This window comes from uncultured Porticoccus sp. (assembly GCF_913061305.1).
Lineage (GTDB): Bacteria > Pseudomonadota > Gammaproteobacteria > Pseudomonadales > Porticoccaceae > Porticoccus.
The window spans coordinates 57,672-114,927 of the sequence record NZ_CAJXST010000002.1 but is presented as its reverse complement, the minus strand read 5'-3'; the positions used below and the strand labels follow the sequence as shown (position 1 = coordinate 114,927).

At 55.7% G+C, this 57,256-nt stretch carries 60 protein-coding genes and 1 tRNA gene (2 of these 61 only partly in view); 44 read left to right on the top strand and 17 right to left on the bottom strand.

Going from position 1 to position 57,256, the window contains the following annotated elements; translation table 11 throughout:
• Both QZ516_RS02635 and QZ516_RS02630 read right to left on the bottom strand, forming a co-directional pair.
• Positions 1–723, bottom strand: partial view of a UDP-glucose/GDP-mannose dehydrogenase family protein gene (locus QZ516_RS02635; protein ID WP_297185820.1) — the 5' portion only. 600 nt of this gene lie to the left of the window's left edge; only the first 723 of its 1,323 coding nucleotides appear in the window; it begins with the start codon at positions 721–723; its stop codon lies beyond the left edge, outside the window.
• Positions 724–1,012: 289 nt separating this feature from the next.
• Entirely contained in the window at positions 1,013–2,092 is a 1,080-nt protein-coding gene (locus tag QZ516_RS02630; RefSeq protein ID WP_297185818.1) for a Wzz/FepE/Etk N-terminal domain-containing protein, read from the bottom strand.
• A 269-nt stretch (positions 2,093–2,361) separates the two neighbouring features.
• Here QZ516_RS02630 and uvrA point away from each other — a divergent pair, with 269 nt between their 5' ends.
• Both uvrA and QZ516_RS02620 read left to right on the top strand, forming a co-directional pair.
• Positions 2,362–5,187 (top strand): excinuclease ABC subunit UvrA, encoded by a 2,826-nt coding sequence (gene uvrA / locus QZ516_RS02625; RefSeq protein WP_297185816.1) that lies wholly within the window; start codon positions 2,362–2,364, stop codon positions 5,185–5,187.
• A 123-nt stretch (positions 5,188–5,310) separates the two neighbouring features.
• A complete protein-coding gene (locus QZ516_RS02620) occupies positions 5,311–5,493 on the top strand; it encodes a hypothetical protein (protein WP_297185814.1) in 183 nt (60 codons plus the stop codon).
• On the opposite strand, the gene QZ516_RS02615 is transcribed toward QZ516_RS02620, so the two are convergent.
• Positions 5,490–6,419, bottom strand: coding sequence for a mechanosensitive ion channel domain-containing protein (locus QZ516_RS02615; protein ID WP_297185813.1), 930 nt, complete (start codon positions 6,417–6,419; stop codon positions 5,490–5,492). The genes QZ516_RS02620 and QZ516_RS02615 overlap by 4 nt on opposite strands.
• Positions 6,420–6,427: 8 nt before the next feature.
• A complete protein-coding gene (locus tag QZ516_RS02610; RefSeq protein ID WP_297185811.1) occupies positions 6,428–7,399 on the bottom strand; it encodes a magnesium transporter CorA family protein in 972 nt (323 codons plus the stop codon).
• Positions 7,400–7,522: 123 nt separating this feature from the next.
• Here QZ516_RS02610 and QZ516_RS02605 point away from each other — a divergent pair, with 123 nt between their 5' ends.
• The 4 genes from QZ516_RS02605 (at position 7,523) to QZ516_RS02590 (ending at position 10,509) form a co-directional block, all read left to right on the top strand.
• Positions 7,523–8,752 carry a multifunctional CCA addition/repair protein gene (locus QZ516_RS02605; RefSeq protein WP_297185808.1) on the top strand — a complete coding sequence of 410 codons (1,230 nt, stop codon included), beginning with the start codon at positions 7,523–7,525 and terminating at the stop codon, positions 8,750–8,752.
• Positions 8,749–9,486 carry a pteridine reductase gene (locus QZ516_RS02600; RefSeq protein ID WP_297185805.1) on the top strand — a complete coding sequence of 246 codons (738 nt, stop codon included), beginning with the start codon at positions 8,749–8,751 and terminating at the stop codon, positions 9,484–9,486. The genes QZ516_RS02605 and QZ516_RS02600 overlap by 4 nt, the downstream gene beginning before the upstream one ends.
• A gap of 216 nt (positions 9,487–9,702) precedes the next feature.
• Complete coding sequence (locus QZ516_RS02595; RefSeq protein WP_297185802.1) at positions 9,703–10,101, top strand: Hsp20/alpha crystallin family protein; 399 nt, start codon at positions 9,703–9,705, stop codon at positions 10,099–10,101.
• A 72-nt stretch (positions 10,102–10,173) separates the two neighbouring features.
• A complete protein-coding gene (locus tag QZ516_RS02590; RefSeq protein ID WP_297185799.1) occupies positions 10,174–10,509 on the top strand; it encodes a TraR/DksA C4-type zinc finger protein in 336 nt (111 codons plus the stop codon).
• A 22-nt stretch (positions 10,510–10,531) separates the two neighbouring features.
• Here the strand turns inward: QZ516_RS02590 and folK are convergent, their stop codons facing one another.
• The 3 genes from folK to tsaD are packed head-to-tail and all read right to left on the bottom strand — an operon-like array spanning position 10,532 to position 12,482.
• Positions 10,532–11,083 (bottom strand): 2-amino-4-hydroxy-6-hydroxymethyldihydropteridine diphosphokinase, encoded by a 552-nt coding sequence (gene folK / locus QZ516_RS02585; protein ID WP_365332692.1) that lies wholly within the window; start codon positions 11,081–11,083, stop codon positions 10,532–10,534.
• A complete protein-coding gene (folB, locus tag QZ516_RS02580; RefSeq protein WP_297185796.1) occupies positions 11,083–11,439 on the bottom strand; it encodes a dihydroneopterin aldolase in 357 nt (118 codons plus the stop codon). The genes folK and folB overlap by 1 nt, the downstream gene beginning before the upstream one ends.
• A 5-nt stretch (positions 11,440–11,444) precedes the next feature.
• Positions 11,445–12,482 (bottom strand): tRNA (adenosine(37)-N6)-threonylcarbamoyltransferase complex transferase subunit TsaD, encoded by a 1,038-nt coding sequence (gene tsaD / locus QZ516_RS02575; protein WP_297185793.1) that lies wholly within the window; start codon positions 12,480–12,482, stop codon positions 11,445–11,447.
• Positions 12,483–12,676: 194 nt separating this feature from the next.
• Between tsaD and rpsU the strand changes: the two genes are divergently transcribed.
• The 10 genes from rpsU to QZ516_RS02525 all read left to right on the top strand — a co-directional run bounded on the left by rpsU (position 12,677) and on the right by QZ516_RS02525 (position 22,266).
• The gene (rpsU, locus tag QZ516_RS02570; protein ID WP_036859726.1) at positions 12,677–12,892 is read left to right on the top strand and encodes a 30S ribosomal protein S21; all 216 of its coding nucleotides are present in this window, start codon (positions 12,677–12,679) and stop codon (positions 12,890–12,892) included.
• A gap of 80 nt (positions 12,893–12,972) precedes the next feature.
• A complete protein-coding gene (locus QZ516_RS02565) occupies positions 12,973–13,422 on the top strand; it encodes a GatB/YqeY domain-containing protein (protein WP_297185791.1) in 450 nt (149 codons plus the stop codon).
• A gap of 417 nt (positions 13,423–13,839) precedes the next feature.
• Positions 13,840–15,762 carry a DNA primase gene (dnaG, locus tag QZ516_RS02560; protein WP_297185788.1) on the top strand — a complete coding sequence of 641 codons (1,923 nt, stop codon included), beginning with the start codon at positions 13,840–13,842 and terminating at the stop codon, positions 15,760–15,762.
• A gap of 108 nt (positions 15,763–15,870) precedes the next feature.
• Positions 15,871–17,688 (top strand): RNA polymerase sigma factor RpoD, encoded by a 1,818-nt coding sequence (gene rpoD / locus QZ516_RS02555; protein ID WP_297185785.1) that lies wholly within the window; start codon positions 15,871–15,873, stop codon positions 17,686–17,688.
• A gap of 116 nt (positions 17,689–17,804) precedes the next feature.
• Positions 17,805–17,881 (top strand) — tRNA-Ile (locus tag QZ516_RS02550).
• Positions 17,882–18,306: 425 nt separating this feature from the next.
• Positions 18,307–19,209, top strand: coding sequence for a hypothetical protein (locus QZ516_RS02545; RefSeq protein ID WP_297185782.1), 903 nt, complete (start codon positions 18,307–18,309; stop codon positions 19,207–19,209).
• A 102-nt stretch (positions 19,210–19,311) separates the two neighbouring features.
• The gene (locus QZ516_RS02540) at positions 19,312–19,950 is read left to right on the top strand and encodes a transglycosylase domain-containing protein (RefSeq protein ID WP_297185779.1); all 639 of its coding nucleotides are present in this window, start codon (positions 19,312–19,314) and stop codon (positions 19,948–19,950) included.
• Positions 19,951–20,080: 130 nt separating this feature from the next.
• On the top strand, positions 20,081–20,593 hold the full coding sequence (locus tag QZ516_RS02535; protein WP_297185776.1) for a redoxin family protein: 513 nt from the start codon (positions 20,081–20,083) through the stop codon (positions 20,591–20,593).
• A 193-nt stretch (positions 20,594–20,786) separates the two neighbouring features.
• Positions 20,787–21,179 (top strand): lysozyme inhibitor LprI family protein, encoded by a 393-nt coding sequence (locus QZ516_RS02530; RefSeq protein ID WP_297185774.1) that lies wholly within the window; start codon positions 20,787–20,789, stop codon positions 21,177–21,179.
• Positions 21,180–21,387: 208 nt separating this feature from the next.
• Entirely contained in the window at positions 21,388–22,266 is an 879-nt protein-coding gene (locus QZ516_RS02525) for a mechanosensitive ion channel domain-containing protein (protein ID WP_297185771.1), read from the top strand.
• Between the two features lie 70 nt (positions 22,267–22,336).
• Here QZ516_RS02525 and QZ516_RS02520 read toward each other — a convergent pair whose 3' ends face one another.
• A complete protein-coding gene (locus QZ516_RS02520; RefSeq protein ID WP_297185769.1) occupies positions 22,337–22,798 on the bottom strand; it encodes a hypothetical protein in 462 nt (153 codons plus the stop codon).
• A gap of 164 nt (positions 22,799–22,962) precedes the next feature.
• Here QZ516_RS02520 and QZ516_RS02515 point away from each other — a divergent pair, with 164 nt between their 5' ends.
• The 3 genes from QZ516_RS02515 to QZ516_RS02505 are packed head-to-tail and all read left to right on the top strand — an operon-like array spanning position 22,963 to position 25,363.
• Positions 22,963–23,352, top strand: coding sequence for a PepSY domain-containing protein (locus QZ516_RS02515; protein WP_297185766.1), 390 nt, complete (start codon positions 22,963–22,965; stop codon positions 23,350–23,352).
• A complete protein-coding gene (locus QZ516_RS02510) occupies positions 23,349–24,020 on the top strand; it encodes a response regulator transcription factor (protein ID WP_297185763.1) in 672 nt (223 codons plus the stop codon). Before QZ516_RS02515 ends, QZ516_RS02510 begins: the two co-directional genes overlap by 4 nt.
• Complete coding sequence (locus QZ516_RS02505; RefSeq protein WP_297185759.1) at positions 24,017–25,363, top strand: HAMP domain-containing sensor histidine kinase; 1,347 nt, start codon at positions 24,017–24,019, stop codon at positions 25,361–25,363. The genes QZ516_RS02510 and QZ516_RS02505 overlap by 4 nt, the downstream gene beginning before the upstream one ends.
• A 32-nt stretch (positions 25,364–25,395) precedes the next feature.
• On the opposite strand, the gene QZ516_RS02500 is transcribed toward QZ516_RS02505, so the two are convergent.
• Together QZ516_RS02500 and QZ516_RS02495 are read right to left on the bottom strand one after the other, a co-directional pair.
• A complete protein-coding gene (locus tag QZ516_RS02500; RefSeq protein WP_297185757.1) occupies positions 25,396–26,121 on the bottom strand; it encodes an SDR family NAD(P)-dependent oxidoreductase in 726 nt (241 codons plus the stop codon).
• A 33-nt stretch (positions 26,122–26,154) separates the two neighbouring features.
• Positions 26,155–26,316, bottom strand: coding sequence for a hypothetical protein (locus QZ516_RS02495; RefSeq protein WP_297185755.1), 162 nt, complete (start codon positions 26,314–26,316; stop codon positions 26,155–26,157).
• A 240-nt stretch (positions 26,317–26,556) separates the two neighbouring features.
• Between QZ516_RS02495 and QZ516_RS02490 the strand changes: the two genes are divergently transcribed.
• The 6 genes from QZ516_RS02490 (at position 26,557) to QZ516_RS02465 (ending at position 31,326) form a co-directional block, all read left to right on the top strand.
• Positions 26,557–27,165, top strand: a complete 609-nt coding sequence (locus tag QZ516_RS02490) for a sigma-70 family RNA polymerase sigma factor (RefSeq protein ID WP_297185753.1) — start codon at positions 26,557–26,559, stop codon at positions 27,163–27,165.
• Positions 27,159–27,389: a hypothetical protein gene (locus QZ516_RS02485; protein ID WP_297185751.1), complete on the top strand. Its 231-nt coding sequence runs from the start codon at positions 27,159–27,161 to the stop codon at positions 27,387–27,389. The genes QZ516_RS02490 and QZ516_RS02485 overlap by 7 nt, the downstream gene beginning before the upstream one ends.
• A 257-nt stretch (positions 27,390–27,646) precedes the next feature.
• Positions 27,647–27,979, top strand: a complete 333-nt coding sequence (locus QZ516_RS02480; RefSeq protein WP_297185749.1) for a hypothetical protein — start codon at positions 27,647–27,649, stop codon at positions 27,977–27,979.
• A 100-nt stretch (positions 27,980–28,079) separates the two neighbouring features.
• Entirely contained in the window at positions 28,080–28,736 is a 657-nt protein-coding gene (locus QZ516_RS02475) for a DoxX family protein (RefSeq protein ID WP_297185746.1), read from the top strand.
• A gap of 152 nt (positions 28,737–28,888) precedes the next feature.
• Positions 28,889–30,400 (top strand): thymidine phosphorylase family protein, encoded by a 1,512-nt coding sequence (locus QZ516_RS02470; protein WP_297185743.1) that lies wholly within the window; start codon positions 28,889–28,891, stop codon positions 30,398–30,400.
• Positions 30,397–31,326: a ribose-phosphate diphosphokinase gene (locus tag QZ516_RS02465; RefSeq protein ID WP_297185740.1), complete on the top strand. Its 930-nt coding sequence runs from the start codon at positions 30,397–30,399 to the stop codon at positions 31,324–31,326. Before QZ516_RS02470 ends, QZ516_RS02465 begins: the two co-directional genes overlap by 4 nt.
• 5 nt (positions 31,327–31,331) lie before the next feature.
• Here QZ516_RS02465 and QZ516_RS02460 read toward each other — a convergent pair whose 3' ends face one another.
• The gene (locus tag QZ516_RS02460; protein WP_297185737.1) at positions 31,332–31,967 is read right to left on the bottom strand and encodes a class I SAM-dependent methyltransferase; all 636 of its coding nucleotides are present in this window, start codon (positions 31,965–31,967) and stop codon (positions 31,332–31,334) included.
• Positions 31,968–32,128: 161 nt separating this feature from the next.
• On the opposite strand from QZ516_RS02460, the gene QZ516_RS02455 reads away from it, so the two are divergent.
• Positions 32,129–34,426 (top strand): ATPase, T2SS/T4P/T4SS family, encoded by a 2,298-nt coding sequence (locus QZ516_RS02455; protein WP_297185734.1) that lies wholly within the window; start codon positions 32,129–32,131, stop codon positions 34,424–34,426.
• Between the two features lie 10 nt (positions 34,427–34,436).
• A complete protein-coding gene (locus QZ516_RS02450) occupies positions 34,437–35,522 on the top strand; it encodes an AAA family ATPase (RefSeq protein ID WP_297185731.1) in 1,086 nt (361 codons plus the stop codon).
• A gap of 203 nt (positions 35,523–35,725) precedes the next feature.
• Here the strand turns inward: QZ516_RS02450 and QZ516_RS02445 are convergent, their stop codons facing one another.
• From QZ516_RS02445 to QZ516_RS02435, 3 genes are all read right to left on the bottom strand, one after another.
• Positions 35,726–36,508, bottom strand: coding sequence for a gamma-glutamyl-gamma-aminobutyrate hydrolase family protein (locus QZ516_RS02445; RefSeq protein WP_297185729.1), 783 nt, complete (start codon positions 36,506–36,508; stop codon positions 35,726–35,728).
• Positions 36,509–36,575: 67 nt separating this feature from the next.
• Entirely contained in the window at positions 36,576–37,760 is a 1,185-nt protein-coding gene (locus QZ516_RS02440; RefSeq protein ID WP_297186427.1) for a CaiB/BaiF CoA-transferase family protein, read from the bottom strand.
• Between the two features lie 22 nt (positions 37,761–37,782).
• Positions 37,783–38,673: an AEC family transporter gene (locus tag QZ516_RS02435; protein WP_297185727.1), complete on the bottom strand. Its 891-nt coding sequence runs from the start codon at positions 38,671–38,673 to the stop codon at positions 37,783–37,785.
• 173 nt (positions 38,674–38,846) lie between these two features.
• Between QZ516_RS02435 and QZ516_RS02430 the strand changes: the two genes are divergently transcribed.
• From QZ516_RS02430 to QZ516_RS02350, 17 genes are all read left to right on the top strand, one after another.
• Positions 38,847–40,277 carry a tetratricopeptide repeat protein gene (locus tag QZ516_RS02430; RefSeq protein ID WP_297185724.1) on the top strand — a complete coding sequence of 477 codons (1,431 nt, stop codon included), beginning with the start codon at positions 38,847–38,849 and terminating at the stop codon, positions 40,275–40,277.
• 10 nt (positions 40,278–40,287) lie between these two features.
• Positions 40,288–41,028, top strand: coding sequence for a hypothetical protein (locus QZ516_RS02425; RefSeq protein WP_297185721.1), 741 nt, complete (start codon positions 40,288–40,290; stop codon positions 41,026–41,028).
• A 4-nt stretch (positions 41,029–41,032) separates the two neighbouring features.
• Complete coding sequence (locus tag QZ516_RS02420) at positions 41,033–42,214, top strand: hypothetical protein (RefSeq protein ID WP_297185718.1); 1,182 nt, start codon at positions 41,033–41,035, stop codon at positions 42,212–42,214.
• Positions 42,215–42,219: 5 nt separating this feature from the next.
• Positions 42,220–43,719: a hypothetical protein gene (locus QZ516_RS02415; RefSeq protein WP_297185716.1), complete on the top strand. Its 1,500-nt coding sequence runs from the start codon at positions 42,220–42,222 to the stop codon at positions 43,717–43,719.
• Positions 43,716–45,773, top strand: a complete 2,058-nt coding sequence (locus QZ516_RS02410) for a PEGA domain-containing protein (protein WP_297185713.1) — start codon at positions 43,716–43,718, stop codon at positions 45,771–45,773. Before QZ516_RS02415 ends, QZ516_RS02410 begins: the two co-directional genes overlap by 4 nt.
• A 6-nt stretch (positions 45,774–45,779) precedes the next feature.
• Positions 45,780–46,067, top strand: a complete 288-nt coding sequence (locus QZ516_RS02405; protein WP_297185711.1) for a hypothetical protein — start codon at positions 45,780–45,782, stop codon at positions 46,065–46,067.
• Between the two features lie 72 nt (positions 46,068–46,139).
• On the top strand, positions 46,140–46,937 hold the full coding sequence (locus tag QZ516_RS02400) for a MotA/TolQ/ExbB proton channel family protein (protein ID WP_297185709.1): 798 nt from the start codon (positions 46,140–46,142) through the stop codon (positions 46,935–46,937).
• A gap of 20 nt (positions 46,938–46,957) precedes the next feature.
• Positions 46,958–48,283, top strand: coding sequence for a hypothetical protein (locus QZ516_RS02395; protein ID WP_297185706.1), 1,326 nt, complete (start codon positions 46,958–46,960; stop codon positions 48,281–48,283).
• Between the two features lies 1 nt (position 48,284).
• Positions 48,285–49,349: a VWA domain-containing protein gene (locus tag QZ516_RS02390; protein WP_297185704.1), complete on the top strand. Its 1,065-nt coding sequence runs from the start codon at positions 48,285–48,287 to the stop codon at positions 49,347–49,349.
• On the top strand, positions 49,346–50,353 hold the full coding sequence (locus tag QZ516_RS02385; RefSeq protein ID WP_297185701.1) for a VWA domain-containing protein: 1,008 nt from the start codon (positions 49,346–49,348) through the stop codon (positions 50,351–50,353). The genes QZ516_RS02390 and QZ516_RS02385 overlap by 4 nt, the downstream gene beginning before the upstream one ends.
• Positions 50,354–50,356: 3 nt before the next feature.
• The gene (locus tag QZ516_RS02380; RefSeq protein WP_297185698.1) at positions 50,357–51,037 is read left to right on the top strand and encodes a hypothetical protein; all 681 of its coding nucleotides are present in this window, start codon (positions 50,357–50,359) and stop codon (positions 51,035–51,037) included.
• Positions 51,034–51,708 carry a hypothetical protein gene (locus tag QZ516_RS02375; protein WP_297185695.1) on the top strand — a complete coding sequence of 225 codons (675 nt, stop codon included), beginning with the start codon at positions 51,034–51,036 and terminating at the stop codon, positions 51,706–51,708. The genes QZ516_RS02380 and QZ516_RS02375 overlap by 4 nt, the downstream gene beginning before the upstream one ends.
• A 44-nt stretch (positions 51,709–51,752) precedes the next feature.
• On the top strand, positions 51,753–53,132 hold the full coding sequence (locus QZ516_RS02370) for a M48 family metalloprotease (RefSeq protein ID WP_297185692.1): 1,380 nt from the start codon (positions 51,753–51,755) through the stop codon (positions 53,130–53,132).
• A 79-nt stretch (positions 53,133–53,211) separates the two neighbouring features.
• Positions 53,212–53,400 carry a hypothetical protein gene (locus tag QZ516_RS02365; protein ID WP_297185689.1) on the top strand — a complete coding sequence of 63 codons (189 nt, stop codon included), beginning with the start codon at positions 53,212–53,214 and terminating at the stop codon, positions 53,398–53,400.
• A 247-nt stretch (positions 53,401–53,647) separates the two neighbouring features.
• Positions 53,648–54,139, top strand: coding sequence for a DUF3237 domain-containing protein (locus QZ516_RS02360; RefSeq protein ID WP_297185686.1), 492 nt, complete (start codon positions 53,648–53,650; stop codon positions 54,137–54,139).
• Between the two features lie 100 nt (positions 54,140–54,239).
• On the top strand, positions 54,240–55,253 hold the full coding sequence (locus QZ516_RS02355) for an NADP-dependent oxidoreductase (RefSeq protein WP_297185684.1): 1,014 nt from the start codon (positions 54,240–54,242) through the stop codon (positions 55,251–55,253).
• 109 nt (positions 55,254–55,362) lie between these two features.
• Positions 55,363–55,821: an EVE domain-containing protein gene (locus tag QZ516_RS02350; protein WP_297185681.1), complete on the top strand. Its 459-nt coding sequence runs from the start codon at positions 55,363–55,365 to the stop codon at positions 55,819–55,821.
• Here the strand turns inward: QZ516_RS02350 and QZ516_RS02345 are convergent.
• The 3 genes from QZ516_RS02345 to bioF form a co-directional block, all read right to left on the bottom strand.
• Complete coding sequence (locus QZ516_RS02345; protein WP_235189818.1) at positions 55,818–56,006, bottom strand: DUF3094 domain-containing protein; 189 nt, start codon at positions 56,004–56,006, stop codon at positions 55,818–55,820. The two genes, QZ516_RS02350 and QZ516_RS02345, sit on opposite strands and share 4 nt — an antisense overlap.
• A 21-nt stretch (positions 56,007–56,027) precedes the next feature.
• Positions 56,028–56,726 (bottom strand): dethiobiotin synthase, encoded by a 699-nt coding sequence (gene bioD / locus QZ516_RS02340; RefSeq protein WP_297185677.1) that lies wholly within the window; start codon positions 56,724–56,726, stop codon positions 56,028–56,030.
• A 123-nt stretch (positions 56,727–56,849) separates the two neighbouring features.
• Positions 56,850–57,256, bottom strand: partial view of an 8-amino-7-oxononanoate synthase gene (bioF, locus tag QZ516_RS02335; protein ID WP_365332667.1) — the 3' portion only. Its footprint extends 781 nt past the window's final position; only the last 407 of its 1,188 coding nucleotides appear in the window; the start codon falls outside the window, past its right edge — the gene reads right to left on this strand; its stop codon occupies positions 56,850–56,852.

Here is a 57,256-nt window from a genome sequence, read left to right as displayed (position 1 = left end):
CATCTCGATATCAGCACCGAGCTTCTCGGCAAGGTTGGCCATCTCGTTCATAAAACTGATTTTGGTCGCCAGCATGCAGTTGGCAGCGTACTTGGTCAGTTCGGCACTGCGCACGTCCATGATGATGATCTTTTCATGATTACGGTTGAAGGGTGCGTATAGCTCACGCATCACGTCTTCAGTATCAGTACTACTAGTGCCGATAATAATGCGGTCAGGGCGCATGCAGTCAGCAACGGCCGAACCTTCCTTGAGAAACTCGGGATTTGAAACCACGTCAAAGCTCAAATCTTCACGACCACGTTGCGCGAGCACTTCAACCATGCGGGTGCGAACTTTATCAGCGGTACCAACCGGAACAGTGGACTTGTCGATGATGATCTGGTGGCTTTCCATATTCAATGCAATGGTTTCAGCTACCGCTAAGACATATTTCAGATCTGCCGAACCATCTTCGTCCGGTGGCGTACCGACAGCGATGAACTGGACTTCGCCGTGTTTAACGCCAGCGGCAGCATCGGTCGTGAAATTGAGCCGACCTGTGGTATGGTTTTCCCTAACCAACGTTTCAAGCCCAGGTTCGTATATCGGAATATGCCCTTGCTTGAGGCGTTCGATCTTATTGGTGTCCACATCCAAACAGACCACATCATGGCCAACCTCAGCGAGCACGGCTCCCTGTACCAGCCCAACGTAACCAACACCAAACACAGTAACTTTCATAGGTATTCCTAACTAGATCAGTGCCTGATCAGCGACTACTGCGGCATTGCCACGAGCTTCAATATTCAACCGCAACAACAGCTTGGCATTCGACAAACGCAGACCCATACGCCAGTCCGCCACCTCCTGAGTTATCAGAAGGTATCCATCAAAGCAGGGGAACTACAGGTATCTGGTCTCGGCCTTGTTAGGCATAGCGATACAGTACGAACTCCATCACGGCTTTGGCGTCGTTGTCGCGGGACGTATACTTCATTCATAAATAAGAGAATTCGCTCTAATGACATCTTCAACCAACTTGCATCTTACGCTTTTTGAACATGCCGCGAATCAATGCGGCGAACACACCAACCATACCGCCAAGAATTATCCCAAGTATTAAAATCATTTTCTTGTTGGGCTTAACCGGGGTTTCCGGTACTTCCGCTCTGCTGTCCAATGTGAAAACTGAAACATCGTCTGGGTTGACATCGATTTGTTTGAGGAAATCGAGTTGATTTTCGAGGTCCCGCAGGTCGCTAATGAAAGGGTCATCATTTCCCCTTTTTTCCAGCACTGCCAGCTCCGCCCGGATGGCTTTGGCACCACGCATGTACATCAGGTTGCCGTCGATAAATTGGGTAAGATCACCGTCCGCAGGTATTTTGCCTGCAACCACCTGCGGGTCATCGAAACCTATGGCTTCTGCCACGACCAAGGCCTCGCGCAAACGCACGATACGGTCCTCTCGTCTTTTTTGCGCCGTGAGGCGCAACGCATTGATTTGTCTTTCAAGCACCTGTGCCCTGACCGCAATTTCGGTGAGCACGTTTTCCTGCATATCCCGCTCGGTTTTTTTCGCAGCCATATCGATGTAAAGATTGACCCACTCAGCGGCTAGCACCGGTGATTCATGCGCGACCGTCACTTCATAAAAATCTGGCTTATTTTTTATGTCTGGCGGTTTGATTGTTAGCGTCTTATTGAACCCTTCCCACAGCTTATCCTGCGCGCCACTATGCTCATCGGCAGGTACTGCAGGCAAATAGATCTCGCGAAAAAATGTGCGTTTCAATGCACCTGAAAGTAGGTTGGTCTTGAACACGGCATAGACATCAGACACTGTGAACTGATCGAGCGCTGCCTCGCTACGTCCCAGGTTGTAGCCGCCGATATCGCTCAAACGCGGGGGCAGGACACCCGACTTGGTTTCATATTCAGGGGTAGAGAGAAAGGCGAAAGCTGCAGCTGCCAGCGTTGCCACCACAGTAAAAGCAATAATCAGCAGCTTTTGCTGCCAGAGGCTCTGGAATAGCTCAATCAGGTCAATTTCATCGGAATCAAGCGCACGACCCCGCTGCTGGTAACCCACTACATTGTCTCTTTCCATATACTCCATTATCTCCGTGGATTAATGATCCGGCGGCATTGTAGCAAGATTGACCAAACGATTGGCAAGCAAAATACCCCTATCTCAGAAAATCGGAGTTAGCAGGTTTAGCCGATTACAGATTTGTCATGCTCTTTTACACTGCCGCCCTATTCCGCTGCCCTAATAGGATTATCTTAGGGACTATCTAGGTGCTTGCTTTCCTAGGCTCTTGCTTTCCCGCCCCACCTTGCCCATGATTTCCGGTTTTCCCTCTGGACATCTGTTGAATGCAAAACATCTCGATCCGTGGCGCACGCACCCACAACCTCAAGGCCGTTGATCTCGATCTGCCCCGCGACAAGCTGATCGTGGTGACCGGCCTGTCCGGCTCCGGCAAATCCTCCCTGGCCTTTGACACTCTCTATGCGGAGGGCCAGCGTCGTTATGTGGAATCCCTGTCGGCGTATGCACGACAGTTCCTCTCGATGATGGAAAAGCCGGATGTGGAGCACATTGAGGGGCTTTCCCCCGCCATCTCCATCGAACAGAAGTCCACTTCACACAATCCCCGCTCCACCGTGGGCACCATCACCGAAATCCACGATTACCTGCGCCTGCTCTTTGCGCGGGTTGGAGAACCCCGCTGTCCCGAACACGGCGAACCGCTGGCGGCGCAGACTATCAGTCAGATGGTGGATCAGGTGCTCGCCCTGCCCGACGAGAGCCGCCTGATGCTGTTGGCACCGATTATTCGCGGTCGCAAGGGGGAGCATATTCATGTGTTTCAAACCCTCAGGGCCCAGGGGTTTATCCGGGTACGGGTGGACGGCCTGGTGGTGGATCTCGATGATGTGCCGGTTCTGGAAAAGAATAAGAAACACGATATCGAGGTGGTGGTTGACCGCTTCAAGGTCAAACCCGATCTGCAGCTGCGGCTGGCGGAATCATTTGAAACGGCACTGAATCTCTCGGAAGGCCTGGCCATCATCACCGGGATGGAGGGTGAGCAGCTCAAGGAGCAGGTATTTTCCTCCCGCTTTGCCTGCCCCGTCTGCAATTACAGCATCGACGAGCTGGAACCGCGGATGTTTTCCTTCAACAATCCAGCTGGGGCCTGCCCCGGTTGCGACGGCCTTGGCGTCAAGCAATTCTTCGATATCGACCGGGTGGTGCAACACCCGGAGGTGTCCATTGCCGAGGGCGCGATTCGCAGCTGGGACCGCAAGAACCTGTTTTATTTCAACATGCTGACCTCGCTGGCCGACCATTACGGTTTCGATATCAACACGCCCTTTGAGCAGCTCAGCCCACAACAGCAGCAAGTGGTGCTGTTTGGCAGCGGAGAGGAGGTTGTCACATTCAACTACGTGAATGATAAAGGCACCGTCTTCAAGCGCGCCCATCATTTTGAGGGCATTGTCCCCAACATGGAGCGCCGCTACCGGGAAACCGAGTCGCAGATGGTGCGGGAAGACCTGGCAAAATACCTGAGCACTCAAGGCTGCCCCGAATGCAAGGGTGCCCGTTTGCGCAAGTCGGCAAGACATGTGTTTATCGACGAGAAGACCTTACCGGAAGTGGGCAACATACCGGTGGGCGAACTGACGGACTACTACGAACAGCTCAGCCTGTCCGGTAGCCGTGGTCAGATCGCCGAAAAAATCCTCAAGGAAATCCGTGACCGCCTGCGCTTTCTGGTGGATGTCGGCCTGAATTATCTGAATCTGAACCGCAGCGCCGAGACGCTATCCGGCGGGGAAGCACAGCGGATTCGCCTGGCCAGCCAGATCGGTGCCGGTCTGGTGGGCGTCATGTACATTCTCGATGAACCGTCCATCGGTCTGCACCAGCGGGATAACGAGCGGCTGTTGGCCACACTTACCCGTCTGCGGGATCTGGGCAACACGGTGATCGTGGTCGAACACGACGAAGAGGCAATTCGGGCGGCCGACTATATTGTCGATATCGGTCCCGGCGCCGGGGTGCACGGCGGCGAGATTGTCGCCCGCGGCACCTACGAGGACATTATCAATGCACCGAACTCCCTGACCGGAGACTACCTGTCCGGACGCAAGATGATTGCGGTTCCGGCCAACCGCACCAAAGCCGGCAGGCAGCAGTTACGACTGCTGGGAGCGAGCGGCAACAACCTGCAACAGGTCGATCTGTCCCTGCCATTGGGCCTGTTTACCTGCATTACCGGGGTGTCCGGTTCTGGCAAATCAACCCTGATCAACGGCACCCTCCACCCCCTCGCCGCCACGGTGCTCAATAAAGCCACCACACTCAAGGCCGCCCCCCATCGGGACGTGGAGGGACTGGACCTGCTGGACAAATGCGTGGATATCGACCAGAGCCCCATTGGCCGCACCCCTCGCTCCAACCCCGCCACCTACACCGGCATTTTCACCCCCATCCGGGAACTGTTTGCCGGCACCCAGGAAGCCCGCTCACGGGGCTACAAACCGGGCCGTTTCAGTTTCAATGTCAAGGGTGGTCGCTGCGAGGCCTGCCAGGGCGACGGCGTCACCAAAGTGGAAATGCATTTCCTGCCGGATATTTATGTGCCCTGCGATGTCTGCAAAGGGCAGCGCTACAACCGCGAGACACTGGAAATTCGCTACAAGGGCAAAAATATCCACGAAGTGCTGGATATGACCGTGGAGGATGCCTGGGATTTCTTCGAGGCACTGCCCGCCATTGCCCGCAAACTGCAAACCCTGATCGACGTGGGTCTGTCCTACATCCGGCTGGGACAGGCCGCCACCACCCTGTCCGGCGGCGAAGCCCAGCGGGTGAAGTTATCGCGCGAACTGTCCAAGCGGGACACCGGCAATACCCTGTATATTCTGGATGAACCCACCACCGGCCTGCATTTTCACGATATCCAGCAATTGCTGGCCGTACTGCACCGACTGCGGGACCACGGCAACACCGTGGTGGTGATCGAGCACAACCTCGATGTGATCAAGACTGCCGACTGGGTGGTGGATCTCGGGCCGGAAGGTGGCTCGGGGGGCGGTCAGATTATCGCCACCGGCACACCGGAACAGGTGGCCACCGCCGAGCACTCCCACACCGGGCAATTCCTGCGCAAACTGTTGGACAGTTAGGCTTTTTGTCATCGGGCAAGCCCGCGCAGGCACCGGTAGCAGCCAGTTTTTTCTGTTCAGGTATTGTTATTTCAGCGAACATCGCTAAGATACTGTATAAATATACAGCCTGGAAGAATAACCATGTTTTCATCAAGACTTGTCTACCAACTCCGCTCCCGGATTCGACTGGCAAAATATGCCAGTCACTATCAAAAAAACCGCAAGCTGTTTGGCTGTGATGCGCATCCGGTCACCCTGGGGCCAGAGCAGCTGAGTCGCTTCTTTGCCTTTGTCGCCAACAATGAACGACAGCAGTGCCGCTAAGAGGATGACTCACTGTTGTCCCGGTTGGCCGGCAGAGGTTGCTCCTCTGCTTCGGGAACGCTGGCCGCCAGTGGCACCGAGGACGAACGCAGGTGCAGATCCCGCTGCGGGAAGGGTATCTCGATATTATTCTCAACCAGCGCCCGGTGAATCGCCAGCAGGTATTCGGACCTGACAAACCCGGCTCGCTTGATCATTTCCCCTCTCACCCAGACCGACAGGGAAAAATCCAGACTGCTGTCGCCAAACCCCTTCATAATTACAAGTGTTTGACGGTTATTGCCTTCATAGGTCAGCGGCACAGCCTTTCCCGCCGCCAGCACCACCGCCAGCACCTTGTCAGTATCCGAGCCGTAGGCCACACCGAAGGGAATGCTAAAACGGCGCTCGTCGTCGTCCAGGGTCCAGTTATTCACCCGCCCGTTGATAAATTCCGAGTTCGGCACCAGGATATCGGCATTGTCCAGGGTGCGGATCAGGGTGCTGCGGATATTGATCTGCCTGACTTCGCCGAACAGATCAGCTTCCAGTTCCACAAAGTCGCCGACCCGCAGGGATTTTTCGAACAGGATGATGATCCCGGAAATAAAGTTGTTGGCAATGTTCTGCAGGCCAAAACCAATCCCCACGCCCAGAGCACCGGCCACCAGCAACATCTTGTCAAGACTGAAACCGAGGCTGGACAGCCCCACCAGAAAACCCACCAGCAGGATGATGTAGCTGAGCAACTGGGTGAAGGTATACAACTGGCTGGGGGAAATGCGACTGCGGGCACCCACCAGACGGGTGAGAACCCGGCTGATACGACGTGCCATCACCAGGGTCACGGTCATAATCAGGACAAACTGAACCACATCGGCCAGTGTGAGCACGTAGTCGCCGATTTCCAGCAGTCTGAATTGCAACCATTCGTTTAATACTTTCATCACAGCCCCTATAGCCAGTGTTTGCGCTTGAACACTACCAGTAAAATGATGGCAATCAGGGCCATTGTCCCGAGCAATACAAAATAACCGTTTTCAGCGCCGAGCTCCGGCATGTTCTCAAAATTCATACCGTAAATACCCGCCAAAAACGTCAGTGGCACAAAAATCGCAGTGAGCACCGTGAGAATCTGTACTGTGCTGTTGAGATTGTGGGAGGTCAGGGAAATGTAGCCGTCCACCAGATCGCTGGCCACTTCGTAATACATGGTAGACAGCGAGAACAAGCGTTCGTATTTCTCGTAGACATCCAGCAACTGATGGCGGTACTCCCGGGACTCGGCATCGAACAGTGGAGTATCCACCTCGCGCAACGCCTCAAAGACACCCGCCAGATACCTGAACACCCGGCGAAGTTTGCGCAACCGGGTGCGATGGGTGGTCAGCTCGCGCATGGTCTGGTCGTCGGGATGCTCCTGCAGACCATCCTCGAGCTCCGACAGGGTCGGTTCAAACGCCAGCAGTAGGTCGAGATAGCGCTGTGCCACGGTTTTGGAAATGGCCAGCGCCAGATGGATACCACCCGCCGCCATGGTTCTGGACAACTGGTCTGCCCCCCACCAGTGATTGATGCTGACCGACAGACCATCCCGCCGGGTCACCAGGAACCGCTCCCCGGCAAACATCGCTATCTGTATCCTGCCAAAATCGAGGGTCTGACTTTCCGCATCGAGCCCCTGCAGGACTATAAACAGATGGTCGTCAAACACCTCCAGTTTGGGCGGGTGACGCTGCCTTCTCGCATCCGACATCGCCAGGGGATGGATGCCAAACTGGCCAAACAGGGCGTCTTCTTCGCTTTCGGCTTCACCGTACAGGTCCAACCATAAAAAACTTTTATCAGACTGGCGCCACCGATCAATCAGTTCGACACCACCCTGTTGCAGCTGGCCACTGTCATCCAGCAATGTGGTACGCAACATATCCCGCTCCCGCTTGATTTTTTCGAGTATATGACAGGTATTCTTTAACCTGAAAATTTTTGGTCAATGATACCTGCCAGGTGGCGCGACTGTTAACATAGCCATTCACTCTGGGAATCACCTATGGAAGTCTATCTGGTCGGCGGTGCCGTCCGCGACAAACTACTCGACTACCCGGTTCATGAACGGGACTGGGTCGTGGTCGGTGGCACACCGGAAATACTGACGGCCCAGGGCTACCGCCCGGTGGGCAAGGATTTCCCGGTATTTCTGCACCCGCAGAGCAACGAGGAATACGCTCTCGCCCGCACCGAGCGAAAATCCGGCAGGGGCTATCAGGGATTTCAGTTCTGCACCGATCCCAACATTACTCTGGAAGAAGACCTCAGCCGCCGGGATCTCACTATCAATGCCATGGCAATGGATGGCAATGACAACCTGATTGACCCCTACGGCGGCCAGCGGGATTTGCAGCAACGGTTATTGCGGCATGTCTCGCCAGCCTTTGCGGAGGATCCGCTGCGCGTACTGCGGGTAGCGCGTTTTGCCGCGCGCTATGCACACCTCGGTTTTACCGTTGCACCGGAAACCCTGACATTGATGACGAACATCACCCGCAGTGGCGAATTGCAGTATCTCTCCGCCGAGCGGGTCTGGATGGAAACAGAACGCGCACTGGCCGAGCGATCTTCGCGAACCTACATTGACGTGCTCCGCCAGTGCGGTGCGCTCAAGGCGCTGTTTCCTGAAGTTGACGCCCTGTTCGGTGTACCGCAACGGGCGGATTACCACCCCGAAATTGATACGGGGCTGCATGTTCTGATGGCCCTGGATCAGGCCGCCATATTGAGTAACGACCCGGCTGTCCACTTCGCCGTACTGGTGCATGATCTCGGCAAAGCCATTACCCCGGCAGAGGTCCTGCCCCGCCACATTGGTCACGAGGCCAGCGGCGTCAAACTGGTCAATCAGTTGTGTGACCGACTGCGGGTGCCCAACCGGTTTCGCGAACTGGCAGTGGCCGTGACGCGGCATCACCTCAACTGCCACAGGGCACCTCACCTGAAAGCTGCCACCACCCTGCGACTGCTGCAGGAAATTGGTGCTTTGCGCGATCCGGTCAAGCTGAGCAACTTCGTTCAATGCTGCGAAGCCGATGCCAGGGGCCGCCTGGGATTTGAACAACAGCCCTACACCACCGGCGAGTGGTTGCGCCGTGCCTGTGATGCGGTTCGGGAGGTCAGTGCCGGGGAATTTCTGCAGCAGGGATTGAGCGGCAAACAGCTCGGTCAGGCTATTGAGCAGCGTCGACTGGCTATTCTCAACAACCTGCGGGAGCCCTGTCACGGATGAACCGGGTTGTCCTGGTAACCGGTGCAGCACGGCGCATTGGCGCTGAAATCGCCTGCACCTTTCACCGTGCAGGGTTTGACGTGGCGCTTCATTGCCACCGCTCAACCGGGGAGGCCCAGGCCCTGGCCGACAGGTTAAATACCCAGCGCAGGAACTCGGTTGCGGTTTTTTCGGCGGCCCTGGGTGACGCCAAGGCCGTTCACAAACTGGCAGCCGAGGTGATGGCCTGGCGGGGTCGGGTCGATGTGCTGGTGAATAATGCCTCCAGTTTTTTCCCGACACCGTTTGAAGAGGCGACGGAGCAACAGTGGCACCAGTTGATGGACAGCAATCTGAAGGGGGGATTTTTCCTGTGCCAAAGCCTCGCCGAATCACTTCGTAAACAGCGCGGCAGCATTATCAATATTGCCGATATTTATGCCCGCAGCCCGCTGGCGGGTTACAGCATCTACTGTATTGCCAAGGCCGGCAACGCCATGATGACCAAAGCGCTGGCCCGTGAACTGGCACCCCGGGTGCGCGTCAACGGGATTGCCCCCGGCGTCATTCTCTGGCCACACCACGATGAACAGATGAGCGAGACAGTCAAGCAGCAGGTCAACCAGAGCGTGCCCTTGCAACGGATCGGCCATCCCCGCGATATTGCAGGCATGGCCCTCTTTCTGGCTACTGACGCCAGCTATATCACCGGACAGGTCATTGCGGTAGACGGTGGCAGCCACCTCAACATCTAACCCTTGATACAGATCAAACCAGCATCAGCTCATCCTCCCCCTCCGACTTGAAACCCCAGCTACAGCACCCCATGTAATAAGCAGGCACTCAAAAACCGTCATTTGGACTATGCTTTTTGAGCAACGCTTAACAGGCTGTTCAACCAGAAAAAACGGCTCATTAATGGAGGTTTTATCATGTCACTAATACCAAGACCGAGAGGGAGTTTGTTCGACATGGATCGTTTTTTTGACGACTTCTGGGCACCAGCCCGCAGCAGTGAAGTGGATACCCCCGGCTCATTCTTTTCGCCCCGGGTAGATATCATGGACAAGAACGATCACTACGAAATCACGGCAGAAATGCCAGGTATCAAAAAAGAGGATATCAAGATCACCCTGGAAAACGGTGTGCTGCGTCTGGAGGCAGAAACCACTCAGGAACAGAAGGAAGAAAAAGAGGGCAAGGTCATTCGTCAGGAGCGCCGCTATGGCAGATATGTGCGAAGCTTTGATTTGGGCGGCGATGTCCACGAGGAAGATATCAAGGCCTCCTTCAAGGACGGGGTACTGAAACTGACTGCACCAAAAGTTGCCAAGGCAGAACCGGAGCAAAAGCGTATCAAGATCAAATAGAACATACTGTCTTACTTTCAACCCTGTGGCCGAACCTTCAATTAATGAAAAATCAAGGTTCGGTCACTTTTTATGACAAGGCCATCCATGACCCATGAACTTGAAGCCATCAAACAGCAACTACACACCCGTCAGACGGAGCTCGTAGACCGCTTATCCAACCTCAAAACCGATATTTCCCAGGCTCACTCCAGGGATTGGGAAGAACAGGCTCAGGAACGCGAGAACGACGAAGTGGTTGAAGCCCTCGGCAATGAAGCGCGGCGGGAACTTTCCCTGGTCAATCGGGCGCTTGAACGCATCGAATCCGGCAACTATAACCTTTGCAGCCAGTGCGGTGGGGAAATCTCCGTAGAACGACTCAGGGCAGTTCCCTACACCAATCTCTGCATCACCTGTGCGGCCTGAACCGGCAAATGGTCGGCGTTAATCAGGAGGCTCCGGCACCGCTGTTCATCAACCGCGACAGCTCACTACCCCGCCAGCAAAAGGATACCGGCCAGAGTGACTGGCCGCGCCGGTCATACCGGTCAGAATAGTTGCGCCAAAGTGTTTCATAACAGGTACCCAGCAACGGATGCCGCGCATCGGGGGCTAATTCTGCCAATGGCCAGAGGACAAAGGCGTTCTCCAGGATTTCACCGCGTGGCAGTGTGACCCCGTCCACCCTGCCGGTGAGGTCTGCATAGGTCAGAATATCGATATCCAGCGTTCGGCTGCTGAAACGCGCACAATCCGGTTGGCGCCCATGGCGATACTCCAGCGCCTTCAGATACCCGGACAGCTCACCGACAGACAGTTCCGTGCTGAGTCCCACCACCAGATTGAAAAAATTATCGCCGACAAAGCCCACGGACTCACTCTCGTAGACAGATGAGATCTTCAGCTCACCAAACTGCTCCGCCAGGGCATCCAGCGCAGCGCGAATGTAGTGATCCCGGTCGATGTTGCTGCCAAGACTGAGATAAACCTGTGCCAGCATCAGCGGCGTGCACCCCGCTCAATCAAAACGCCCACGTCGTCTGCCTCGGCAATGGCGCCGGGTTTGCCGATACGCAAACGCAGCCAGGGCACCGAAAACTCCATCAGCACGATCGTCGCCACCTGCTCCGCCATGGTTTCCAGCAGCAGAAATTCACTGCCGCCGACAAACGCGGTCAACCGGTCTGCCACAGCCTTGTAATCGAGGGTGTACTGAATATCGTCGGTGTCGGCCGCCCTGCTGATATCCGCGCCCATCTCCAGATCAAGACTGACGATCTGGCGCACCTGCCGCTCCCAGTCATAAACGCCGATAACGGTGGCAATGCGCAGATTCCGGATATAGACAATGTCCATCGATATCACTCCACAGCCAGTGCGGGCAGGGTATCCATTGGCCAGCGCGGCAGCGTGCGAATGCCCAGATCCTCCTGCTGCCCCGCCATCAGCCGGCAACACCCGGCGTAAGCAATCATGGCACCGTTATCGGTGCAAAATTCGTGGCGGGCATAGAAAACCCGGCCATTGACCCTGGCAAGGCTGGCGCCCAGTTTTTCGCGCAAACGGCTATTGGCCGAGACACCCCCGGCAATCACCAATGTAGTCAAACCAGTCTGCTCCAGCGCCCTGCGACATTTGATCGCCAGTGTATCCACCACCGCCTCCTGAAAAGCACAGGCGATATCGGCCATGGTCTGCCGATCCGGCAACACATCCTCGCCTCTATGTTCGGCAATAGTGTTCAGGGTATAGGTTTTCAGTCCGGAGAAACTGAAATCCAGCCCGGGGCGATCCGTCATGGGGCGGGGAAAGCGAAACCGTGTCACATCACCCTGCAGGGCAAGCCTGGCGATTTCAGGCCCGCCCGGGTAATCCAGATCGAGCATCTTGGCCGCCTTGTCAAAGGCCTCGCCCGCCGCATCATCCACGGACTCACCGAGGATCCGGTACTGACCAATAGCCTGCACTTCAATCAACTGAGTATGGCCGCCGGACACCAGCAGCGCCACAAAAGGGAAATCAGGGGGGCTTTTTTCCAGCATCGGGGCCAGCAAATGGCCCTCCATGTGATGCACACCAATAGCTGGCACCTGCCAGGCATACGCCAGCGCACGACCCAGACTGGCGCCCACCATCAGGGCGCCTATCAGTCCGGGGCCAGCCGTGTAGGCTACGCCGTCGATGTCTTTGGCCGACAGGTCAACCTCGGCCATCACCTGCCGGATCAACGGCAACAGCTTTCGCACATGGTCGCGGGAGGCCAGTTCGGGAACGACACCGCCGTACTCTGCGTGAACGGCCACCTGACTGTACAGAACGTGGGCCAGCAGGCCGCAATCACTGTCGTACACAGCTACGCCGGTCTCATCGCAGGATGTTTCTATTCCCAGTACTCGCACCGCCGCTTATCCCCTGTTCGGAAACGCGCAATCATACGCCAAAAAAGTCGCCAATTCATGCAGTTAGCCCAACCGACCAGCGGCCAGATAAAGTTTTGCAACCATTGCTGGAAGTGTATAGAATACGCGCCCTTGAACGTTGCACCTTTGATCGGGTACAACACGACCAATGAACAGAACAGGATAGAGGTTACATGCCCTTCGTTCGAATTAAAGAAAACGAACCCTTTGATGTGGCTCTGCGCCGCTTCAAACGCTCATGTGAAAAAGCTGGCGTGCTGGCAGAAGTGCGCCGCCGTGAATTTTTTGAAAAACCCACCTGGGAGCGCAAGCGCAAGGCGGCTGCCGCGGTAAAACGCCACGCCAAGAAGCAGTCTCGCGAAACGAAGAAATTCCAGCGCCTGTACTGATCTGATCCCGATCAGTCAGAACAGATAGCTATCCATCAAGCGCCGCAATGTCGGCGCTTTTTGCGTTTGAGGAACAGATCATGAGCCATACCCTGAAAAAGCAGATTAGCGAGGCAATGAAAGAGGCGATGCGCGCCAAGGCCAAGGAAAAGCTGGGCGCGATCCGATTGATTTTGTCGGAACTGAAACGCATTGAAGTGGACGAACGCATCGAGCTGGACGACGCCAGAGTCCTGGCGGTACTCGACAAAATGGTGAAACAGCGCCGCGATTCCATCGCCCAGTTTGAAAGCGCCGACCGCCCTGAACTGGCCGAAAAGGAACAGGCAGAAATTGAGGTCATTCAGGCGTTTCTTCCCGCCCCGCTCAGCGACGCAGAGCTGGCCGGCATGGTCACTGCCGCAATTGCAGAAAGCGGTGCCGAGTCCATGCGCGATATGGGAAAAGTCATGGCAGTACTCAAACCCCAGATCCAGGGCAGAGCGGATGTCGGCGCTGTGAGCGGCCTGGTAAAGGCAAAATTAGGCTAGGGTCTGCTAACACTCACTGAATAGCCGCTGTTGTTTATCCAACAATGTCCAATTCAGGCGCGGTGAGCGTGGTTTGGTGGCTCCAAATGAGCGAGGCGCAACGCCAAGTGGACATTGTTGGGTAACAACCCGTAGGGCTGGGGCCAATTTTGGCCCCATCTGCGTTATGCCCAAAGCACTCACTGCGTTCATGGGGCAGGCTCTCAGTCGCTCAAATAGACCACTATTCTCCCTCCCTCTGCCTTGTTGAGGACAAAACTGACCTCCAGCAGCAATTATTTAATTAGTGTTAACAGGCCCTAGATAGGGATCGATATTGCCGCTAAGCTGTATAGCTCATTCTGGTCAGCCAACTGATAAAAAAAGCATGCATTCCGGGCAGGCCAGTGTTTATTAACTGACCACTGATATTTTTCTATGGCCGGCAAGATTCCACAAACCTTTATCGACGACCTGCTGGATCGCGTCGATATTGTAGATGTCGTCGGCGGTCGGGTTGACCTGCGAAAATCCGGTAAAAACCACTCAGCCCGCTGTCCGTTTCACGACGAAAAAACCCCTTCTTTTACGGTAAGCCAGGATAAACAGTTCTATTACTGTTTTGGTTGCGGCGCCGGTGGCAATGCCATCGGCTTTGTCATGGATTTTGACAGAATTTCATTTCCGGAAGCCGTTGAAACCCTCGCCAAACAGGCTGGTCTGGACGTTCCCCGCGAAGCCGGGCCCAGCGACGCGGCAACTGAACGACGTAAGGCGCTCTATCATACCCTTGAACAGGCTGATCGTTTTTTCCGCAGTTCCCTGCGGCATCATCACTTCGCTTTTGAAGCCGTTTATTACCTGAAGTCCCGCGGCGTTTCTGGAGAGACCGCCCGCAAGTTCGGCATCGGTTTTGCGCCGCCCGGCTGGGACAATATGCTCAACCGCATGGGTCACACTGATCACGATATCAAACTGCTCAAAGAGAGCGGCATGGTCATCGACCAGGTGGAGGAGCACAAGGTTTACGACCGCTTCCGCCACCGCATCATGTTTCCTATCCGGGATATTCGCGGTCGTACCATCGGCTTTGGCGGTCGCGTCCTGACAGAAGAAAAGCCCAAGTACCTGAACACACCCGAAACGCCCTTGTTTCACAAAGGCCGGGAGCTCTACGGCCTCTACGAGGCGAACAAGGAGCTGCGCGAAATCCCCTTCATGCTCGTGGTAGAAGGATATATGGACGTGGTCATGCTTTTTGAGCACGGCATCTTCAATGTGGTTGCCACACTCGGCACTTCTGCATCCACCGAGCACCTGGAAAAATTGTTCCGCTATACACCCGAAGTGGTGTTCTGCTTTGACGGCGACGCGGCTGGCAGCAATGCCGCCAGTCGGGCACTGGACACCTGCCTGCCGTTGATGATTGACGGGCGCTCAGCGCGATTTATGTTCCTGCAGAGCGGCGAAGATCCCGATTCCACGGTGCGACAGATCGGTCCTGAAAAATTCCTCGAAACGGTACAGTCGGCCACCCCCATCTCCGAGTTCCTCATGGAGACCATGGCGCTCGGTCTTAATACCGATAGCCCCGACAATCGGGCGAGAATGTGGAAACAGGCCGCGCCGATGATCAAGCGCATGCCGCGCGGGGTCTTTCGCGAACTGATGCTGAGGGCAGTCGCCGACAAGATTGGTCTGGATATCGCCACACTGGGCGATTACATGGAGCCGGAGGAAACCCGGGGCCAACCGGTGTATCAGCCGCCACAACCGGATTGGGACTACCCCGTTTACCCCGAGGAAGAGCCTGTATCCGGGAGTGGCCGCGACCAACCGGTTCAGGCCGGCCAGCAGAATCGGATCAAAATGCCGCCCGTGCACACGCTGATCGCCCTGCTGGCCAACCATCCAGAGTTGGCAAAATTGGTCACGGATCTGGACGCACTGCGCAAACTCGATATCGAGGGATTGGATATTTTAGTGCCACTGGTCGAGCTCATCCTTGAAAACCCGGGATACAGCCTCAATCATATACTGGGTTACTGGCGGGGAATGCATGACCCCGCGCAGGCGGATCGACTGGCCAAAATTGCCGCCACCGATCTGCTCAGGCCCGTGGCAAACAGCCTCAGGGACAATGAAAAAGAGTTTCAGGAGATTCAGGATCAGCTGCTTCGCCAGTCAATTCTGAAACTTGAACCACTACAGGTGATTCAGTTCCTGGCGACCAGGGAGACCGTCGATGACCACGACCTCAAGCAGCTTACCAATGCCTGGTCGAAACTGCCATCGGACCAACGGACAGACGAGGTAAAAGCGCTTTTTAATCAAGTCCTTGCAAAATCGAAGCCAAGATAACCAACAGCTGGCTAATTGCGGCCATACCGAAAATCAGGTAAGACAGCGCCGGATTATTACCGTATAATCCGGCGTCCTATTTTGCCCCAACGTGACAGCAGATCGTATATGAGTGGTAACGCACAACATCAATCCCGGATCAAGGAACTAATTGCCCGCGGACGCGAACAGGGTTATTTGACCTATGCCGAAGTCAATGACCATTTACCTGAGGATATTTCCGATCCCGATCAGGTAGAAGATATCATTCAGATGATCAACGACATGGGGATCAGCGTTTATGAAACCGCCCCCGATGCCGAACAGCTCCTGATCGCCTCCGGCGACTCCACCACCGATGAAATCGCCGCCGCCGAAGCCGCGGCAGCACTGGCGGCTGTCGAGACCGAACAACACCGCACCACCGACCCGGTTCGCATGTACATGCGTGAAATGGGCTCGGTTGAACTACTCACCCGCGAAGGCGAAATAGAAATCGCCAAGCGTATCGAGGAAGGCGTTCGGGAGCTCATGGCAGCCCTCGCCGAATGGCCTGCCGCCGTGGATCATCTCCTCGCTGAATACGACCTGATTGAAACCGAGGAACGCAAACTCAGCGATGTGTTAATCGGTTATCTGAACCCGATGGATCACGTTCCCTCCGCCCTCGCCCAGGCCGAAGCGGCCAAAAACAAGGAAGAGGAAGAGGACGACGAAGACGAGGCGGAAGACACCGGTCTCGACCCCATCGAAGCCAAGGAGCGTTTTGACACCCTGCGGCAGTTGAACAGTAAAGCCAAAAAGGCAATCAGTCGTTATGGTGTGGCCCATAAAAGCACCCAGCAACACTTGGCTGCACTGGGCGAACACTTTAAGTTCCTGAAACTGGCACCCCGTCAATTCGAACCCATGGCAGAGGCGGTTCGCGAAGCCCTGAGCCTTATCCGTGCGGAAGAGCGCACTGTTATGGCGCTCTGTATTCGCCAGGCAAAAATGCCGCGCACCGACTTTATCAGTCTGTTTCCCGGCCACGAAACCGATGAAAGCTGGGCCACCGGGCTGGCCAAAGGCAAGGAAACCTATGCCACTGCAATCGCCGTGGTAGAACCGGACATTCAGCGCTCTCAGCGCCGACTGATGCAGCTCGAAGAAAAAACCGGCCTGACCATCAGCCAGATCAAGGACATCAACCGCCGTATGTCAATCGGCGAGGCCAAGGCCCGTCGCGCCAAAAAAGAAATGGTGGAAGCCAACCTGCGTCTGGTGATTTCAATTGCCAAGAAGTACACCAACCGCGGTCTGCAGTTCCTCGACCTGATTCAGGAAGGCAACATCGGTCTGATGAAGGCAGTGGACAAGTTTGAATACCGCCGCGGCTACAAATTCTCGACCTATGCCACCTGGTGGATTCGGCAGGCCATCACCCGCTCCATCGCCGACCAGGCGCGCACCATCCGTATTCCGGTGCACATGATTGAAACCATCAACAAACTCAATCGTATCTCCCGGCAGATGCTGCAGGAAATGGGCCGTGAACCCACGCCCGAGGAACTCGGCGAAAGAATGGAAATGCCCGAGGACAAAATCCGCAAGGTGCTGAAAATCGCCAAGGAACCGATCTCCATGGAGACCCCCATTGGTGACGACGAAGACTCCCATCTGGGCGACTTTATCGAGGACACCAACATCATGTCCCCGGTGGATTCCGCCACCACGGAAAGTCTCACCGAATCGACCCGCGACGTCCTCAACAACCTGACAGCCCGGGAAGCCAAAGTATTGCGGATGCGGTTTGGTATCGACATGAATACCGACCACACCCTCGAAGAAGTGGGCAAACAATTTGATGTAACCCGTGAGCGGATCCGCCAGATCGAAGCCAAAGCGCTGCGAAAACTGCGGCACCCCACTCGCTCCGATCATTTGCGCAGCTTCCTGGACGAATAACCTCTTGAAATAACCTGCCGGGGCAGCGAACCCCGCCCCGGCAACGCAAGATAACAAGACGAATACTATTACCCTGGACAGCAATGACACAGACACTGCTATCCTTGCCTCTCAAAGGGCCTTTAGCTCAGTTGGTTAGAGCAGTCGACTCATAATCGATTGGTCGCTGGTTCAAGTCCAGCAAGGCCCACCATTTCCAACACCCAGAATTGCATACCGGCAGGCAGGCTTCTGACATAAGCCTTACCGCCACCCCTCAACAAATACCTCCTGACTCAGGGCATTCTCTCCAGAGGTTGTCAAACCCAGCGCGCGGTTTATACTCAGCCCATGCTCACTATCTAACTGCCTTCATAGAAAAAAGATTTAAAAACAAGGGATTGCTCGTGTGTACGAAAAAATAACGCGATTCTGTTACTTTAGATAATAGAAAAAACTCGCTTTACTCTGAAAGGAATCAGACATTTCCCAACTTTCTTTTCCTGATCAGGTTGTTACAAAGGGGCGCCGAATATCAGATTCGGCAAAGCGCGCATGCGCGGTATACAAATGTTAAAAGTCCGGAAATATATGAGTACTCATAGGCTTACGGAAGAACAGAAAAGGAAGCTAAGACTCTTGGAGCCAAGCCTCAAGATCGCTGCGGCGCGTCGAGATTTGGAGGAATGTAAAAAGTTAACTGCTGAGATACAAAATATTCTCAGGCCTACTGGGCATGAGACTAGATTAATGCAGTCAAAGAATTGGCTGTTTGAAACGGCAATGGAAGTCGGGGAGACTGACTACGCAATAAGAGGATTTTCCGGCGTTCGTCAGAAAATATCTAAATCGACACGCCTTTACCTTGAAGCTACTGCGCTGCTAGCCATATGCTACCTAAGAAAACGAGATCTTGATAAGGCAAGGCCTTATATGGTTGAGGCCCTGCGCTGCGAAAAGAATATTAAGTCGGAGAGTGGCCGATCTGAGTTCAAAGTTAGCTTGGCGAAAAGGTTTGATGAAGAGGCTTTACTCGCATCAATAGCAACAGATAAATCCGAATTTATGGATTTAGATAAAATTCAAAGCGATGCAGCAAAACTGATTCAAACTAAGCATGAAGATGAGATATTGGAGCTGCTGGGAGCAAATGTTCCAGAAGGTGCTTTGGATTTTGTCGAGAGGGTTCATACAGAGTCCCAAAACCTACTAACTTATGATGAAAAACTTAGGTTGCCGTCGCCAGCCACCTTTCAGCAAAAGAAAAAACTTGGGAAAGGAATATTGGCGGCTTTTCAAACGGTTATATGGCAGTCGCTTTGTGACAAAGAAAGTGAAGTCTACAAAATGTGGTTCACTAATGGTCTACAAGCTGTTTTGGATAAAAAATATTTAACGGGTGCTATTGTTAGCTCGTTGGCTGGCCTAAAAATTGGTATCTATGCAATCGCCGTATATCTGACTTCATTACTAATAAAAATAGGTATTGAAACATTCTGTAAAGTCTATAAACCCAATAATTTGATGGCCTTGAGACGATGACTTTCAACAAGCGCCTGTTGTCACCCCTACGAGGCTGGGACATCCAAAAACGCTGCGTTTATTTTGCCTGCCCCAAAGGCGGGTGTCAGGCATAAAAACATCATGAGACGAAAACTTATATATTTATTGGCACTTTTATGCGGAGCATTGGCTATATATGAAGCATATGCAGTAGCAATCGCATATCAAAAGCTTCCTCATCAATTCGCCCCCTATGCTTCAGTATCGCCAAAGGATATTGGTTTAAGTGAAAAGCGTCAGGACATATTAGTAAAAATTCAAGATCCTACTTTTTTTGAGCATTCTGGAGTTGAATGGCCCAGCCCATTAACCACTACAACAATTACCCAAAGCCTAGTAAAAAAACTTTTCTTTAATAAATTTACGAAAGGTTTTAAGAAAATAGAGCAAACATTAATTGCACGATTTGTTGTAAATCCAAATATATCAAAAGAAACCCAGCTAACAGCCTTTATGTCTACTGCATATTTCGGCGAAAAAGACAGTAAGCAACTGTTTGGTTTTGATCAAGGGGCGCATTCTTGGTTCAATAAGCCGCTATCAGAATTAAGTGATGATGAATATTTATCACTACTTGCTATGCTTCCTGGGCCAAATATGCTCAAGCCAAATACAGTAGCGTCGAAAGAAAGGATGCGCCGTATCAAACAGGTATTAAACGGTGAGTGCATCTATGAGCATGTGTCTCAAATATACTTAGACCAATGTTCTGAGAAGTGATTATGCAATGCCTAAAAATCCGCTACACAAGGACAAAATTACTCGCTAGCGCTCGCAATTTTTCCTGTGAGCGGTGGAGTTATGCCCTTTTAAAATTACACACTTTGATTTTAAGAATAATGAGGAAATTATGAGCAACAAAGTACCCAATGTGATATTTAAAACCCGTGTCCGTGGTGAAAGCATTAACGGGAGAAATCCATTTATCTGGAAGGATATTTCAACGGAAGACGTATTCGCGGGTAAAAATGTCGTTATATTTTCACTGTCGGCTGTATTTACTGAGACGAGCTCTAGAACTCATCTGCCTGACTATGATGCCAAGTATGATGAACTGAAATCACTGGGTATTGATGAAGTGTACTGCTTAAGCGTTAGTGCGCCCTTTACCATGCTTCAGTGGGCGAAAAATTTAGGTCTTAAACATGTAAAAATGTTACCTGATGCACAGGGAAATTTTACTCGCTTGATGGGGATGCTGGTTAAAAAGAGCCCGGGTGAAGTGTCATGGCGTTATTCTGCCCACGTCATTGATGGGGAAATAAAGCAACTCTTTGCTGAAGCCGGGATGATGGATGATTGCCCGGAAGACCCATTCGAGTGCAGTGATGTTGACACAATGATTTCTTACCTAAAGAAATAGAGCATCACCTATAAAATGTTTACTGAAACAGCTTCCGGTGAATAGCCTGACAAGACATATTGTGTTTCCCTGCTACATGGGGCTGATTTGCAACGTTATGTTTATGGAGAATAACTGAACAATGAGGTTCTTATTTAGCCTTCTCGCTTTGTTAATAGCATTTCAGACTCATGGCAAGGAGTTACCCTCATGCATGGAAAACGCGCAAACGCAGTCAGAAATAAATCAGTGTGCAGGTATCAATTTGCTAACGGTGAGAAGCAAACTTGAGAACTTGCTTGAAAAAATCAAGTACGCCTACAAGTCAGCAAACCCTGAATTTTTGACAAAACTCGAAGTTTCCCAAAAAGCATGGGAAAAGAGCCTGAAAGCAGATATCGAGATGAAATATCCGCTTGAGGATAAACGCCTACAGTACGGTAGTGTTTACCCGATGTGTGCCAGCGGGTTTGAATCCAGGCTCGTACTGGCCCGCATTGAGTTTCTGAAAGAGTGGTTAAAAGGACATGAAGACGGTGACGTTTGTTCAGGCTCGATTATCCACAGTTACTCTATCCAAAGGGATTGTTCTGACATCGGAAAATAGCAATTGGCAAGCGACCATAACGCCCTTCACCATTGGCCCAGGGTATCAGTATCTGGCATACACACAGGGATTCATACTATATTCTGGCTGACATTGGACCGGTAATAGTTGGACGCAAAACCCCCGGCTATCGGCGACAAATCATCATCCATTTTTATTTTAATCAGCCCCTTTTTTGCAAGGAGGCCTGAACCCACTGGGCAATAGTATGTTCGATCAGCTAACACTTCTAGCCGAAAATTTTACCCTTTCAGACTCGCTGACAGGGCTGCTGGTGAATACCGGTTTTTTGCTGGCGGTAATCATTATTCTCAGGACGCTCACCGCACGCTTTATTCGTCACAAAGTGAAGGCTCCGGAGCTGAAAGGTCGCCTGCTGGCCAATACGCGCAACGGTTTTCTGTTGTTGATACTGCTGGGTCTGGCGATTATCTGGGGGGACCAGCTGCGCACTCTGGCGTTATCGATTCTGGCCATTGCCGTGGCCTTTGTGGTGGCCACCAAGGAGCTGATCTCCTGTATCACCGGCTCCCTGCTGAAAGGCGGCTCGGGGTCCTTTAACATTGGCGACCGGATTCAGATCAAGGATTTTCGCGGAGATGTCATCGACCAGAGCCTGTTGACCACAACCATTCTTGAAGTGGGCCCCGGATCCGGCGTCCACCAACGCACCGGCCACGTGATCGTGATTCCCAACGCGGTATTTCTCTCTGAGCCGGTGGTCAACGAAACCTTTTCCGAGCGGTACGACTTCCATGTGTTCACCGTGCCCTTCATGCGCGAGGATAACTGGCGCGCTGCACAGGAGGCCTTTCTCGCAGCGGCCAACCGGCATTGCCAGCCCTACCTGGAGTCCGTGCGCCGCCACATGAACAAAATTGGTGAACGACGGGGACTGGAAATGCCGTCGGTGGATCCTCGGGTCACGATTCAGGTGCCGGCAGCCGAAGAGATTCATCTGGTGATCCGAATCCCAACGAAGGCCGGTCAACGAAGCTATCTTGAACAGCTCATTCTTTCGGAGGTGTTCACCAACAACGACTTTTCCAGCAAGCCCTCCGAGCAAAAAACTGTCCGCGAGAAATAAAGAAGGCCCGCCACTGGCTGGCGGGCCTGACTCTAACTATTGTCATTTCAGACAGGAGTCCCAATCCAGATCAGTCGTCACGACTAATTTTAACGGGCTCCTGGCTACCTCGTTCAAAATAGACCTCAAGATCGCGACCGCGCGCATCGTCACCTTCAACCTCGATCCTATCTCTTCGATTGATTTTAACTTCTTCAATGTCAACAATGCCTGCCTCAGCAGCCGCTTTTGTATACAGCAACACATCGGCAGCTGTCATACCCCAGGCACCGTTGAGACGTTTTTCTCGTTCCTCATGTACGACGTCTGGACTACCGGCACGGGTTTCAAGTTCCACATGCCAGTCCTGATCTATCCAGCCCTCAATTTCCATACTTTTGGACCCTTCAAACTCAATGCTGGTGAAATGTGTAATGCCATAATCTGAGCCGACTATAATCGCCTGACTTATATTGCCCGCTGAATCAGCTGTATAGGCAAAAGGAGCCGCAGCCAGTGCCGCAATCGTCAGCGTTGTAAGTAACAGTTTCATGTAAATCTCCCGATTGATTGATCAAAACAGGGTCAGGTGAAGCACCGGGAAGAATCCCGAACACGACCTGCCCGCTTGATGGACAAAGTAACAAAACCAGCCTTGCATAACCCTGAGTAATATGTTCATAGTTCATTCATGTTCTCTTTGGCAGAATGTCCTTCATGAAACATCTTTTCAGCCAGTATTACCTGTCTTTCGCCCATCACCACCGGCGCCGGTCGCCGCGATGCAGGGGCCGCTATTTGCTGGCAGCCATTCTGACACTGGGCTTTATCGGCCCCGGCTGGAGTGACGATGATGATTGGCGACGGCTCCACGAAGATGTTCAAGCGGGCAAAATCAAGCCCCTCAATGAGATTCTGGCAAGCCTTAACACCCACTATGATGGCCAGGTCATCGATGTGGATCTGGAGGATGAGGACGGCGTGATAATCTACGAAATAGAACTGCTCGGACCACAGGGACAAGTGGTGGAATTTGAAGTGAATGCCGCCACGGGTGAACTGATTGGTATTGAAGGCACCAATATTCGCGGGATGACACGCCAGTGAAAGTCCTTTTGGTTGAAGATGACCAACCCCTTGCGGAGGCACTCGCCAAAGCTCTGCGGAATGTGGATGTGTTGGTCGAAATAGCACCCGACGGAAAAACCGCCGATTTTCTGGTGAGTGTCGAGCGCTACGATGCCATCATCCTCGATCTCGGCCTACCGGATGGCAACGGCGTGCAGTGGCTCTCGGGGTGGCGCACCCGCGGTATGGATCTGCCGGTCCTCATCCTCACGGCCAGAGAGCGCTGGTCAGACAAAGCCGCGGGGTTTTCGGCCGGTGCCGATGATTATGTGACCAAGCCATTTGAAACGGCCGAGGTATTATTCCGCCTGCGGGCCCTGGTTCGGCGCAGCCACGGGCATGCCCACCCGGTTATTACAGTGGGTGACCTGACACTGGATACCCACACGGGCCGATTCACCTATCTGGGTATGCCGGTATCGTTATCGGCACAGGAATTCCGCCTGCTCTCCTATCTGATGCACGCAGCGCCCCGGGTGGTGAGCCGAACCGAGCTTTCGGAACATGTTTATGACCAGGATCAGGAACCGGACTCAAACGTCATTGATGTACAGATAAGCCGGTTGCGGAAAAAACTGGACAGCGACTCAATTTGTACAGTGCGGGGACAGGGCTACTGTTTACCGGGCCATCCGACCGACCCATGAACCGACACTTCCTGCGCACACTGCCGATTGCTTCCCGCATGCTGGCCACCTCGCTGATTTTGGTGGTACTCGTTATCCCGGTTGCCGGTCTGCTGCTCTCCTACAATCTTCGCGAAGCCGTCAATACCGCATTCGATGAACGTCTGGAGTCCCTGCTGAACGTGGTTTTGGCCGGCATTGAATATGAACGGCAAACGGACACACTGGCCCTCAACCAGCGACTCGGCGATGCCCGCTTCGATCAGGTGTTCTCCGGCTGGTATTGGCAGATTTCCGACAACGCCTCCCGGGTTCTGACCTCCCGCTCTCTATGGGATCAGCGCTTGCCCCTGACAGCAAGCCCGCAACTGCAATACAACACAATTTCCGGCCCAAACGGGGAAACCCTGCGCAAGCTGGAGCGGGATGTGCGACTGCCAAGGCTCCCGGTCACCCTGCACGTTGCCGTGGCCGCTGACCTCAGCGAAGTGGATGCCGCACTGGCCCGCTTTGAGCAACTGCTCTGGCTCTCGTTAGTGTCACTGGGAATCTTGCTGCTGCTGGGCATCTGGTGTCAGTTGCACTGGGGACTGGAACCGTTAAGACGTATCCGAAGCAATCTGCAGGCAGTGGAAAGAGGTGACTGTGAGCGGCTCGACACCGACCTCCCCGAAGAGTTGAACAATCTGGCAACTGCCATCAATACCGTACTGGAACGCGACCGGCAGTTGATGTCCCGCGCCCGCACCGCAGCGGGCAACCTGGCCCATGCCATCAAAACGCCTGTCAGTGTAATGATGACGACAACAGAGCAACTGCCTGCCGGTCAGCGCGAGATCATGGCATCCGAACTGAAACGACTGAACGAGGCTGTGCGACACCACCTGGCCCGGGCTTCCGCCGCTGGCCCAGTGGTGCTGCGACCGAGAGTGACACTATCGGTGGCACTTGAGCCTGTCTTCAACGGTATCTCACGATTGGCCGAACGAAAGAACATCGCCTTTCAAAAACCCGAAATACCACCGCTGCAATTGCAAATCGATGCCCAGGACCTACAGGAAATTGTCGGCAATCTACTGGAAAACGCATTGCGCTGGGCCAAATCGAAAGTGGTGATGGCAATGTACAGTGAGGCTGACAACCTGCACCTCAGCATTATGGACGACGGGCCGGGGATGTCTTCCCAGGATCGTGATGAAGCTTTGCAACGCGGCGGCCGACTGGATGAGCAGCGCTCTGGCTCGGGCCTTGGGCTCGCCATTGTCAGTGAGTTGATCCAACTGTATGACGGGCAAATGCAATTAAAACCGTCACCCATGGGCGGCTTGCTGGTAACCGTATGCCTGCCCTGCCTGGCTGCTTGAAGTTGACGGACTGCCGAGATTCCCTGCCCCCCTCACCAGGGAATCTCCCTGCCCTGCCAATCAAGATATAACGCATGGCCAACCGGTGTCATATTTTCAACAATGGACAGCAACTGTTCCGCCACAAAATCGGCAGAAAACAGTTTGCCTGTCGGCACATTGCCCTGGAACGGTCTGGACAGCGCTGTGTCAGTGGTGCCTGGGTGAAAGGCCACCAACTGCACATTTTTTGCCCGCCTGGCATATTCGATTGAAGCGGTCTGAACCAGCATGTTCAGAGCCGCCTTGGAGGCACGATAGCTGTACCAGCCACCCAGCTTATTGTCACTGATACTGCCAACCCGGGCACTGAACAGTGCCAGGGTGCAGACCTGCTCACCGCGCAGCGGACCCACGAGATGCTTCAACCACAACAGGGGTGTGAATGTATTGGTCCTGAACACTGCTTCAACACTGGACAAATCTATCTCTTCAAGCCGCTTTTCGGGACGAACCCGGTCACCCTCGTGGAGCATACCGTTACAGATGAACACCCGTGAAAACTCACCGGGTTCATCATTGAGCAGTGCAACAGTCTCGGCGATATCCGCCTCTGAATAGTCGCACGTCAGCCAGTTCACCCGCGCCGACAAACCAACCTCGGCGGGACTGCGGCTGACGGCATAAATCCTCGCAATACGCGGATCCCCGCTTAGTCGGCAAATCAAACGCTGGGCAATGCCACTGGAGGCACCGATCACCAGGGCTTTTGAACTCATTGCTGCGCCCCCCGTGACCGATATGACCGGTCATCAACTACCCGGCTGGACATCTTCCTCATCGCCTGCCTGAGCCCCCTGTCGATCAATCGGCATGCGCCAGAGCTTGCCATCGCAGACAGAGAAATACGGGCAATCCCGCATACAGCCCCGGCAGGGCAACCTTTCAATAATTTGTTCAGAAGGTGGGGGCATCGCATGATCCTCTTTTGATGGGGGAGTGTACGCTGATATGTCCCGATCAGTTCAGCCTGTCGCGACCAACCATCTTCTGGCGGAGTGCGAATACCGACATTCATCCTCATCAGACTGGCTGCGTACTTTTTATCGTAAACCAATAGTTTTTATCACCGCCTTTGGATTAGGCTTGGCAACAGTTAAACTCGGTCTGGTTATGTAGCACCAGACCGAAAAATCAATAAGGTACGTAAACGCGTGGAACTTGAGAAGCTGGCACAACTGAAATCCGGCGACCCGGTACTTTTTGCAGAATTGGTTCGCGACCACCACCGCGCCCTCATAGCTCTCACCGTACCTATCGTCGGCATCAGCGAAGCCGAAGAAGTGGTACAAAATGCCTGGCTCAAGGCCTACCAGGCCATTAGCAGTTTTGCAGGCAAATCGGCAATCCGCACCTGGCTGGGCAGCATCGCCATCAATGAAGCAAAAATGCAGTTGCGTCAGAGGAAGCGGGAATCATTGTTCAGCGATCACGGCGATGAGAACCAGTATACGGAAGATAGCCTGGCACAAAGGTTTACCGAACGCGGTCACTGGCAGCACCCACCGGCCCATTGGCACACGGATTCTCCCGAGAGCCTGCTGACCGGTGAGCAACTGGCCGAATGTCTGGAAAAACTGCTAACCGCCATGCCGGACAACCAACGTTGTATTCTCGAAATGCGGGATGCCAGTGGGCTGCCTTTTGATGAAATCTGTAGCGAGCTGACGGTTTCTTCAGCCAATGCGCGAGTGCTCCTGCACCGTGCGAGAACACAATTGTTCAAACTTGTAGACCATTATGAGGAGACTGGCGAGTGCTGAGCTGCCGCGACTTTGTGAATAATGCGGATCAATTACTGGATCGCGATTTGCGTGTTTCCACACGTATCGCCGTGCGCATTCACCTGCTGCTCTGTCGACACTGCCGCCGTTATGTCAAACAGCTGGCCCGGCTGATCAAAGCCATCCCCTTTATGCACAACAAAGCCACGGAAGAGGAAGTGCGCAAAGTAATGGACTGTATTCATTCCCATGAAAACACCTGATAGCCGGATAAAAACACCCCGCCTCCGCCAAAAGTATCTGTAACAAATCCCCCTCGACAGCATCTATTAAGCAGATTACCGAATACCTTTGTTCCGTATTCCCTTTTAATGAAAATACTGATTGAACGGATGTAACTGGTAATCGCTCCCGTTATCGGTTGAAAAATAAGTCATCAAAACCTGTTACTGCATGTAACAAAAAATACCCGACCGCATCTCAATGCGGAGACACCCATAAACAAAGCAAGGAACTGACCATGAAAAAACCGACAAAAAATACGTTCAAATCGACTATTGGCATGGCTTTTATCTCCACCAGTCTGATCCTGCCTATGGCCAGCATGGCCGATAACCCCTTCGCTGCGACTGATCTCGGCAATGGCTACCAGCTTGCTGGCAAACATGCCGACGGTAAACCCGGGGAAGGTAAGTGTGGCGAAGGAAAATGTGGTGAGGGAAAAGCTGCCCCGAAGTCTGAAGAAGGCAAGTGCGGCGAAGGGAAATGCGGTGAAGGAAAAGCTGCGCCAAAGTCTGAGGAAGGCAAACCTAGTGAAGGAAAGTGCGGTGAAGGGAAATGTGGCGGCAAATAATTCGCCAGCTCCCTGCTAATTTCACATACCAGAAGGGCGGCCAAGCGGTCGCCCTTCATCCTTCCTGTTCCCGAATATTCAATTCTATGGGTAAGACCTTATGAGCACAGCGCCATTCATTGACAGGGTTCGCAGAGGACTCGACGCAACCGGAAAAGCCGATTTTATTGCCCCACTGCTGTTACGGTTTTTTCTGGCACCGATTTTCATCACGGCAGGCCTGACCAAACTGCTCGCCTTCGATAGCACAGTCAGCTGGATGGGCAACCCGGACTGGGGGCTGGGGCTGCCTCTCCCCTGGCTGATGGCAGTTCTGGCCACCGCCACAGAGCTGGTTGGCGGATTCCTGCTGTTGTTCGGGCTGGGGACACGGCTGATTGCTATCCCGCTGATGGCCACCATGTTGGTGGCCGCCTTTGCGGTTCACTGGCAAAACGGCTGGTTCGCGATTGCCCCCTCGGACCCGTCAACCAGCATGGCACTTCCCCTGGCCGCCATCGGTATACCGGCAGCGGAGCAGAGTCTCGAAAACAGCGAGGCAGTGGGTGAACGATTGTCAGCTGCCAGGCAACTTCTTAGGGAACACGGCAACTACTCCTGGCTTACCGGCAAGGGCAACATTGTCATTCTGAACAATGGCATCGAGTTTGCGGCCACCTACTTAATCATGCTGCTGTCACTGTTTTTTACGGGCGGCGGCCGCTTCTGCAGTGCAGACTACTGGATAGGTCGCCGATGGCTCAATAACAGGGACTGATGTCCGGCGTCTGCCGTTCATACTGTTCAAGGGGTAGCCAGCACAGACTACCTCAGCACTCCGAAACAGGAAAATATCCGCTCAGGGGTTAAATTACCCTAGAATAGCGCCGGTATCAGATGTTGATGATCGCTGTTCGGGAGGAGACGTGTATGGAGGTGGACCATGTTGTCAAAGTGGTCGATATGGGTATCGATACCCACCAGGAATCCGTGGTGTACATGCGCAAGGATTCACCGGTTTGCCTCTCAGAAGGGTTCTCCGCCAGCAGCCGCCTGACTCTGAAAAGTAATGGTCACTCGCTGATTGCCACCTTGAATGTGGTGGACAATCACATTCTTCCCGAGGGCTGTGCAGGCCTGTCAAAGGTCGCCATGCATGACCTGCAGATCAAAAGTGGCGACAAGGTGAAGATTCATAACGCACCCTTGCTGAACTCACTGAGCCTGGTCCGCAAGAAAATTTACGGCCACAAGCTCAGCGAATCCGACATCAAAAGTATCATCACGGACATCAGCGGCCACCACTACACCGACGTTGCCATTGCCAGCTTTCTCAGTGCCTGTGCGGGCAATAGGCTGGATGTTGACGAGATTATCAGCCTCACCAAGGCGATGGTGGAATGCGGCAAACAGCTCGAGTGGCCGGGCCACCTTCGTATTTTCGACAAGCATTGCATCGGTGGGTTGCCGGGCAATCGCACCACACCGATTCTGGTTTCTATCGTCAGTTCAGCCGGACTGATTATCCCGAAGACGTCCTCACGGGCGATTACCTCGCCATCGGGTACCGCAGACACCATGGATACCCTGACCAACGTCAACCTCAAGCTGGAGGAAATCCGCCGTGTGGTCGGTGCCACCGATGCCTGTCTGGTGTGGGGCGGCGGGGTCAGCCTGAGTCCGGTTGATGATCTGATGATCCGGGTGGAGCGGGCACTGGACCTGGATGGCGAAGGCCAGATGATTGCGTCGGTGTTATCCAAAAAAATAGCGGCGGGCTCAACCCATGCGGTAATCGATATACCCGTTGGCGCAACCGCAAAAATAAGAACCCGGGAAGAAGCCAAAAGGCTGGCTTCCATGTTCACCCTGGTGGGTGCCGCCTGCGGTATTCAGCTGCGCTGCCTGATTACCGATGGCAGTGCACCAATCGGTTATGGCATCGGACCGGTTGAGGAGGCCCGGGATATTTTATCTGTACTGCAATGCCAGGCCGATGCACCTCAGGATTTGCGGCAACGTTCGCTGTTTCTCGCCGCCAACCTGCTGGATATGGCCCAGGCCAACGGTGTTGATGCTTGCATCGATCAGGCCAGGGAAATACTGGACAGCGGGCAGGCATGGCGACAGTTTCAACGTATCGCCAAGGCCCAGGGCGGCCTGAAAACCCTGCCCAAGGCCCGTTTCCAGCATATTGAGACGGCCGACCGGGACGGCGTAGTCACGGCAATAGACAATCGCAGACTTGCCAGAGTGGCGAAACTGGCCGGAGCACCGACCGATCCGGCAGCGGGGCTTCGTCTGGCGGCCTCACTGGGGGAGCCTGTCACAAAAGGACAGCCACTCTTTACCCTCTTTTCAGAGAGCCAGGGAGAACAGGATTATGCACTGGCTTTTTACCGGGATAATGGCCCTGTGTTTACGATTGGGGAGTCGTCATGAACCCTGCCGGCCAGCATCCGCCCCTGTTGTTCTCCCTTGATGGCCACCCCCTGCTGGCACCCCTCTGCCATGAACTGGCAGGAAGCCGGGGAACACTCGAGACCCGCCTGTTTCCGGATGGGGAAACCTATCTCAAAGTTGCCACACCAGTGGCCGGTGGCCACTGCATTGTAGTGGCCAATCTGGCCAACCCGAATGCCAAGTTGCTTCCGCTGATATTTCTGCTGGAAACCCTGCGGGAATTGGGGGCAAGCTCGGTGGGACTGGTGGCCCCCTACCTGTGTTACATGCGTCAGGACTGCCGTTTTCATGAAGGCGAAGCGGTCACCTCGCGATTGTTTGCCCGCCTGCTGTCGACCCATATCGACTGGCTGGTGACAGTGGACCCACACCTTCATCGCTACCATTCGCTTGCCGATATCTACACCGTGCCCAGCGTCAGGGTTGAAGGTACAACGGCTCTCACTGACTGGCTGACCAATCAAGCTTCCCTGTTACTGATCGGGCCGGACAGCGAGAGCGAACAGTGGGTATCGCGGGTTGCCCTGGCCAGCGGTCATCCCTATGTGATTGGCGAAAAACAGCGGCACGGCGACCGCGATGTGGTGGTCACACTCCCCGACCTTTCAGGCTATCAGGATCGAACCGCGGTGATCATCGATGATGTCATCTCCAGCGGCCAAACCATTCTGAAGTGTCTTCAGGCGGCGCGGCAACAGGGTATCAGCCGGGTTAAATGCGCAGCGATCCACGGTATTTTTGCCGACAACGTCGATGAGCGGCTGATGCAGTCCGGACTGACGGAGCTGGCCACCTGCAACACCATCCCCCATGCCACCAACCGTATTGATGTGACACCCCTGCTGGTTCCCGCCATTCAGCAATGTTTGGGAATCGGGGGCAATCAGGGTTCTGGCAACAGATAAACGGGTCAGGCCACCCTGGCAACCACCGCAAACAACGGGTCGCCGGACGGCGGACTCCGATCCATCAGCTCAATCTGCCGGTAGCAACCGGCCTCCTCAAGAAAGGTCTTGATCAGATAGGCGCGCTGCTCATCATTCAGATACAACCAGGCAGCAGTCGCCTTCGATTCAAAGTAGCGATTTGAATAGGTGATAATCAACGGGGCACCGGGCTTGAGCACCCGACCCACATCCCGCAACACCGCGACGGGATCCGTCAGATAATCAATCGAGACACAGATCAATACGACGTCAAATTCCCCGTCGATAAACGGCAGTGAGGGGTCACGATTCAGATCGTGCACGACCCACTGGTCGAGCTGTGGATTCCGCGCCATCTCCCGGTCGTTCATGCCCAGACCGACCACGCGACTGAGCGCCAGTTCCTCGGGCAGATGGCTGAGCCAGCTGCTCATCAGATCCAGCACCGCCATCCCGGCAGACAGGTATTCGCGGTACAGTTCAGTCACCCGATCAATCGCATCGGGATCAATATGGCTGACAAAACGCGGAATCCGGTAGAACTGGTCATCCGGGGCCTCGTCCATGCGCCGGAAAGTGCTGTCGGTCAGCTGGATTTTATACTTCTTGTCGAAACGCATGAACAGCAGACTAAACCAGACCCGATCACCGGTAAACCCTTCGGTTCACGAGGTACTGGGCACTATTCTCAACCGCTGCAAAGTGCTACGTTTAATAGCCGAATAATAATTCACCGGGAACGCCCTCCGGTTTTGTCACTGTCGTGGTTAGAGCAGACCTTATGAAAATATCCACCACCCAACAGGGCAACCCTGCCAACCGAAAAATTGATCCACGTTTCGAGGCGGCCCTCGAGGCAATTGACCGGCAACACTTTATCAATTGCGAAAATGGATCGCTGGTGGCGGGGCAAAGCATTCCCACCACAGAAGTACTGAAACAGATCTTCAGTGTGCTGACTTTGCCGAACCATCCCAGGGTACTGCATGTGGGTGCAGGACTTGGTTATCCCTGTGCGGTGCTGGCCAAAATCGCCAGCAAAGTCGTCGGTATCGAAAAAGTCGCCTCCCTGGCCGATGCCGCAATGGACAAACTCAGCCAGCTGCAACTGAAAAATGTCATTGTGCTGCACGGCGAAGGCGAAGAGGGTTCGGCACAGTTTTCGCCCTTTGACATCATCATGGTCACCACGCCCGGCCTCAAGACGCTCTCGGCCCTGCTCCACCAATTGGCCCCGGGCGGTCAGCTGGTGTGTGTTGAACGAACGGAATCGACACTGTTGAAACTGGTCAAGTACGTTCAGGACGAGCAGCAGAAAATCCATCGTATCGAACAGGGGCTGGTGAGCTTCGACAACAAAAGCGACCAGACCCTGATTGAACTCGGCATCGTCAACCGGGAAATTCTCAACGAGGCGAAAATCCGCGCAAAAGCCAACAACAGTCTGATTATCGACGAAGTCCGGCAACTGATTAATGTGGATGATCTGGCGTTATACCGCTCCCTGGCCAAACGCAATGACCTGGAGCTGGGCAACGTCGATATTTTGCTCAGACGACTGGACCCCGCCATCTTCAACCGGTTTTCCCAGGCCTTTCTCGATCATCACCGCCTGATACCCCTGTTTACCGATCACGATACCCTCAGGGTTGCCACCAGCGACCCGGATGCCTCGATGGATGAAATCCAGCAGGTTTTCCCTCGGCACAGGCTCGTAAAAATCCTGGTCACACCGACGGATTTCAGACGTCTCTGGTCCGCCACTGACCTCTCGGTTCAGGCTCACACTACCCCCTTGCCCGACTATGAGGAAAAGGTCCTTGCGGAGAAAGATCAGGATCTGCTGGGCAAGGCCAAGCCGGAGGTGGGCGCCCACCTGATCTCGCTGTTTGAAGCCATGTTGCTCGATGCCGTGGCCGAGCGCGCCAGCGACCTGCACATTGAGCAGTATCATCGCACCGTGAGAATCCGCTTGCGGGTGGATGGTGAACTGCGTGACCTGCCGCACTACGAGATCACTCCCGGCGAACTGCGTGGTCTGATCAACGTGATAAAGCTCCGTGCCGACCTGAATATCGCCGAACGCCGTTTGCCCCAGGGTGGCCGTTCGCGGCTGCGGGTGGGGGACGCACTGTTCGATTTGCGGATTCAGGTACAGCCCTCACTGCACGCCGAGCATGTGGTCATCCGCCTGTTGCCACAGAATTCCGAGCTGATCAGCATTGACAAGCTCGGGCTGTCCAGTGCCATTGCCGACAACTACCGGCGGCTACTGCGCAACCCCGCGGGTCTGGTGCTGGTGGTTGGCCCCACCGGATCGGGCAAAAGCACCACACTGTATGCCGGCCTGCAGTTACTGGCCGATGATGGCGCCCGAAAAGTGATTACCGTGGAAGACCCGATCGAATACTCCATTACCAATATCCAGCAAACCCGGGTCAGGCCGGAGATCGGCTTCAGCTTTGCCGATGCCATGCGCTCCTTCGTCCGCCAGGATCCGGATGTCATTCTGGTGGGTGAAATCCGTGACAACGAAACCGCTGTCGAAGCCATGCGGGCCTCTCAAACCGGCCATGTGGTGCTCTCTACCCTCCACTGCAACGATGCCGTCGACGCCATGCAACGGCTCTATGACCTGGGCGTTCACCCGAACTCACTGGCCAGTGAACTACTGGCGGTAATCGCCCAGCGGCTGGCAAAGCGTATTTGCCTCAACTGCCGGGTTCCGGCCGAGCCTGATGAGGCCATTCTTCAGGAGGTGTTTCCCGATGGCACTCCCCACAGTTTTCGCTCCTTTATCGGCAAGGGTTGTGAGCAGTGCAATGACAGCGGCACCCACGGCCGCATGGGGGTTGTGGAATACCTGCACGTCGACCCCGAGCTGCGCAATGCCATCGCCCGCCAGATTCCGGTGGGAGAGCTGCGCAAACTGGCACTGGACTGCGGACTGGTAACCATGCGCGACAGTGCCCTGGACCACGTTATTCAGGGCAACATTCCTCTCTCCGAATTACCCCGTATTCTCCCGGCCGAGCGGATGGCACCCGAAGCCCGCTGGCAGTGGGAAAAACCCTCCTGAGACATTGATCATGAATGACAAAGCCATACAGAGGCCCAGCGCCGAGAACCTCTACCGGGACGAGCTGGAACGACTGATTGACTGGGATCCGGGCCCGGCACCACCGGGCTGGAAGATGTCTCCATTCGCTGTGGAAAAATTTATCCTCGGCGATGACAAACTGGGGATTCAGCGAAAATTTGTCGCCCAACGGGAACTGGTGACACGGATTATTATCAGTCTCGCCACCAACCGGGGAGCCATGCTGATCGGCGAGCCGGGCACGGCCAAATCCTGGCTGTCGGAATTATTGGCCAGCGCCATCTCCGGCCAATCCACCCTCACCATTCAGGGCGGGGCCATAACCAATGTCAGCCAACTGCTCTACAGCTGGAATGAAGCCCTATTGAAGAGCGCCGGGCCCACACCCGATGCGCTGATTCCCAGCCCGGTTTATCAGGGCATGATGGAGGGCCAGCTGGTGCGTTTCGAGGAAATTGCCCGCTGCCCGCAACACATCCAGGATGCCATGCTGTCGATCATGTCAGAGAGGCAGATCCTGGTGCCTGAACTCGGCCGCGAAAACGGCGTCCTTTTCGCCCGCGAGGGCTTCAATATCATTGCCACCTCCAACTCCCTGGACCAGGGCGTCAATGCCATGAGTGCCGCCCTCAAACGTCGCATGAACTTCGAGACCATACCGCCGATTCGTGAGTTGCAGGATGAAATCGAGGTGGTCGCCAGTGAGTCGGAAAAACTGATTCGCCTGTCCGGTGTCGATGTGAAGCCCGATGCCCAGATCATCGACGTACTGACGACGATTTTTCACGAACTGCGCAACGGACAGACACTGGATGGACGCAGCACCGACCGGCTGGCTGCCACCGTGATGTCCACCGCTGAGGCCGTGTCTGTGGCCCACGCCATGGGGGTCCACGCTTACTACTACCGCAATGGCAAGATGGAGATGGGCGACCTGGTGCACTTCCTGATCGGGGCGGCCCTGAAAGACAACAAAGACGACCGGCGGCGCATGAAACACTATTTTGAAACCGAAGTGGCCGTCAAGGAAGGCGCGCACTGGCAAGCGGTATTTGAACAGCGGCGGTTACTGTAAATCCTGTGCAAATGAGGCAGGGGCTAAAACTGCTCTCAAAGATCCAGATATCTGAAGCCACTGTCAGCGGTGCCCGAAAGAAGCCGTATCAGAATAATCAGCGAGGCATAAAAAAAAACCGGTCAGTGCGTCGAGAAACCACCCCGGCAGCCGATATATCACAGGTTTTTGAGCCAACCTGCCATTACCTTTTACCCATTCGGCTATTTACAAACCACCCTTCTCTCGCGGATCGCATCGCCAAAGGCCCTGAATAGCGCAGTATAAAAAACGTCCTCCGGGTATTGCCACTCGGGGTGAAATTGCACACCAACGCCGAAGCGGCTGTAATCGGCCAGTCGCACGGCTTCCACCAGTCCATCGGGAGCGACAGCTTCCACTTCCAGGCCTTCTGCCAGCCGGTGAACGCCCTGGCTGTGAACCGAGTTGACCCGCACTTCCATGGAATCGGCGAGGGTGGCCAGCAGCCCGCCGGGCGTCAGGGCAATACTGTGGGCGTAATCGTACTGGCCCTCTCTGGGAAGACTCCGGTCTTCCCGGTGATCGAGCATCCCCGGCACTTCATGCACATACTGATAGAGTGAACCGCCAAGGGCCACATTCAGTTCCTGCATGCCGCGACAGACCGCAAAGAGCGGAATGTTTCGTTCGATGGCGCGGCGAATCAACGGCAGGACGGTGGTGTCGCGCTGGGGGTCCAGCAGGTTACCGGAACGACTTGGCTGGCCATAGTACTGCGGGTTCACGTTGGAAATATTGCCCGTTAGAAACAGCCCATCCAGCGAATCCAGCACCTCATCCGGGGCACAGATGTCCGCGAGGGAATGCAGATCCCGGCCGGCACCCACCGCAGGCAGCAGAACCGGTCTGACGCCGGCACCATGGGCCAGAGCGTTGATATATTTTTCGCCGCTGCCATGAAAGGGATGCAGCCCCTGCACCACCACATCACAGGGAATACCCACCACTGGCCAGTGTCCAGCCATGTTCACCTACTCCTGAATTGCGTGTGGATAATCCACCACATCTGATTTGCATTCCCTGTTTGCACTGTCAAATAACACCCTCTGCCTTCAGCTGCTGCAGGGCAGCTTCATCCAGTCCCAACAACTCGCCCAACACCTCGGCATTGTGGCTGCCCACCTCGGAACCGGGCCAATTGGTGTTGCCGGGGGTCTCGCTGAGGCGGGGGATCATCGCCGGAATTTTCAGCGGCTCACCATTGATTTCCACCTGCTCAAACAGGCCCCGCGCATTGAAGTGGGGATCCGCCAGCATATCGCCGGCGTGATAAATCGGCCCCGCAGGCACCCGCTGCTCCGCCAACAATGCCAGCAGTTCTGCACTGGGAAGTTCGCGGCACCAGGCCGACAAGGCGCTGTCGATCTCCTGCTCGCACTGCACCCTGCCGGCATTATCGGCGCAGCGGGGATCCTCTGCCAGATCCGGTCTGCCCGCCGCCAGCATCAAGCGTTTGAAGATGGAGTCGCCATTGCCGCCGATCACCACGTACTTGTCATCGGCACAGCGGTAGGTGTTGGTCGGTACGATGCCGGTCACTGTGGTACCGGAGGGTTCACGGACAATACCGGCGCCATCGTATTCCGGCACCACGGCCTCCAGCAGATTGAACATCGCCTCGTAGAGCGCCACATCCACCACCTGCCCCACCCCGCTGGACTGTCTGGACAGCAGCGCCAGCGCCACACCGAATGCCGCATGCAGCCCGGCAATACTATCGCCAATGCTGAGATTGGGCCGAACCGGAGCCTCGCCGGGAAAACCGTTCAGATAACGAAAGCCACTGATCCCTTCACACACCGAGGCAAAACCGGGTCTGTTTGCATAGGGGCCGGTCTGCCCATAGCCGGAAATACGGGTGTAGACCAAACCGGGATTGGACTGTTTGAATTGCTCCGGCCCCAGCTCCCAGGCTTCCATGACCCCCGGCCGGAAATTCTCGATCACCACATCGGCCCCGTCGATCAGCTGCTTTGCCAACTGCCGCCCCCGCGCCGTCTTCAAATCCAGGGTAATACATTTCTTGTTGCGTCCGAGACTTCGCCACCACAGGGATGTGCCGTCCCTGACCACCCGCCAGTTGCGCAGCGGGTCGCCTTTCCCCGGCGGTTCAATCTTGATCACTTCAGCCCCGAAATAGGCCAACAATGCCCCGGCGAAGGGGCCAGCCAATAATTGGCCGAGTTCGATCACCCGATATCCCGACAACGGCTTCATCTCAGTCACAGATTTCTCCCGGTTATAACAACACGGCCAACAGCACGGGTACAGCAACCAGCGCCATGACCGTGGAGGCCACGACAATACCCGCCACTGCAGTCGGCTCCTGGTCATACTTCAGGGCCAGCAGATAATTGAATACCGCCGCCGGCATAATGGCCTGCAGCAGCACCACACCCCGGGCAGTGCCGGTGATATCCAGCCACTCGACCACCAACCAGGCCATCACCAGACCACCGCCAATTCGCAGCGTCGAGTAACCCAGACTCCGCCACCATCCCGACGTGCTCAGCGTAGAGAGGGAAACACCCAGCGTGATCAGCATCAGTGGAATGGTGAACCCGGCCAGCAGTTCGACAGACCGGTCAAGCCATTCCGGCAAGGCGATATCACCCACCAGAAGAACGAGTCCAATAATGACCGACAATATCAACGGCTGAAAGGCAAAGCCTTTCAATATTGACCAGATATTGCCGGATTGTCTGTCGAGCAGCGGGATACCAAATACCATCATGGCAGTCATCTGTACGATGAAAAAGCCCACCGCCAGCGCCAGCCCTTCCTGGCCAAAGGCAAACAGGCAAAGCGGCAACCCCATATTGCCATTATTGGGAAACGTCACCGATGGCAGCAGCGCCCGGATATCGCCACCAGTGGCACGAATGGCCCCCCAACCCAGCAGCGCTGTACCTGCCAGCACAAGTGCCGCGGCACCGGCAACCTCGGCAAATTCCGACCCTGAAATCTGCGACTGGCTGATCGCGGAGACCACCAGACAGGGCGCACCGATATTCATCACGGCACGGGTGACAAACTCTGCCGCGTAAGGCACCCGGGAGCGGCCCCAGCAATAACCAATGGTGATGGCGATCAATACTGGCGCCATCACATTCCAGAGAGCCAGAAACATTATTTGTTGATCCCCGATGATTCATCTGTCCGCGGCGTTATACTGCACCTGTGCAGCACGTGAAAGTGCAACATACCGCAAGGAACTTTCACCTGCCAGCCATCTCTAAGACCGCTAGCATTACTGGGCTTTTCACTATGGGGTATCCACTAAAATTTACTGTCGGCGCGTTGATGCTACTGCTTACCTTTGGCAATCTGCTCATTGCTCAAGCTGATACCCCGGCTGACCCACCGGAAACGGGCACTGTTGAACAGGGCACTGAACAACACAAACCCGCCCGCCAGACTATCGAGAGCGCCCCGACTCAGGACGAAACCGTCGCCCTGGCAGAAAAGCCCGACCTCCAACCAACCGAAGCCGCCGAAGCCGCCGAAGCCGCCGAAGCCGCCGAAGCCGCGCAGATTATTGCCGATTACCAGTCGGCTATTGACCGGCGCGAAGCACTGGCCGGTCCTTTTGATCCGGAATTATCCGAGTTGACCTTTGCTCTGGGCAATACCCTGCAGCGCCAGAATCGTCTGGAGGAGGCTATTCAGGCCTTCCGTCATGCCATGTACGTGAATCGCGTTAACAACGGCGTTTACAGCCTCTCCCAGGAACCGATGTTGCGCGGCATTATCAATACCCACATCCAACTCGGGTTCATCACTGAAGCCGCCGAAGCCTACCAGAAACTACTCTGGCTGCACCGCAAAACCTATGGTGCCGATGATCCCCGCACACTTCCGCTGCTGGACGAAATCGGCCAATGGCACTTGCGGGCCTACAATGCCCGGGGGCGCAGAGACGATATCTACCATCTGAATATTGCCCATGGCGTCTACAATCAGGCGCTGGCCATCACCGCACAGCAACACGGAGAGGATCATCTCAGCATGACCGGGCTACTGTACAACTCGGCAATGACGGACTACTACCTCGACAGGCATCAGAAAAAGTACGCCAACAGTTGGGAGAATACGGACCTCCTGTCTGAGCGGTTTCAGCAGGCGCGCTGGGTGGCCGACGACCCTTTCCTCAGCAAAAACTATTTTCAGAACGGTCGCCGGGCGAATGCCAGAATGATCGATATTCTGGAACAGGATCCCACGGCATCAGCGGCCGCTAAAGCCAACGGTTATATCAAAACCGGCGATTGGCTGATGCTATTCAATCTGACCGGCCCGGCCATTGACGCCTACCAACAAGCCTACCGCGTCTTGCAGCAGACGAATGACACGGCACTGATTACCGACTTGCTGGGTGAGCCGAAAATGCTGCCCAGACCGATCGATTCGGGCATCATGGCGATTGAACCCGTGGTCACTGACCAAACCACCCCTGCCGAACTCTCACCAGAACAACCGGAAACCCCAATGCCTGACATCACGGAAGCTGTGACCAACCCGTCAACACCTGAAGCCTATGTGATGCTTGCCGTTGATATCTCCAAAAAAGGCCAACCCCGCAAAATCACGACATTGAGTGTTTACCCGGAAGGTGGCGATGGGCTGGAAAGTCGGGCAAGGAAAACCATTATTGATACCAGATTCAGACCGCGCTTCGACAATGGCCAGCCCGTGCCAACCGAAGCATTGCCGGTCAAGGTCCTGATACAGTAGTCTGCCACTGATGAATCGATCATTTCTCATAATTCTACTCAGCGTTGGCCTGCTCGGTGCGACGGGGTGTCAGAGTCCGACCCAGTCCCCCACTGCGCAGTCGCAGCAGCCACCACAACCGCAAGCCCAGTCCCCGGCGGCAGAGGAGACCAGCGAGCAGGACAGTCCTCCGGAAACCGCTTCGACAACAGGCGCGAGCCAGTCCAGTGACACCAGCGAGCCCAGCGAAATGAGTGAAGCCAACCCCGATCAGGGTAGTCCCGCAAGCCAGGCACCGCCTCCCCCAGGTGGCGCCCTCAGCACAGATGAAGAAATTGCGGTTCTCGATCAACAGCTGGATGCCTCCATGGCTGAATTTGACGGTATGATCATGGATGCACGGGCCGCCGCTGCCGAGCGGGAACAGGACAGCGACAGTGAAGGCGCACCTGCCGGCGCGGGAGGCCCGCTATTTGAAGAGGCCGATATCACCGAGGAGCTCGGGGGCGGCCCATTGGGAAAATCAGGGAATGAGGAAGCCAGTGGCCCGGACGGCGCCAGCGAACCGCCATCGGGACAAGCCACCACCTATGGTGGAGACGGTGCAATCATCGGTCGCAGCGGAGGCAGTACGGTTCCTGAAAATATTCCCGATGGTCGCGACGACGACATTGTGGCCCGCCAGATCCGCGAGGCAGCCATGAAAGAACAGGACCCGGTGTTGAGAGAAAAGCTCTGGGATGAATACCGCAAATATAAAGAGGGGCGATAACAGGTTGGCCAGCTGGAAGTGTCTATTACAACGGGTCTTCGTTCTGTCTGCGCTGCTGTTATTGGCGGCCTGCAGCACCAATCGCGTCACTAGTACAGTCGTGACCCCCCTGGAGCAGCAGACTGCGCCAGTGGTTGAATCACAGTTACTCGACCTGGCGGTGCTGCCTTTCGACCCCGGACTGGAAAATATCGAATCGGACGATACCAGCGTCTCGCCAACCGTACGCACAGCCGAAGCACAGTACCTGCCAAACCAGCTGGCTGCGACCATTCAGAAAACCGGCGCCTGGGGCGCAGTGCGATTGGTACCCGGCAGGGAGACGGTCACAGAGGTCTATGTGGCCGGGAAAATTGTCGACTCCAACGGCGAAACACTGGCACTGGATATCACCGTCACCGATTCCAGCAACCGCCACTGGTATACCAAGTCCTACACCGAAACGGTGGGCAACTATGCCTACAACCGGCAAAACCAGTTACAGCGAGACCCGTTTCAGGGCCTCTATAACCGGATTGCCAACGACCTGCTGGAATACCGTCAGCAGATGAGTTCGGCTAATGTCAAAAAGCTGCGCACCATAGCGGAACTGCGTTTTGCGCGGGACTTTTCCCCGGAGGCATTCAGCGACCATATCAGGGAGACACCGGGTGGCCAACTGGAAATCAGCCGTCTGCCGGCAGAGAATGACCCTATCCTGCAACGCATCCGGCAGATTCGCCAGCGCGACTACCTTTTCATCGATACCATGCAGGAACATTACGACGCCTTTACCCGCCGCATGGACAGCCCCTATCAGGAATGGCGAGCCGCCAGTTATGGTGAGCTCGTGGCGCTCAGAGAACTGAAACGCCAATCCCGCAATCGCACTATCGGCGGGGTAGCCGCGATTATCGGTGGTATTCTGGCCTCCGGCAGCAACAGCGGTTCCGGACGCGCTGCCGGGGCAGTGGCTATCGGGAGTGGAGCCCTGCTGGTAAAAAGCGGCCTGTCAAAAAGAGCCGAACTGCAGATCCATGAGGACACCCTCGCCGAGCTCGCCCAATCGCTTGAAGCCGAGATAGAACCGAGGGTCATTGAGCTGGAAGATCGCACAATCACCCTGACCGGCAATGCCGCCGCCCAATATGCACAGTGGAAAACCCTGCTGCGGGAGATTTACCAGGCCGAACGCGGTGGAATTTAAGCCCCATGAGTACAAGTAACGACCAGGACCCGATCAGGCCGAGCGACATAGCATTTACTCCCGTCACCGCCGCCGACAGCGGCAAGGCGGATAACCTGCCCTGGCAACAGCGACGCGCCAGCTGGGTGGCACTGGCCATCTGTGTGCTGCTGGCACTGGTGGTGATCTTTGTACTTCCGGCACTGGTTCAACCGCCGGACACCCCCCCCGTGCCAATTGCATCTGACCGCACCGCCACCCCGACGGCGGAATCACCGTTTCGCGACGCACAGTTAGCCACAGCGAGGCGTGCGGCACAGGATGTACTGAGCAAGATCCTGGAAAAGCAGGCCTTTCTCGAGAGCAAAAATGTAGAACTCTGGGACAGGGAAGCCTTTGACAGGGCGCTTGCGGTTGCAGCAACCGGCGATACCCACTATCGCCAGCGCGCCTTCGATCAGGCACAGGGCGCCTACCAGTCAGCCCTGGATCAACTCACCGCACTGGAAACGGCGATCCCTCAGCGGGTCAGCGACGCACTGGCGGCGGGACAAACCGCGCTCAACAACGGTGATGCCGAGGAAGCAACCCGGCAGTTTGAACAGGTGCAGGCCATTGCGCCGGATAATGCCGAGGCGGCCCGCGGCCTGGCCAGAGCCGAGGTACTGGACCAGGTCATCGAGCTGGTGGCGGAGGCCGCCATCGCCCGGCAAAACAACGACCTGTCCCAGGCCAGAACCCTCTATCGGGAAGCGCTGGCACTGGACGCTGACCACGCTCCCGCTGCTGCCGGTCTGGAAGCCGTCAATGCCAAAATCCTGGACAACCGGTTTAATGAGGCCATGAGCCGTGGTTACACCGCACTGGAACGCAACCAGCTGGACAGCGCAAAAACCGCGTTCAAACAGGCACTGCAACTCAAGCCGGATGAGCCGGCGGCCCGCAGCGGGCTCACTCAGGCATCCAGTGCCGCCACCAAGCAAACCCTTCAATCCCTGCTGAGCCAGGCCACAGCGCTGGAAAGTCGCGAGCAGTGGCATCAGGCCCGGGATACCTACGCCAGGGTTATGGCGATAGACAGCTCCGTGATGGAGGCCCGGCTGGGGCAGATTCGCAGTGCGGCCCGCGCACAACTGGACGACCAGATTCGGGGCATACTTGATCAGCCGCTGCGCCTGTCATCCGATAACGTACGACAAGAGGCTCAACGGATTCTGGCTGATGCACGAACCATCAAGTCTCCCGGCGCCAAACTGAAGGAACAGATCAGCCGCCTGGATCAAACGGTGACCACAGCGACCACCCCGGTTCAGGTGGAGCTGGTGTCCGACCAGGACACCCTGGTCACACTCTACCGAGAGGGCGAACTCGGTAAGTTTCAGCGCAAGCAGATCTCACTGATTCCCGGAAAATACGTCGCAGTGGGAACCCGTCGCGGCTATCGGGATGTCCGGGTGGAGTTCCAGCTTGGCCCGGAGGGACTCAGCCAACCGGTAGTAGTGATCTGCAAGGACCCGATCTCGTGACCGATCATCAGCAACAGCCACAGGCTATCGAACCGGCAACCTTTGTACCCCTGGGCGAGACCGCTGCCAGCAGACGTTTCACCATCAAACCCCTGACGGGCATGATCGTCGCAGCACTGCTGATGAGCGGCCTGATTCTGGGGTTTTTGTTCACGGCCAAATCGGTGGTCGTACAAGTCAGCCCCGCCAGCGCTGATCTCTCGATCAGCGGCGGCATCACGTTCAAGCTGGCTGACCACTATCTGATTCGTCCGGGGGATTATCGGATAAGCGCCACGGCTGAGGGCTACCTCCCCTTCCAACAAGCCTTTTCAGTCGGCCCCGACAAGCATCAGTTGCTGGAACTGGCGATGGCTAAAAAACCGGGGCATCTGGACCTTTCCAGTACCCCCGCTGGTGCAGAGGTACTGGTAAACGGCGAACCTGCGGGAACAACCCCCCTGACGGTTCGCGACCTGCCGCCGGGCGATCACCAACTGGTCATCCAGGCCCCGCGCTATTCCCCCGCAAAAGACACCGTGACCATCGTCGGCCTGGATCGCACCCAATCACTGGCGGTGACCCTGGCACCGGCCTGGGGGCAGGTTCAGTTAAGCTCCAAACCCAGCGGGGCGGAGGTCATTATCGAGGGCGAATCGCGAGGTCGTACCCCCCTGGTCACAGAACTCCTTGCCAAGGGCGAGGATGTCCGTGTGCAGCTGGAGGGGTTCAAGACCTGGCAGCAAAAGCTGCGCGTCGGCGTGGGTGAAACCCTGACACTACCAGAGATCATTTTCGAGCCCGCCGATGCAACCGTCTCAGTGACCAGCTCACCGAACGGCGCTACCGTGACGGTAAACGGTGCCTATCGGGGCGTCACACCGGTGGATCTGGAATTACCGCCAGACCAGTCACACCAACTGTCCTTTTTTGCCAACGGCTATGTCACCAGCAAACAGGCGCTGACGCTCTCTGCAGGCGAGAAAAGGCAACTGTCGATCACCCTCAATGCCAGCATGGGCAAAATCCGGGTGTCCGCCAATCCGGCAGATGCGACTGTCTGGATCGACGGGGTAGCAAAGGGCAAACCGGGCCAGACCTTCAGCCTACCCGCCCGCCCCCACCGGATAGAAATCCGCAAGCCCGGCTACGCCACTGAAACGCGCACCATCACGCCAAAACCCGGACTCGATCAACTGGTACAGGTAAAGCTGCTCACTGAGCAGGCCGCCAGGTGGGCCAACACACCCACCAGCATTACCAGCAAGGCGGGGCAGACATTGACACTATTCCGACCCGAGGGCACCTTCACGATGGGCGCACCGCGCCGTGAAACCGGTCGAAGGGCCAATGAAGTGTTGCGCGATGTGCAGCTGACCCGTCCGTTCTACCTCGCTACAAAAGAAGTGACCAATCGGCAATTCAAGCAGTTTGCCCGTCAGCACAGTTCGTTGCATGTGCGCGGCACAACACTGGACCAACCGGAGCAACCGGTGGTGAATGTCAGCTGGGATCAGGCTGCCCGCTATTGTAACTGGCTGAGTGCCAGAGAAAATCTGCCACTTTTCTACAGGGAGTCCGGCGGCAAGATCACCGGTACCAACCCCGCTGCAAACGGCTACCGCCTACCCACTGAGGCGGAATGGGCGTGGGCGGCCAGGGCCACCTCCGGCGATGCAAAACGCTTTGGCTGGGGACAGCAGTTTCCACCGGCCGACGGCGCCGGAAATTTTGCCGACAGCAGTGCTTCGAGAATGGTTGATCAGGTGCTGACCGGTTACAACGACGGTTTTGCCGTCTCTGCACCGGTGGGCAGTTTCTCCGCCAATCACCGGGGGCTCCACGACCTGGAGGGCAATGTGGCAGAGTGGGTCAATGATTATTATGGTATTGAATTCAGTCTTGGTAGCGGCGCTGAAAAAGATCCCACCGGACCGGCTTCCGGTGAATTTCGCGTGATTCGCGGGGCCAGCTGGCGCCACGGCAACATCATTCAATTGCGGCTGTCCTACCGCGATTACGGTCTCGATGGCCGGGACGACCTGGGCTTCAGGGTGGCACGCAATGTGGAGTGATAACCTGTGGTGCTAAAGACTCTCAAGACCTGCCTCGCGGCGCTGCTGATAGGAGGGCTCCCGGCCTGCCTGATCGCCAATGCCAATGAACCAGAGCCAGAGTCAGGCAAAGAGCCAGGCGCAAAACAGGCACAGGCGACAGATGCGTCCGGTAAGCAATCAGACCGCGATACCGCCAGCCCGCCACCGGCCAAACCGGCTCCGCCAAGCACGTCGAAGCGGTCAACCCCCGATTTTTCGCCGACGGAAGAAATTTCCGAGGATATTGCCATCCCTTTTCCGGTGGATATATGACACCCTCACACAGCCATTACAACCCTGCCAGTTATCATCAACCCGGCCCGGATATTTGCGGAGTAGCCACCTATGCGGAATAACACCTCCTCGGAGTTTCTCTACCAGCTGTTCGCCCTGATTCTGGCCCTGATTCTGGTGCACAGTTTCTACGTGACACTGATTCGCCCCAACGCCAATGCCATTTTACAGGAGCAGTTGGCCCGGGAAGCCGCGGGCGAAGCCTATGTGGCAGAGCGCTCTTTTTACATTGTGGTGAAGGATTACGAACAGGAAGCCTGCTTTATTCTGATGCTGTGGGCCTTTGCCATCATGGGTTACAAAGCCCGCCGCACCCTCAATGAGCGGAAGCTGCTGTCCCTGCAGTTGCTCGGTGTCAGCGAGGGCAGTCGTGTGCTGCCGGAGGATGCGCGACAAATGTCCCGTCCCGTTCAGGCCCTGCCCGAGGCACAGCAGGGCTATCTGGTCCCCCGGACGCTGCTGGCGGCACTGCAGCGCTTCGGTTCCACGCGCAATATCCAGGACGTTTCCAGCGCCGTGGGCGACGTACTGGATACCGAATCCGACCGGCTCGACTCGGAATTATCCATGGTGCGCTATATCGCCTGGGCGATTCCATCCATCGGTTTTATCGGCACGGTTCGCGGTATCGGCGAGGCCCTAAGCCAGGCACACAAGGCGGTGGAAGGCGATATTGCCGGTGTCACAGCCAGTCTGGGGGTAGCGTTCAATTCCACATTTATTGCACTGGTGATCAGCATTGTAGTGATGTTCATGCTGCATCAACTGCAGCTGCTCCAGGAGCGCCTGGTGCTGGACACCCACAGCTACTGTGACAGCAATTTGCTGCGCCACCTGAAAACCGACTGAACAGCGGGACAGACCACATCATGAGTGTTGCCATCATCGAATTGAATGACGCAGGTATTTGCTGCGTAAACGATCGGGGGGATTTGACCGTCAGTCCCGGCTATGCACTGCTCACCCCCGAGGGTATTACCACCGGTGAGTCCGCCCTGCAGCGCGCCTACCTGGAACCGCAACAGAGCTTCAACCAGTACTGGTGGCAACTCAACCTGTCCCCCCTGCCCGTCACCAGCAAACACGCACGCCACTATGCCGATATGGCCTACGCGCAACTCCTGGCACTGCACCGCGACAGCGGTCACCCGGAGCAGGTGGTCTTTGCCGTTCCCGGCAGTTTTGACCGGGGCCAGTTGTCCATTCTGCTGGGCCTGGTGAAGGCCTCGCCATTTGAGGCAACCGGGCTGGTGGATGCCGCCGTGGCCGCCGCCAGTCGCTCTGATGCAACCGGGACCCTGGTCCATCTGGATATTCAGCTCCACCAGACCGTGATTACCCGGCTTGAGGTGACGCAGCAGATTGAGCGCACCGGCGTGGAAATCATCAGCAACGTTGGCCTGAAAGCTTTCCATGACCTCTGGGCACAGCAGATTGCCAACCAGTTTATCCGGCAGTACCGCTATGATCCCCTGCACACCGCAGCGGGAGAGCAACAGCTGTACAATCGCTTGCCGGTCTGGTTGTCGGCACTGCAGGGTCAGGCGGAAATCACCGCCGAACTGGACAGCCCACAGGGGCACTACCGACTGGTGCTCACTCGCACCGAGCTGCTGGCCAGCAGCGCATCGAGATTCCAATTGCTGCAGAGCAAACTGTCGGACCTGAAAACCAATGGTGAGACCCTGCTACTCAGTCATCGTGCCGCGCAATTGCCGGGCATTCGGGAGCAGCTCGCCCCGTTTGCCACGCTGGACGAGAACGCCGCCATTACCGGTTGCCGACATCACCTGGAGGTCATCACCGGAGACCCTGAAAACCTCCACTTTATTACCCGGCTTCCCTGCAAACCGGTTGCCACCGGCACAGCAACAGCGGCGGCGTCCGAACAGACGTATGAGCCGGAGCCCCAGCCGGACGTAACCCTGTCAAAGGCCTCCGCCGCTGCGACCCACCTACTTTATCGACACCGGGCCTATGCCATCGGCAATCGTCTGGCGATTACGCAGGATGGCGATCAATTGCGTTTTACACAAGGCGCCGGGGGCGACTGCTGCCTGGTTCGCGAACAGGACAGTGTGCAGCTCAGGACCGAAAGCTCTGCTGTTACGGTCGAAGGTGACCCCGCGGACCTGCGGGCCGGCAACAGTCTCCAGATAAATGGCGATCAGCTGGACCTGATCGAGGTGACCTGATTTGCGCCGCTCGAAACACAGGATAAGTGCCTTCAGCCTGTCGTTCCTCGATATCATGGCCTGTGGTTTTGGCGCGGTTACCCTGCTTTTCCTGATTCTCAAACATGACGTAACATCCCTGGAATCCGCTGATCCCCTGCTGAATGCTGAGGTGAATCTGCTCCAGGAGGATTTGCGGGTCGGCGAGGAAGCGCTGGTGGAGCTGCGCAACAGCCTGGCACGCGTCGATGAATCACTGGTGGAAGCGCAGGGGTTATCGGCGAGGGTGGTCGCCGATATCGAAAAAACCCGCCGCGAACTCAGCGCCCAGGCGGACCCGGAACAGCAAATCGAAATCCTGCGCAAGCAGGTCGAAACCCTGGAACGGGAAACTGCCAATCTTCAGGAGCAGGGGAATGCCGACAATGTGCGGCAATTTATCGGTGATGGTGAACGGCAGTATCTGACCGGTTTGAAACTGGGCGGGAAGCAAATCCTGATCCTGGTGGATGCGTCAGCCAGCATGCTGTCGGACTCTATTGTCAACGTGATCCGACGTCGCAACATGAGCGATTCCGTCAAGCGAAACTCCGAGAAATGGCAGCGGGCCATCCGCACCACCGAATGGCTGGTAGCGCAATTACCCCAGGACAGCCGCTACCAGATCTATGTATTCAACACCGCAGCCGAGGCGGTTGCGGGCGACGACCGGCGCTGGCGAGATACCGCCGACCGCCAGGGTCTCGATAGTGCCATCAAAAAACTGACACAGGTGGTGCCCGCCGGGGGCAGCAGCCTGATCAATGCGTTTCTGACCATTAACAGTTTCGATACGCCACCGGACAACCTGTTTTTAATCACCGATGGCTTGCCCACCCAGGGCAGAAAACCCTCGGGGTTCAAAACCATCACCGGGCGGGATCGCCTGAAGCTGTTTGCCGAGGCCACACAGATGTTGCCCCGTCGCCTGCCGGTCAACATTCTGCTGTTTCCGATGGAAGGTGACCCCATGGCGGCTGCCAGTTTCTGGCAACTGGCCCTGTCCAGCCAGGGCTCTTTCATGAGCCCTTCGAGGGACTGGCCATGAGTATCCGCCGGCGCAAAGAGCGGAGTAATACAGCCGAGATCAGCATTTCCTTCCTGGATGTTATCAGCTGTGGGTTCGGCGCGATCGTGCTGTTATTGCTGATCGCCAAAACCGTCGACTCGACGGCTTTTGAGGACTCGGTGCAACCGGCGGAGGGCAGCGTGGCCGAATTACAGCAGCAGGTCTTCGAAATACGCGGAGAAGCCCGCATTTTGAATCGCGATCTGCTATCCAAGGAGGAACAACTCTCCGACATTCGCCAACGCATCGCCCGGCTGCAGTCCGAGCTGGCCAGCGTTCGCCGACAGCGGGATGCCGTTGCACAATCGGATACCACCGAACAGGATAAGCTGACACTGGCCCTGCAGGTGCTTACGGAGGAAATGGCACGCTTAAAAGCCCGACAGACGCCCGATAAACGATCATTGATTGGCGGTATACCGGTGGACAGCGAATACATCGTTTTCATCATCGACACCTCTGGCAGCATGTTCAATTTTGCCTGGCCACGACTGCGCCAGGAAATGATCAACATTCTCAATATCTATCCGAGGGTAAAAGGCATCCAGGTGATGAACGACATGGGGGGCTACATGTTCTCCACCTATCGCGACAAATGGATTCCCGATACACCGGCCCGGCGCAAGGCGATTATCGACCGGCTGGCCAGCTGGACACCCTTCAGCAACTCCAGCCCGGTGGAGGGCGTGCAGCATGCGATTCGCCGGTTCTATGCGCCGGACCGAAAGATCAGCCTCTATGTGCTGGGTGACGATTTCACCGGGCAGTCCATAGCGGAGGTCCTGAGCAGTGTCGAGAAAATCAATCGGGAGGGGCGCAGTGGACAGCAACTGGTTCGTATCCATACGATCGGTTTCCCGGTACATTTCATGGTCAAGGGTGGCAATCTGCAGACGGCGTCAAGATTTGCTGCGCTGATGCGCGACCTGAGCTATCGTAACGGAGGAACTTTTGTCGGGCTGAACGGCCTCAAACCTGAGTGATCTATGACAAAACCCCAAGTGTCAATTAATGCGTATTGCCGGACTTTGCGGTTACTGACGTCTTTGCGTCTACTGCCAATTGTCGCGGTAATCACCCTGCTGATCGGCTGCAGCACCAATGTCACGGTCAATGGTGATTACCCCGCTGCACTGGTTGCCAAACAGCCCCTCAGCGTGGGCCTGGTTCTCGATGACAGCTTCAGCAGTTATCGTTTTACCAGTGAGAAAGATAACCGGCAACCGGTCACCATGGCATTGGGGGAGTCCCAGGTACAGCTCTTCAACCGGGTATTCACCGATCTGTTCCAGAGCAGCGCGACCTTGCAAACCCTCCCCACCGGCCAGAACACCCTGGATTTGATGATCGTACCCGAAATCACAGAAGTACAGCTGGCCACACCCATGGAGACCCAGTTGAACGTCTACGAGGTGTGGCTGAAATACAACCTGAAAGTCTACGACGGCAATGGCCAGCCTGTCGCAGACTGGATGATGAGCGCCTATGGTAAAACCCAGAGCCGCTTCCTCAAGTCGGATGAAGAGGCACTGAATCAGGCCACCGTGATGGCCCTGCGAGATGCGGGGGCACGGCTGTTGACCGGCTTTCAGCAAATACCGGAAATTCGCCAGTGGCTGGTCAACCGTCAAGCGCCCACCAAATTGAGCCAGAGGACAGAACGGTGAGAGGTGCGCTCCCCTGGCTCCTGTTGTCCATACTCGCGACCAGTGCCTGTGGCACGTCCACCCGGGTCGATGAATTTCGTCCATCCAGTACCCTGTTGCCGTTGAATAGCGACGAGAAAGTAGTGGTGGTCGGGCGACGACACAGCGGCGCCTATGAAACCGATCCGGACTTCATCAACTGTATCGGCACCAGACTCGCCACTCGGGGGCAGTTGTCAGTCATGCCGGAGCAACAGTTTCTCGACAGTTTCTACCCCTGGTTTGAACCGCGCATGGCACCACTCGGGCTAAAACGTATGGGTGGCATGCTGGAGGATCCACTGATCGGCAAGCGGGTGCGTGATCTGGGTATTCGCTACATGATCTGGGTGGACGGCAATATCGAGACCACAGAAAAAAGTGGCGCCATCAGCTGCGCTGTCGCCCCCGGGGGCGGTGGCTGCTTTGGTTTTTCCTCCTGGGACAAGGCCGCCAATTATGAAGCGATTATCTGGGACATCGGCAAACTGGGCGAAAAGGGGCGGGTGCAGGTAGACAGCAAGGGGTCGTCGTATTTGCTGGCGGTGGGGGCACCAATTCCCTTTATCGCCAGGGTTCAGGGTGAAGCCTGCGAAGGGATCGGCACCCGACTCCAGAGCTTTTTTGCCCCGGCGGGCCCCGGCAGCCCGTGATCTTTGCCGTGCCACAGGGTTTATCGCAATACAGGGTCCTCCTGTTGATAGCACTGCTGAGTTGCTGTTGCGCTGCGATGGCTGCGGACAAGCCCCCGGAAAAGCCCGAGGAAATGCACCGTGAAATCATCGCCAATATGCCACTGGTGGAGGGCAAACTGGCTGACTATGTCGACCAGGTTGGTCAACGCATTGTCCGCCATTCGGATCAGGCCGGAGATTCATTCACATTCACGGTCATCGACAACCCCGATATCAATGCCTTCGCCCTGCCGGACGGCTATATTTATATCCACCGCGGCCTGATTGGCTATCTCAACTCCGAAGCCCAGCTGGCAGCGGTACTGGCCCATGAAATCGGCCACGTCACCGCCGGACATCACGCCCGCCAGAAGCGGGCCCAGACCGGCTCAAAATTCGTTGCGGGACTACTCGCCATTCTCACCCGCAGTATGGAAGTGGGTCAGGCCAGCGCACTCTGGGGCGCATCCATGGTCAGCGGTTACGGACGGGATATGGAGCTTGAAGCCGACGAAGTCGGCAGCCGCTACCTGCACAAGTCGGGTTATGACCCCCAGGCCATGATTGAGGTGATCACCATGCTGAAAGATCACGAACGGCTGGAAAAAAAACGTGCCCTGGAGTCCGGCCGGGAACCGCAGACTTACCACGGCCTGTTTGCCACCCATCCACGGAATGATCAGAGACTGCGGGAAGTGGTCAGCAACGCAGGATCGATGCCGAATGACATGAAAGTTGAACACAATGTCACGCCCTTTCGTATTGCCACTGATGGCATGGTCTGGGGTGAAAATTTTGCAACGCGGCAACTGCCGGAGAACGCCTATCTGAACGAAGAATTTGCCTTTATGATGTATTTCCCCAAAGACTGGCAATTCAGCGAACAGCCGCCACTGGTCAACGCCCGCAACGACACCGGCGATGCCAAAATCGCGGTTACGGCGATGAATCGCACCAGAGTCAGCCCGGACCAGTTCATCAAACAACCGCTGGGGATTCCCCTGCTCAAACAATCTGAGCCCCTCACCCAGTTCCGCCTTCAGGGTCATACCGGCCTGATACCGGGCACACAGGGGCAGCCGGACCAAAGACTGGCGGTGATCTACTACGGCTACCGCGCCTTTGTCTTCCGGACAACACTGGAGCGCGGCGCCGATCAGTCACTGGGCAACCGGCAATTCATGGACATTATTGGCAGCTTTCGACCCGTCTCAAAACGCAGTCTGCAGGCCACTGAAACAAAGAATATTCACTACGTAAAAGCCACCAAAAACAGCACCTTTGCCCTGCTGGCCCAACACCTGAAATTGGGTAAGTACGGAGAGGATGAGTTGCGCATCATCAATAATTATTACCCGGTTGGGGAACCGAAGCCCGGCGAGTGGATCAAAATCATTCGTTAGAACTGGCTCGTTGTCATGGTACTGCCATCACACTTTCATGCTGAGCCGTCACACTGGACTGGTCATCAAGGAGGTAGCCATGAACCTGAACTACAGAGAACCTATCAGAATGTTGCCAAAACCGGCGATTCCCAAGCACACCGCGTCACCGGATGTGATTCATTACAAACCTCTCCCCCGCCAATGGCAGACAGATCACCGGGAGACTGACGACCAGACTATTTGTCTGGAGCAAATTGTCTTGAACAGTGATCTCGATTTTTTCTAGGCCCGCCTCTTTCTCTAGGTACGCCTCTGTCGCCGGTCCAGAGCACTGCTTAACCAGCACGGCTGGCTTACTGTACTGAGCATTCAAAAACCGCTAGGATGCTGAATGCTCAGGCTCCGTCCCGCGAAAGCATTGAATGGTTAGCCGTGCGCTAACCTCGGCCGCCTATCGACAGAAAAAGTGGCCTGAACCAGCGGCACGGCGGTGACCGATACCAATAAACTGCATTGTCAGAGAGAGTTCACTGATGGCCCGGCACGACAATCCGCAACCCAGTACCCACCTGACCACCCAATACATCATGACCTATCTGGCACCACTGGATCCGCCCGTGTCGATTGATTCGGGGCTGATGATTGTCAATGTACGCCCCGGCGGCTGGGCCAGGGGCCCTGACATTAATGGCCAGTTCATTGCGCCCGGTGCCGACTGGCTGCGCATTATGCCAGGTGGTACTTTCCGGCTGGATGTGAGGGGACTGATCGAGACAGATGATGGCGCCCATATCTATATGAGCTACAACGGTATTATCAAAAACTCTGCCGAGAGCGCAGAGCGGCTCGGCAATGGCGAGTTGCTGACCGATAAGGATATTCCCTACTTTATTGCCGCGCCCACCTTTCAGACCTCGGCGGAGAAATACGCCTGGCTCAACGATATTCAGTGCATCAACAAGATGACGGAAATCCAGTTTGGACCCGAAGGGTACGTCAAGTACGATGTTTTTCTGATCAGCTAACCTTGGGTTCTGCTTGTAACCAGCAGGCCGGGCCTAAAAATTCGCAGCAAGAAACGCAGAGCCGCCCCACTTCACGATGACAAATAAGGAGAACAAAACCATGTCAGACAGCAATCGAGTATGGCGTTTGCGCAAGCGCCCTGTCGGAGAGATTACCGATGATGTATTGAGCCTGGAACAGGAAGCCATTCCGGAGCCCGGTGAGGGCGAGTGCCTGTTTCGTCTCAACTACCTGTCACTGGATCCCACCAATCGGATCTGGATGAGCGACATGGAGCAGTATATGGAACCGGTGGCGATCAACGCCCCGATGCGGGGCGTCGTCTGCGGCACCGTCATCAAAAGTAACACCCCCGAGTTCAAGGCCGGTGATATTGTCAGCGGTATCGGCAGTTGGGCAGATTACCAGATCGGCTCACCAGCCACCGTTGGCCTGCTGGGTGAAGTTGGCGATGTGCCGGTCATTGATGCTTTTGGCACACTGGCCCTGGTTGGCCCCACCGCCTATTTCTGCCTGCTGGAGATCGGTGACCCACAACCCGGTGAAACCGTGGTCGTCTCCACGGCGGCAGGAGCGGTGGGATGCCTCGTTGGCCAGATCGCCAAGATCAAGGGCTGTCATGTGGTTGGACTGACCGGATCAGATGAGAAATGTCAGTGGATTACCGGGGAGCTCGGCTTTGATGCGGCCATCAACTACAAAACCGAAAATGTCGCTGAGGCGCTCGCCAGGGCCTGTCCAAACGGCATCGACGTCTATTTTGACAACGTCGGTGGCAAGATTCTCGACGAATGTCTCAAGCAGATGAACCTGCATGGCCGTATCCCCACCTGCGGACTGATCTCCCAGTACAATGCCACTGAACCGGTACCTGGCCCCTACAATTATGACCTGATTCTGATGCATCGCCTGAAGATTCAGGGCTTCATCATCCTGGACTACATGGATCGCTACCCGGAAGCGACCGAGGCACTGATTGGCTGGATGAAGGAAGGCAGACTGAAGGCTCGCCTGGATGTGTCAGAGGGTCTGGAAACCGCCCTGCAGGCCGTCAAGAAACTGTATACCGGTGAAAATACCGGCAAACTGATGGTCCGGGTCAAAGACGCCTGACAGGTCTTTTTACTTTCCGGGACAAACAAACCGGGCTGCTGTTGAGGCGGCCCGGCATCCCCGGACACGTTGATTGATATTCCTCGACTGATTATCCAGAGATGCCATCATGGCCTGCTGGCTGTTCAAATCCGAACCCGACGTTTTCAGCATCGATCATCTGGCTGCCGAACCGGACCAGCGGTGCCGGTGGGATGGCATTCGCAACTATCAGGCGCGCAATCATCTGCGCGACCGGGTCAAACCGGGAGACCGGGCACTGTTCTATCATTCGAGCTGCAAGGCAGTGGGAATAGCAGGGATCATGGACATCATCAGCGCAGGTTATCCTGACCCCGGCCAGTTTGATGCAGCGGGCGACGGCTATGACCCTGCCAGCACGGCCGACAACCCGCGCTGGTTCTGTGTAGACGTAAAACTGGTCAGGAAATTTGCGCGGTTGATACCGCTGTCGGAATTGAAACAACAGACGACGCTGCAGGACATGGTGCTGTTCAGGCAGGGGCGATTATCCATCGTCCCCGTCACGGCCGAGGAATGGCAGACGATTTTGTATCTGGCCGGTTAAACCGCACCGATCATTCTGGCAAAAAACCAGGCGACGCCACCCATGGCCGCCACCACAATCCACCAAAGGAACAACAGACTGAAGCGAAACGGTTTTCGCTCCACCGAATGAATGCCCGAGTTGACCACCTGGCGGATTCGCTCCAGATCTTCCTCTGAATACTCTTCTTCGCTTCTCATACCCATAAATCATTCACCACTGGTTAATTAATTTTTTGCCGTCAAAAAACCCGGCTTCAGGAATGGCTTTGCCTGTTCCGGGGTCGGGTTCGGGTTCGGCAACCATGGCACTGCACCGATCATGGGGCATGGCAATCGGGCTTGCAAGCTTGCCAGGGTCTCATGGTGGCGGTCCATTTGCTCAGGACAAACCTGGTTGGCGACCCAACCTGCCATCTTTAGCCCGTCCCGCTGGATCGCCTCTGCCGAAAGCAACGCGTGATTGATACAGCCCAGCTCCATCGCCACCACCAGAATCACCGGCAACTGCAGAATTTTGGCCAGGTCAGCGAACGTTTCCCGCTCGTTCAGGGGCACTCGCCAACCACCTGCCCCCTCGATCAGCAAAAGGTCCACCGGTTGCAGCATAATACCCCGGCAGAACCCCGCCAGCCGCTCGGCACTCAGCCGACGACCGGCTTCTGCAGCGGCAATGTGCGGTGCAATCGCAGGCGCCAGTGCCACCGGGTTTACCTCTTCATAGGACAACGGCAGACTCGACTGGGCCAGTAGCGACAGGGCGTCGGCATTGCGGAGCCCCTCACCCGTGACCTCGCACCCGGCAGCCACCGGTTTCAACCCGACGGTAGAAAGTCCGCCGTCGCGGGCCGAGGCCAGCAACGCGGTACTGATCAGGGTTTTGCCGACACCGGTGTTGGTGCCTGTCACAAAAAAACGTTTAGCCATTGCACGTTACCACCCTAAATGATCTCCCGGATTGCAGGCCATTGACCCTAGGCCATTGACCCTAGGCCATTGACCCTTGCCCATCACAGAATTTTTTACAGGCTGTGAGGAAATACGGGCTATTCACTGCGAATTTTTCCCGACTTCCGCCAATGTCTTACCGATCGCCTCAACCAGCGCGTCCACCTGATCATCGGTGTGTTCGGCACAGAGGGTTATGCGCAATCTTGCACTGCCCACGGGGACAGTGGGAGAGCGGATCGCACCCACCAGGAACCCCCTGGCACGCAGGCCCTCGCCCACCTGGTAACAGAGTGCGTCATCATGCAACATGACCGGCTGGATCGGCGTCGGCGAATCCAACAGTTCCAGTCCGAGTTCGCCGATTCCCGCCCTGAACCGTTCAATCAGGCTGACCAGTCTTTCCCGGCGCCAGGTTTCCCGGCGCAGTATCTTCAGACTGATGCGAGTGGCCGCTGCCACGGAGGGGGGCAATGCAGTGGTGTAAATGTAGGTGCGGGCATACTGGA

Coding starts and splice junctions, on each gene's coding strand:
- QZ516_RS02630 (WP_297185818.1), bottom strand. CDS start 2,092: ATGGAAAGAGACAATGTAGTGGGTTACCAGCAGCGGGGTCGTGCGCTT.
- uvrA (WP_297185816.1), top strand. CDS start 2,362: ATGCAAAACATCTCGATCCGTGGCGCACGCACCCACAACCTCAAGGCC.
- QZ516_RS02620 (WP_297185814.1), top strand. CDS start 5,311: ATGTTTTCATCAAGACTTGTCTACCAACTCCGCTCCCGGATTCGACTG.
- QZ516_RS02615 (WP_297185813.1), bottom strand. CDS start 6,419: ATGAAAGTATTAAACGAATGGTTGCAATTCAGACTGCTGGAAATCGGC.
- QZ516_RS02610 (WP_297185811.1), bottom strand. CDS start 7,399: ATGTTGCGTACCACATTGCTGGATGACAGTGGCCAGCTGCAACAGGGT.
- QZ516_RS02605 (WP_297185808.1), top strand. CDS start 7,523: ATGGAAGTCTATCTGGTCGGCGGTGCCGTCCGCGACAAACTACTCGAC.
- QZ516_RS02600 (WP_297185805.1), top strand. CDS start 8,749: ATGAACCGGGTTGTCCTGGTAACCGGTGCAGCACGGCGCATTGGCGCT.
- QZ516_RS02595 (WP_297185802.1), top strand. CDS start 9,703: ATGGATCGTTTTTTTGACGACTTCTGGGCACCAGCCCGCAGCAGTGAA.
- QZ516_RS02590 (WP_297185799.1), top strand. CDS start 10,174: ATGACAAGGCCATCCATGACCCATGAACTTGAAGCCATCAAACAGCAA.
- folK (WP_365332692.1), bottom strand. CDS start 11,083: ATGCTGGCACAGGTTTATCTCAGTCTTGGCAGCAACATCGACCGGGAT.
- folB (WP_297185796.1), bottom strand. CDS start 11,439: ATGGACATTGTCTATATCCGGAATCTGCGCATTGCCACCGTTATCGGC.
- rpsU (WP_036859726.1), top strand. CDS start 12,677: ATGCCCTTCGTTCGAATTAAAGAAAACGAACCCTTTGATGTGGCTCTG.
- QZ516_RS02565 (WP_297185791.1), top strand. CDS start 12,973: ATGAGCCATACCCTGAAAAAGCAGATTAGCGAGGCAATGAAAGAGGCG.
- dnaG (WP_297185788.1), top strand. CDS start 13,840: ATGGCCGGCAAGATTCCACAAACCTTTATCGACGACCTGCTGGATCGC.
- rpoD (WP_297185785.1), top strand. CDS start 15,871: ATGAGTGGTAACGCACAACATCAATCCCGGATCAAGGAACTAATTGCC.
- QZ516_RS02540 (WP_297185779.1), top strand. CDS start 19,312: ATGAGACGAAAACTTATATATTTATTGGCACTTTTATGCGGAGCATTG.
- QZ516_RS02535 (WP_297185776.1), top strand. CDS start 20,081: ATGAGCAACAAAGTACCCAATGTGATATTTAAAACCCGTGTCCGTGGT.
- QZ516_RS02530 (WP_297185774.1), top strand. CDS start 20,787: ATGGAAAACGCGCAAACGCAGTCAGAAATAAATCAGTGTGCAGGTATC.
- QZ516_RS02525 (WP_297185771.1), top strand. CDS start 21,388: ATGTTCGATCAGCTAACACTTCTAGCCGAAAATTTTACCCTTTCAGAC.
- QZ516_RS02520 (WP_297185769.1), bottom strand. CDS start 22,798: ATGAAACTGTTACTTACAACGCTGACGATTGCGGCACTGGCTGCGGCT.
- QZ516_RS02515 (WP_297185766.1), top strand. CDS start 22,963: ATGAAACATCTTTTCAGCCAGTATTACCTGTCTTTCGCCCATCACCAC.
- QZ516_RS02505 (WP_297185759.1), top strand. CDS start 24,017: ATGAACCGACACTTCCTGCGCACACTGCCGATTGCTTCCCGCATGCTG.
- QZ516_RS02500 (WP_297185757.1), bottom strand. CDS start 26,121: ATGAGTTCAAAAGCCCTGGTGATCGGTGCCTCCAGTGGCATTGCCCAG.
- QZ516_RS02495 (WP_297185755.1), bottom strand. CDS start 26,316: ATGCCCCCACCTTCTGAACAAATTATTGAAAGGTTGCCCTGCCGGGGC.
- QZ516_RS02480 (WP_297185749.1), top strand. CDS start 27,647: ATGAAAAAACCGACAAAAAATACGTTCAAATCGACTATTGGCATGGCT.
- QZ516_RS02475 (WP_297185746.1), top strand. CDS start 28,080: ATGAGCACAGCGCCATTCATTGACAGGGTTCGCAGAGGACTCGACGCA.
- QZ516_RS02470 (WP_297185743.1), top strand. CDS start 28,889: ATGGAGGTGGACCATGTTGTCAAAGTGGTCGATATGGGTATCGATACC.
- QZ516_RS02465 (WP_297185740.1), top strand. CDS start 30,397: ATGAACCCTGCCGGCCAGCATCCGCCCCTGTTGTTCTCCCTTGATGGC.
- QZ516_RS02460 (WP_297185737.1), bottom strand. CDS start 31,967: ATGCGTTTCGACAAGAAGTATAAAATCCAGCTGACCGACAGCACTTTC.
- QZ516_RS02455 (WP_297185734.1), top strand. CDS start 32,129: ATGAAAATATCCACCACCCAACAGGGCAACCCTGCCAACCGAAAAATT.
- QZ516_RS02450 (WP_297185731.1), top strand. CDS start 34,437: ATGAATGACAAAGCCATACAGAGGCCCAGCGCCGAGAACCTCTACCGG.
- QZ516_RS02445 (WP_297185729.1), bottom strand. CDS start 36,508: ATGGCTGGACACTGGCCAGTGGTGGGTATTCCCTGTGATGTGGTGGTG.
- QZ516_RS02440 (WP_297186427.1), bottom strand. CDS start 37,760: ATGAAGCCGTTGTCGGGATATCGGGTGATCGAACTCGGCCAATTATTG.
- QZ516_RS02435 (WP_297185727.1), bottom strand. CDS start 38,673: ATGTTTCTGGCTCTCTGGAATGTGATGGCGCCAGTATTGATCGCCATC.
- QZ516_RS02430 (WP_297185724.1), top strand. CDS start 38,847: ATGCTACTGCTTACCTTTGGCAATCTGCTCATTGCTCAAGCTGATACC.
- QZ516_RS02425 (WP_297185721.1), top strand. CDS start 40,288: ATGAATCGATCATTTCTCATAATTCTACTCAGCGTTGGCCTGCTCGGT.
- QZ516_RS02415 (WP_297185716.1), top strand. CDS start 42,220: ATGAGTACAAGTAACGACCAGGACCCGATCAGGCCGAGCGACATAGCA.
- QZ516_RS02400 (WP_297185709.1), top strand. CDS start 46,140: ATGCGGAATAACACCTCCTCGGAGTTTCTCTACCAGCTGTTCGCCCTG.
- QZ516_RS02395 (WP_297185706.1), top strand. CDS start 46,958: ATGAGTGTTGCCATCATCGAATTGAATGACGCAGGTATTTGCTGCGTA.
- QZ516_RS02385 (WP_297185701.1), top strand. CDS start 49,346: ATGAGTATCCGCCGGCGCAAAGAGCGGAGTAATACAGCCGAGATCAGC.
- QZ516_RS02380 (WP_297185698.1), top strand. CDS start 50,357: ATGACAAAACCCCAAGTGTCAATTAATGCGTATTGCCGGACTTTGCGG.
- QZ516_RS02365 (WP_297185689.1), top strand. CDS start 53,212: ATGAACCTGAACTACAGAGAACCTATCAGAATGTTGCCAAAACCGGCG.
- QZ516_RS02360 (WP_297185686.1), top strand. CDS start 53,648: ATGGCCCGGCACGACAATCCGCAACCCAGTACCCACCTGACCACCCAA.
- QZ516_RS02355 (WP_297185684.1), top strand. CDS start 54,240: ATGTCAGACAGCAATCGAGTATGGCGTTTGCGCAAGCGCCCTGTCGGA.
- QZ516_RS02350 (WP_297185681.1), top strand. CDS start 55,363: ATGGCCTGCTGGCTGTTCAAATCCGAACCCGACGTTTTCAGCATCGAT.
- QZ516_RS02345 (WP_235189818.1), bottom strand. CDS start 56,006: ATGGGTATGAGAAGCGAAGAAGAGTATTCAGAGGAAGATCTGGAGCGA.
- bioD (WP_297185677.1), bottom strand. CDS start 56,726: ATGGCTAAACGTTTTTTTGTGACAGGCACCAACACCGGTGTCGGCAAA.